This is a genomic window from Mycobacterium sp. (genome assembly GCF_002863225.1).
In the GTDB taxonomy this organism is placed as follows: Bacteria; Actinomycetota; Actinomycetes; order Mycobacteriales; family Mycobacteriaceae; genus Mycobacterium.
Map to the genome: position 1 here is coordinate 1 of NZ_PKEK01000079.1, position 57,671 is coordinate 57,671.

General features: G+C 65.9%; 53 protein-coding genes, 2 tRNA genes and 4 pseudogenes (1 of these 59 running past the window's edge). 39 read left to right on the forward strand and 20 right to left on the reverse strand.

The genetic code is table 11. The annotated features are described in order from the left end of the window. Positions 1-330 precede the first annotated feature (330 nt). The 3 genes from CYU59_RS23685 (at position 331) to ilvC (ending at position 3,811) form a co-directional block, all read left to right on the forward strand. Positions 331-2,229: an acetolactate synthase large subunit gene (locus CYU59_RS23685; protein ID WP_293003418.1), complete on the forward strand. Its 1,899-nt coding sequence runs from the start codon at positions 331-333 to the stop codon at positions 2,227-2,229. Beyond that, positions 2,229-2,744: an acetolactate synthase small subunit gene (gene ilvN / locus CYU59_RS23690; protein WP_293003420.1), complete on the forward strand. Its 516-nt coding sequence runs from the start codon at positions 2,229-2,231 to the stop codon at positions 2,742-2,744. The genes CYU59_RS23685 and ilvN overlap by 1 nt, the downstream gene beginning before the upstream one ends. 65 nt (positions 2,745-2,809) lie before the next feature. Further along, complete coding sequence (gene ilvC, locus CYU59_RS23695; RefSeq protein WP_293003672.1) at positions 2,810-3,811, forward strand: ketol-acid reductoisomerase; 1,002 nt, start codon at positions 2,810-2,812, stop codon at positions 3,809-3,811. A gap of 179 nt (positions 3,812-3,990) precedes the next feature. Here the strand turns inward: ilvC and CYU59_RS23700 are convergent, their stop codons facing one another. Then, the gene (locus CYU59_RS23700; RefSeq protein ID WP_363115233.1) at positions 3,991-4,500 is read right to left on the reverse strand and encodes a DUF4262 domain-containing protein; all 510 of its coding nucleotides are present in this window, start codon (positions 4,498-4,500) and stop codon (positions 3,991-3,993) included. 243 nt (positions 4,501-4,743) lie between these two features. On the opposite strand from CYU59_RS23700, the gene serA reads away from it, so the two are divergent. Beyond that, positions 4,744-6,330 (forward strand): phosphoglycerate dehydrogenase, encoded by a 1,587-nt coding sequence (serA, locus tag CYU59_RS23705; protein WP_293003422.1) that lies wholly within the window; start codon positions 4,744-4,746, stop codon positions 6,328-6,330. Beyond that, positions 6,327-7,337 carry a 3-isopropylmalate dehydrogenase gene (locus tag CYU59_RS23710; protein WP_293003424.1) on the forward strand — a complete coding sequence of 337 codons (1,011 nt, stop codon included), beginning with the start codon at positions 6,327-6,329 and terminating at the stop codon, positions 7,335-7,337. Before serA ends, CYU59_RS23710 begins: the two co-directional genes overlap by 4 nt. A gap of 133 nt (positions 7,338-7,470) precedes the next feature. Here the strand turns inward: CYU59_RS23710 and CYU59_RS23715 are convergent. Continuing rightward, positions 7,471-8,700, reverse strand: a pseudogene (locus CYU59_RS23715) (MFS transporter); the annotation flags it as partial. On the opposite strand from CYU59_RS23715, the gene CYU59_RS23720 reads away from it, so the two are divergent. From CYU59_RS23720 to CYU59_RS23730, 3 genes are all read left to right on the forward strand, one after another. Beyond that, entirely contained in the window at positions 8,630-9,418 is a 789-nt protein-coding gene (locus CYU59_RS23720) for a fumarylacetoacetate hydrolase family protein (RefSeq protein ID WP_293003426.1), read from the forward strand. The pseudogene CYU59_RS23715 and the gene CYU59_RS23720 sit on opposite strands and share 71 nt — an antisense overlap. Before the next feature lie 190 nt (positions 9,419-9,608). After that, positions 9,609-9,680: transfer RNA gene (locus tag CYU59_RS23725), tRNA-Gln, on the forward strand. An 83-nt stretch (positions 9,681-9,763) separates the two neighbouring features. Further along, positions 9,764-9,836: transfer RNA gene (locus tag CYU59_RS23730), tRNA-Glu, on the forward strand. Positions 9,837-9,855: 19 nt separating this feature from the next. Here CYU59_RS23730 and CYU59_RS23735 read toward each other — a convergent pair. Together CYU59_RS23735 and CYU59_RS23740 are read right to left on the reverse strand one after the other, a co-directional pair. Then, positions 9,856-10,356 (reverse strand): PPOX class F420-dependent oxidoreductase, encoded by a 501-nt coding sequence (locus tag CYU59_RS23735; RefSeq protein ID WP_293003428.1) that lies wholly within the window; start codon positions 10,354-10,356, stop codon positions 9,856-9,858. A gap of 58 nt (positions 10,357-10,414) precedes the next feature. Further along, positions 10,415-11,116 carry an IclR family transcriptional regulator gene (locus CYU59_RS23740; protein ID WP_293003431.1) on the reverse strand — a complete coding sequence of 234 codons (702 nt, stop codon included), beginning with the start codon at positions 11,114-11,116 and terminating at the stop codon, positions 10,415-10,417. A gap of 51 nt (positions 11,117-11,167) precedes the next feature. Here CYU59_RS23740 and leuC point away from each other — a divergent pair, with 51 nt between their 5' ends. From leuC to CYU59_RS23755, 3 genes are all read left to right on the forward strand, one after another. Further along, the gene (leuC, locus tag CYU59_RS23745; protein ID WP_293003433.1) at positions 11,168-12,601 is read left to right on the forward strand and encodes a 3-isopropylmalate dehydratase large subunit; all 1,434 of its coding nucleotides are present in this window, start codon (positions 11,168-11,170) and stop codon (positions 12,599-12,601) included. 17 nt (positions 12,602-12,618) lie between these two features. After that, complete coding sequence (gene leuD, locus CYU59_RS23750; RefSeq protein ID WP_293003436.1) at positions 12,619-13,215, forward strand: 3-isopropylmalate dehydratase small subunit; 597 nt, start codon at positions 12,619-12,621, stop codon at positions 13,213-13,215. A 200-nt stretch (positions 13,216-13,415) separates the two neighbouring features. Next, on the forward strand, positions 13,416-14,066 hold the full coding sequence (locus CYU59_RS23755) for an HU family DNA-binding protein (RefSeq protein ID WP_293003438.1): 651 nt from the start codon (positions 13,416-13,418) through the stop codon (positions 14,064-14,066). Between the two features lie 71 nt (positions 14,067-14,137). On the opposite strand, the gene CYU59_RS23760 is transcribed toward CYU59_RS23755, so the two are convergent. From CYU59_RS23760 to cofC, 3 genes are all read right to left on the reverse strand, one after another. Continuing rightward, on the reverse strand, positions 14,138-15,070 hold the full coding sequence (locus CYU59_RS23760) for a bifunctional NUDIX hydrolase/histidine phosphatase family protein (RefSeq protein ID WP_293003441.1): 933 nt from the start codon (positions 15,068-15,070) through the stop codon (positions 14,138-14,140). Positions 15,071-15,139: 69 nt separating this feature from the next. Beyond that, a complete protein-coding gene (locus CYU59_RS23765) occupies positions 15,140-17,335 on the reverse strand; it encodes an RNA degradosome polyphosphate kinase (protein ID WP_293003443.1) in 2,196 nt (731 codons plus the stop codon). A gap of 72 nt (positions 17,336-17,407) precedes the next feature. Then, positions 17,408-18,073 (reverse strand): 2-phospho-L-lactate guanylyltransferase, encoded by a 666-nt coding sequence (gene cofC, locus CYU59_RS23770; RefSeq protein WP_293003444.1) that lies wholly within the window; start codon positions 18,071-18,073, stop codon positions 17,408-17,410. A gap of 155 nt (positions 18,074-18,228) precedes the next feature. On the opposite strand from cofC, the gene CYU59_RS23775 reads away from it, so the two are divergent. Both CYU59_RS23775 and CYU59_RS23780 read left to right on the forward strand, forming a co-directional pair. Continuing rightward, positions 18,229-19,230, forward strand: coding sequence for an NAD(P)H-dependent glycerol-3-phosphate dehydrogenase (locus CYU59_RS23775; RefSeq protein WP_293003446.1), 1,002 nt, complete (start codon positions 18,229-18,231; stop codon positions 19,228-19,230). 56 nt (positions 19,231-19,286) lie between these two features. Further along, positions 19,287-20,408 (forward strand): D-alanine--D-alanine ligase family protein, encoded by a 1,122-nt coding sequence (locus CYU59_RS23780; RefSeq protein WP_293003676.1) that lies wholly within the window; start codon positions 19,287-19,289, stop codon positions 20,406-20,408. On the opposite strand, the gene CYU59_RS23785 is transcribed toward CYU59_RS23780, so the two are convergent. Next, positions 20,409-20,930, reverse strand: a complete 522-nt coding sequence (locus CYU59_RS23785) for a DUF3515 domain-containing protein (protein ID WP_293003448.1) — start codon at positions 20,928-20,930, stop codon at positions 20,409-20,411. A 76-nt stretch (positions 20,931-21,006) separates the two neighbouring features. Here CYU59_RS23785 and CYU59_RS23790 point away from each other — a divergent pair, with 76 nt between their 5' ends. Together CYU59_RS23790 and CYU59_RS23795 are read left to right on the forward strand one after the other, a co-directional pair. Beyond that, positions 21,007-21,972, forward strand: a complete 966-nt coding sequence (locus CYU59_RS23790) for a thiamine-phosphate kinase (protein ID WP_293003450.1) — start codon at positions 21,007-21,009, stop codon at positions 21,970-21,972. Between the two features lie 220 nt (positions 21,973-22,192). Next, the gene (locus CYU59_RS23795; RefSeq protein WP_293003452.1) at positions 22,193-22,876 is read left to right on the forward strand and encodes a uracil-DNA glycosylase; all 684 of its coding nucleotides are present in this window, start codon (positions 22,193-22,195) and stop codon (positions 22,874-22,876) included. A 21-nt stretch (positions 22,877-22,897) separates the two neighbouring features. On the opposite strand, the gene rpmB is transcribed toward CYU59_RS23795, so the two are convergent. Continuing rightward, positions 22,898-23,092: a 50S ribosomal protein L28 gene (gene rpmB / locus CYU59_RS23800; RefSeq protein WP_293003454.1), complete on the reverse strand. Its 195-nt coding sequence runs from the start codon at positions 23,090-23,092 to the stop codon at positions 22,898-22,900. A 162-nt stretch (positions 23,093-23,254) separates the two neighbouring features. On the opposite strand from rpmB, the gene CYU59_RS23805 reads away from it, so the two are divergent. The 8 genes and pseudogenes from CYU59_RS23805 to CYU59_RS23840 all read left to right on the forward strand — a co-directional run bounded on the left by CYU59_RS23805 (position 23,255) and on the right by CYU59_RS23840 (position 31,520). Then, the gene (locus tag CYU59_RS23805) at positions 23,255-24,955 is read left to right on the forward strand and encodes a DAK2 domain-containing protein (RefSeq protein ID WP_293003456.1); all 1,701 of its coding nucleotides are present in this window, start codon (positions 23,255-23,257) and stop codon (positions 24,953-24,955) included. Positions 24,956-24,957: 2 nt separating this feature from the next. Continuing rightward, positions 24,958-27,180, forward strand: a complete 2,223-nt coding sequence (recG, locus tag CYU59_RS23810) for an ATP-dependent DNA helicase RecG (protein ID WP_293003458.1) — start codon at positions 24,958-24,960, stop codon at positions 27,178-27,180. Beyond that, positions 27,177-27,371, forward strand: coding sequence for a hypothetical protein (locus CYU59_RS23815; protein WP_293003460.1), 195 nt, complete (start codon positions 27,177-27,179; stop codon positions 27,369-27,371). Before recG ends, CYU59_RS23815 begins: the two co-directional genes overlap by 4 nt. Continuing rightward, positions 27,368-27,640, forward strand: a pseudogene (locus tag CYU59_RS23820) (hypothetical protein); the annotation flags it as partial. The gene CYU59_RS23815 and the pseudogene CYU59_RS23820, both read left to right, overlap by 4 nt. A gap of 68 nt (positions 27,641-27,708) precedes the next feature. Next, positions 27,709-28,419 (forward strand): HNH endonuclease family protein, encoded by a 711-nt coding sequence (locus tag CYU59_RS23825; RefSeq protein ID WP_293003462.1) that lies wholly within the window; start codon positions 27,709-27,711, stop codon positions 28,417-28,419. Positions 28,420-28,880: 461 nt separating this feature from the next. Beyond that, a complete protein-coding gene (locus CYU59_RS23830; RefSeq protein WP_293003464.1) occupies positions 28,881-29,489 on the forward strand; it encodes a TetR/AcrR family transcriptional regulator in 609 nt (202 codons plus the stop codon). Next, on the forward strand, positions 29,486-30,700 hold the full coding sequence (locus CYU59_RS23835; protein ID WP_293003466.1) for an NADH:flavin oxidoreductase: 1,215 nt from the start codon (positions 29,486-29,488) through the stop codon (positions 30,698-30,700). Before CYU59_RS23830 ends, CYU59_RS23835 begins: the two co-directional genes overlap by 4 nt. Further along, positions 30,693-31,520 carry an SDR family NAD(P)-dependent oxidoreductase gene (locus CYU59_RS23840; RefSeq protein ID WP_293003468.1) on the forward strand — a complete coding sequence of 276 codons (828 nt, stop codon included), beginning with the start codon at positions 30,693-30,695 and terminating at the stop codon, positions 31,518-31,520. Before CYU59_RS23835 ends, CYU59_RS23840 begins: the two co-directional genes overlap by 8 nt. A gap of 119 nt (positions 31,521-31,639) precedes the next feature. Here the strand turns inward: CYU59_RS23840 and CYU59_RS23845 are convergent. From CYU59_RS23845 to CYU59_RS29075, 6 genes and pseudogenes are all read right to left on the reverse strand, one after another. Beyond that, positions 31,640-31,770: pseudogene (locus tag CYU59_RS23845) on the reverse strand (integrase core domain-containing protein); the annotation flags it as partial. A 285-nt stretch (positions 31,771-32,055) separates the two neighbouring features. Beyond that, positions 32,056-32,499 (reverse strand): hypothetical protein, encoded by a 444-nt coding sequence (locus tag CYU59_RS23850; protein WP_293003482.1) that lies wholly within the window; start codon positions 32,497-32,499, stop codon positions 32,056-32,058. Continuing rightward, complete coding sequence (locus CYU59_RS23855) at positions 32,496-34,622, reverse strand: hypothetical protein (protein WP_293003493.1); 2,127 nt, start codon at positions 34,620-34,622, stop codon at positions 32,496-32,498. Before CYU59_RS23855 ends, CYU59_RS23850 begins: the two co-directional genes overlap by 4 nt. After that, positions 34,619-36,340: a hypothetical protein gene (locus CYU59_RS23860; protein WP_293003495.1), complete on the reverse strand. Its 1,722-nt coding sequence runs from the start codon at positions 36,338-36,340 to the stop codon at positions 34,619-34,621. Before CYU59_RS23860 ends, CYU59_RS23855 begins: the two co-directional genes overlap by 4 nt. Continuing rightward, positions 36,333-37,337: a tyrosine-type recombinase/integrase gene (locus CYU59_RS23865; protein WP_293003497.1), complete on the reverse strand. Its 1,005-nt coding sequence runs from the start codon at positions 37,335-37,337 to the stop codon at positions 36,333-36,335. Before CYU59_RS23865 ends, CYU59_RS23860 begins: the two co-directional genes overlap by 8 nt. Before the next feature lie 188 nt (positions 37,338-37,525). Beyond that, positions 37,526-37,864 carry a site-specific integrase gene (locus tag CYU59_RS29075; RefSeq protein WP_363115245.1) on the reverse strand — a complete coding sequence of 113 codons (339 nt, stop codon included), beginning with the start codon at positions 37,862-37,864 and terminating at the stop codon, positions 37,526-37,528. Between the two features lie 60 nt (positions 37,865-37,924). Between CYU59_RS29075 and CYU59_RS23870 the strand changes: the two are divergent. Next, a pseudogene (locus CYU59_RS23870) lies at positions 37,925-38,374 on the forward strand (HNH endonuclease family protein); the annotation flags it as partial. Here CYU59_RS23870 and CYU59_RS23875 read toward each other — a convergent pair. After that, entirely contained in the window at positions 38,375-39,220 is an 846-nt protein-coding gene (locus CYU59_RS23875; protein WP_293003499.1) for an aldo/keto reductase, read from the reverse strand. A gap of 3 nt (positions 39,221-39,223) precedes the next feature. Beyond that, positions 39,224-40,066 (reverse strand): aldo/keto reductase, encoded by an 843-nt coding sequence (locus tag CYU59_RS23880; protein ID WP_293003501.1) that lies wholly within the window; start codon positions 40,064-40,066, stop codon positions 39,224-39,226. Between CYU59_RS23880 and CYU59_RS23885 the strand changes: the two genes are divergently transcribed. The 6 genes from CYU59_RS23885 (at position 40,065) to coaD (ending at position 47,307) form a co-directional block, all read left to right on the forward strand. Next, a complete protein-coding gene (locus CYU59_RS23885; protein ID WP_293003503.1) occupies positions 40,065-41,177 on the forward strand; it encodes an alpha/beta hydrolase in 1,113 nt (370 codons plus the stop codon). The genes CYU59_RS23880 and CYU59_RS23885 overlap by 2 nt on opposite strands. A gap of 137 nt (positions 41,178-41,314) precedes the next feature. Further along, a complete protein-coding gene (locus CYU59_RS23890; RefSeq protein ID WP_293003505.1) occupies positions 41,315-42,076 on the forward strand; it encodes a DsbA family protein in 762 nt (253 codons plus the stop codon). Positions 42,077-42,135: 59 nt separating this feature from the next. Further along, positions 42,136-42,717 (forward strand): vitamin K epoxide reductase family protein, encoded by a 582-nt coding sequence (locus CYU59_RS23895; protein WP_293003507.1) that lies wholly within the window; start codon positions 42,136-42,138, stop codon positions 42,715-42,717. Between the two features lie 34 nt (positions 42,718-42,751). After that, positions 42,752-46,135, forward strand: a complete 3,384-nt coding sequence (locus CYU59_RS23900; RefSeq protein ID WP_293003509.1) for a pyruvate carboxylase — start codon at positions 42,752-42,754, stop codon at positions 46,133-46,135. A 58-nt stretch (positions 46,136-46,193) separates the two neighbouring features. After that, entirely contained in the window at positions 46,194-46,748 is a 555-nt protein-coding gene (gene rsmD, locus CYU59_RS23905) for a 16S rRNA (guanine(966)-N(2))-methyltransferase RsmD (RefSeq protein ID WP_293003511.1), read from the forward strand. A gap of 73 nt (positions 46,749-46,821) precedes the next feature. Next, entirely contained in the window at positions 46,822-47,307 is a 486-nt protein-coding gene (gene coaD / locus CYU59_RS23910; RefSeq protein WP_293003513.1) for a pantetheine-phosphate adenylyltransferase, read from the forward strand. Between the two features lie 52 nt (positions 47,308-47,359). On the opposite strand, the gene CYU59_RS23915 is transcribed toward coaD, so the two are convergent. Further along, a complete protein-coding gene (locus CYU59_RS23915; protein WP_293003515.1) occupies positions 47,360-47,986 on the reverse strand; it encodes a hypothetical protein in 627 nt (208 codons plus the stop codon). Between the two features lie 203 nt (positions 47,987-48,189). Between CYU59_RS23915 and CYU59_RS23920 the strand changes: the two genes are divergently transcribed. Next, positions 48,190-48,660: a MarR family transcriptional regulator gene (locus tag CYU59_RS23920; protein WP_293003517.1), complete on the forward strand. Its 471-nt coding sequence runs from the start codon at positions 48,190-48,192 to the stop codon at positions 48,658-48,660. Between the two features lie 16 nt (positions 48,661-48,676). Here the strand turns inward: CYU59_RS23920 and CYU59_RS23925 are convergent, their stop codons facing one another. Together CYU59_RS23925 and CYU59_RS23930 are read right to left on the reverse strand one after the other, a co-directional pair. Then, on the reverse strand, positions 48,677-51,442 hold the full coding sequence (locus CYU59_RS23925) for a LuxR C-terminal-related transcriptional regulator (protein ID WP_293003519.1): 2,766 nt from the start codon (positions 51,440-51,442) through the stop codon (positions 48,677-48,679). A gap of 216 nt (positions 51,443-51,658) precedes the next feature. Further along, complete coding sequence (locus CYU59_RS23930; protein ID WP_293003521.1) at positions 51,659-52,822, reverse strand: permease; 1,164 nt, start codon at positions 52,820-52,822, stop codon at positions 51,659-51,661. Positions 52,823-53,042: 220 nt separating this feature from the next. On the opposite strand from CYU59_RS23930, the gene sepIVA reads away from it, so the two are divergent. The 8 genes from sepIVA to smc all read left to right on the forward strand — a co-directional run. Then, positions 53,043-53,780: a cell division protein SepIVA gene (gene sepIVA, locus CYU59_RS23935; protein ID WP_293003523.1), complete on the forward strand. Its 738-nt coding sequence runs from the start codon at positions 53,043-53,045 to the stop codon at positions 53,778-53,780. Positions 53,781-53,832: 52 nt separating this feature from the next. Then, positions 53,833-54,420: a DUF177 domain-containing protein gene (locus CYU59_RS23940; protein WP_293003525.1), complete on the forward strand. Its 588-nt coding sequence runs from the start codon at positions 53,833-53,835 to the stop codon at positions 54,418-54,420. After that, a complete protein-coding gene (gene rnc / locus CYU59_RS23945; protein ID WP_293003527.1) occupies positions 54,413-55,111 on the forward strand; it encodes a ribonuclease III in 699 nt (232 codons plus the stop codon). The genes CYU59_RS23940 and rnc overlap by 8 nt, the downstream gene beginning before the upstream one ends. Continuing rightward, on the forward strand, positions 55,112-55,972 hold the full coding sequence (gene mutM / locus CYU59_RS23950) for a DNA-formamidopyrimidine glycosylase (RefSeq protein WP_293003529.1): 861 nt from the start codon (positions 55,112-55,114) through the stop codon (positions 55,970-55,972). A 44-nt stretch (positions 55,973-56,016) separates the two neighbouring features. Further along, on the forward strand, positions 56,017-56,406 hold the full coding sequence (locus CYU59_RS23955) for a TM2 domain-containing protein (protein WP_293003531.1): 390 nt from the start codon (positions 56,017-56,019) through the stop codon (positions 56,404-56,406). A gap of 51 nt (positions 56,407-56,457) precedes the next feature. Next, complete coding sequence (locus CYU59_RS23960) at positions 56,458-56,871, forward strand: OsmC family protein (RefSeq protein ID WP_293003533.1); 414 nt, start codon at positions 56,458-56,460, stop codon at positions 56,869-56,871. After that, complete coding sequence (locus CYU59_RS23965; RefSeq protein WP_293003535.1) at positions 56,858-57,142, forward strand: acylphosphatase; 285 nt, start codon at positions 56,858-56,860, stop codon at positions 57,140-57,142. The genes CYU59_RS23960 and CYU59_RS23965 overlap by 14 nt, the downstream gene beginning before the upstream one ends. Positions 57,143-57,254: 112 nt before the next feature. Then, positions 57,255-57,671, forward strand: partial view of a chromosome segregation protein SMC gene (gene smc / locus CYU59_RS23970; protein ID WP_293003678.1) — the 5' end (the start) only. It continues 3,177 nt past the right edge of the window; only the first 417 of its 3,594 coding nucleotides appear in the window; the start codon lies at positions 57,255-57,257; the stop codon falls past the right edge of the window.

Genomic DNA, 57,671 nt, shown 5'->3' on the forward strand with positions numbered 1-57,671 from the left:
ATAGCCCCATCGTCTCGGCCTATCCGGCGCCACGATCGGGGTCGGGCAGGCGCGCCGCACGCGCGCATTCTCAGATGAGGCAACGACTACCCCTACGCGCGCATTTTCGATGAGTCAACGCGGGGATTTGACGTTTGACCAGTACGGAGGCTACCGTCGGGGGGCGATGAACACTTCTGGAGAGCTCGTAGTAATCCACATGCGCGTTGGTGCCTGACTGAACAAGTCGACCGACGCGCAACCCTCGTGCAGCTGCTGAGCTGACGGGGGTTTTTTGTTGCCCGCCCCTTTCCAGAGCAAACGCACGACGAATAAGGACAAGAGGACCCCGTGAGCGCACCCACCAGATCGCACTCCGATCCGCAGGCAGCCGCTTCCAAGCCTGCCTCACCGGAGGTGGCCCGTATCGCCACCGACGCGGCCAAGCAGGCCGCGAAACCGCCGACGGTCCGGCCGAAACATGTTGCGCCTGAGCAACTTACCGGCGCCCAGTCGGTTATCCGGTCGCTGGAAGAGCTCGACGTCGAGGTCATCTTCGGAATTCCCGGCGGCGCGGTGCTGCCGGTCTATGACCCGCTGTTCGACTCGGAGAAGTTGCGGCACGTTCTGGTTCGTCACGAGCAGGGCGCCGGCCACGCCGCCAGCGGCTACGCGCACGCCACCGGGAAAGTCGGCGTGATGATGGCGACCTCCGGCCCCGGCGCCACCAACCTGGTCACGCCGCTGGCCGATGCGCAGATGGACTCGATCCCGGTGGTCGCCGTGACCGGCCAGGTCGGGCGGGCGCTGATCGGTACGGACGCCTTCCAGGAGGCCGACATCTCCGGCATCACCATGCCGATCACCAAGCACAACTTCCTGGTTCGCAACGGCGACGAGATCCCCCGTGTGCTGGCCGAGGCGTTCCACATCGCCAAGAGTGGACGCCCGGGCGCGGTGCTTGTCGACATTCCGAAGGACGTGCTGCAGGGCCAGTGCACCTTCAGCTGGCCGCCCCGGATGGATCTGCCCGGCTACAAGCCGAACACCAAGCCGCACAACCGTCAGATCCACGAAGCCGCCAAGCTGATCGCTGCCGCGCGCAAGCCGGTGCTGTACGTGGGTGGCGGTGTCATCCGCGGCGAGGCCACCGAGGAGCTTCTCGAGCTGGCCGAGCTGACCGGCATCCCGGTGGTCACCACGCTGATGGCGCGCGGCGCGTTTCCGGACAGCCACCGCCAGCAACTGGGCATGCCCGGCATGCACGGCACCGTCTCCGCGGTGGCCGGGCTGCAGCGCAGCGACCTGCTGATCGCGCTGGGCACCCGTTTCGACGACCGGGTCACCGGTCAACTGGACTCGTTCGCGCCGGAGGCCAAGGTCATCCACGCCGACATCGACCCCGCGGAGATCGGCAAGAACCGGCACGCCGACGTGCCGATCGTCGGAGACGTCAAGGCCGTCATCACCGAGCTGATCGCGGCGCTGCGGCACAAGCGCGAGTCGGGCGCCGAAGTGGCCGACATCGCCGAGTGGTGGAGCTATCTCGACGACGTCAAGGCCACCTTTCCGTTGAGCTATGGGCCGCAGAGCGATGGCAGCCTGAGCCCGGAGTACGTCATCGAGAAGCTGGGCGAGATCGCCGGTCCCGAGGCGGTGTACGTCGCCGGCGTCGGTCAGCACCAGATGTGGGCCGCGCAGTTCGTCCGCTACGAGAAGCCCCGAACCTGGCTCAACTCGGGCGGTTTGGGCACCATGGGCTACGCGATCCCGGCGGCGATGGGTGCGAAGTTCGCCCGACCGGATGCCGAAGTGTGGGCGATCGACGGCGACGGCTGCTTCCAGATGACCAACCAGGAGTTGGCCACCTGCGCGATCGAGGGCGCACCGATCAAGGTGGCGCTGATCAACAACGGCAACCTCGGCATGGTTCGGCAGTGGCAGACGCTGTTCTACGAGGAGCGCTACTCCCAGACCGACCTGGCCACCCACTCGCGGCGGATCCCGGACTTCGTCAAGTTGGCCGAGGCGCTCGGATGCGTCGGATTGCGTTGTGAGCGTGAAGAAGACGTCGTCGACGTGATCAACCAGGCTCGGGCGATCAACGACCGCCCGGTGGTGATCGACTTCATCGTCGGCGCCGACGCGCAGGTCTGGCCGATGGTGGCCGCCGGCACCTCCAACGACGAGATCCAGGCCGCCCGCGGCATCCGCCCGCTGTTCGACGACGGCGTCGAGGGGCATGCCTGATGACCACTGGATCGACGACGACGCACACCCTTTCGGTGTTGGTCGAAGACAAGCCCGGTGTGCTGGCCCGTGTCGCGGCGTTGTTCTCCCGGCGCGGGTTCAACATCGAGTCGCTGGCCGTGGGTGCCACCGAACAGAAGGACATGTCGCGGATGACGATCGTGGTCTCCGCCGAGAGCACCCCGCTCGAGCAGATCACCAAGCAGCTCAACAAGTTGATCAACGTCATCAAGATCATCGAGCAGGACGACAACAGCTCGGTGTCCCGAGAGCTGGCGCTGATCAAGGTCCGAGCCGACGCCGGTAGTCGCAGTCAGGTGATCGAGGCGGTGAACCTGTTCCGCGGCAAGGTGATCGACGTGTCACCGGAATCGCTGACCATCGAGGCCACCGGTGACCGCGGCAAACTGGAAGCACTGTTGAAGGTGCTCGAACCGTTCGGTATCCGCGAGATCGTGCAGTCGGGAGTGGTGTCGCTGTCCCGGGGACCGCGTGCCATCGGTACCGCCAAATAGCCAATTCATTTCAGTAATCAGATCGAAAAGCCAAGATAGAAGGAGACATTCAGGTGGCTTTGGAGATGTTCTACGACGACGACGCGGACCTGTCGATCATTCAGGGCCGCAAGGTCGGTGTGATCGGGTACGGCAGCCAGGGGCACGCTCACTCACTGAGCCTGCGCGACTCCGGCGTCGACGTCCGGGTCGGCCTGAAGGAGGGCTCGAAGTCGCGGGCGAAGGTCGAGGAGCAGGGCTTGACCGTCGACACGCCCGCCGAGGTGGCCAAGTGGGCCGATGTGATCATGCTGCTGGTGCCCGACACCGCGCAGGCCGACATCTTCAAGAACGACATCGAGCCCAACCTCGAAGACGGTGACGCGTTGTTCTTCGGCCACGGACTCAACATTCACTTCGACCTGATCAAGCCGCCCGGCAACGTCACCATCGCGATGGTGGCGCCGAAGGGACCGGGCCACCTGGTGCGGCGTCAGTTCGTCGACGGCAAGGGCGTGCCCGCGCTGATCGCCGTCGACCAGGACCCGAACGGCAACGGCGAGGCGCTGGCGCTGTCCTACGCCAAGGCGATCGGCGGCACCCGCGCCGGCGTCATCAAGACCACCTTCAAAGACGAGACCGAGACCGACCTGTTCGGCGAGCAGGCCGTGTTGTGCGGTGGCACAGAGGAATTGGTGAAGACCAGTTTCGACGTGATGGTCGAGGCGGGCTATCCACCGGAGATGGCCTACTTCGAGGTGCTGCACGAGCTCAAGCTGATCGTCGACCTGATGTACGAGGGCGGCATCGCCCGGATGAACTACTCGGTGTCGGACACCGCGGAATTCGGCGGTTACCTGTCGGGCCCGCGGGTGATCGACGCCGACACCAAGGATCGGATGCGCGCCATCCTGCGCGACATTCAGGACGGCACCTTCACCAAGAGGTTGGTCGCCAACGTCGACGGCGGCAACAAGGAGCTCGAGGGTCTGCGCAAGGAGAACGCCGAGCACCCGATCGAGGTCACCGGCAAGAAGCTGCGCGACCTGATGAGCTGGGTCGACCGGCCGATCACCGAGACCGCGTAAATCTCTGGCGCTTTCGACGCCGAGCGGCCCGGCCAGCCGGGCGCTCGGCGTCACGCGCCCGCCTGGCCGGGCGGGCGCTCTTGCGCATCTTGCGCACTTGCACATCTTGCGCACTTGCGCATCGAAATCGACGCTAGCGTGGCAGTTTTCGGCGTGTCGTCGCGCTAGTGTCGATCTCGCTATTCGGGTGGGTCTACTCGAGCGCCGAACACCGGCTGTCGCACGCCGCCGTTGCTGAATTCCGGACACCAGGGCCGGTGCCCATTGTCGTCGGCCCAGACTAACTGCAGGGCCTGCACGTCGGGGCCGTACAGCGCGATGGCCATGCGCAGGTGAGCATCGGGATGTTCTACCTGAACCACGCAGACTTCCACCTCAACACCAATGAAGATGAAGTCGCCCGGCACCGGTCTTCCGCCGTTCACCAGGTAATCGGCGACGCTGTTCAGGGTCAGCGTCGCCCGCTCTGGGGGCATCCCCGTCACCATCAGTTCGGGTAGCCCTCGAGAGTGCAATCCGATCGTGTACGCGAACGGTCTGCGTTCGCTTTCCACGAATTGCACTGCCCAACCGTGCTCGCTCACCGTCTGGCGAAGGACATCCAGCCATTCCTGCATGGTGGCCTCTGGGTGATCGCATTTCCAGCACATCGGTCTTCTCCTGTCGTCGTACTTGACGACAGGATTCACCCGGACACCGACATGGCGCCGAACGTGCACTCAGGACGAAATTTTGGCGATTTTCTCGCGCTGAATGCACGCTCGGCGCTGCTAGCGGGTCCGATCGGCGACCGTTTACAAACGCGACCAGGCCTGACGGCGGTGACCCGCTGCGCCCGGCTTCGCCGCGCTTGCGATCACCGCGGGCCTGACGGCGGTGACCCGCTGCGCCCGGCTTCGCCGCGCTTGCGATCACCGCATAGGCTTGCCCGCGTGAGCCTGCCTGTTGTTCTCATCGCTGACAAACTTGCCGAATCAACCGTCGCCGCGCTCGGCGACCAGGTCGAGGTCCGCTGGGTGGATGGCCCGGACCGGCCGAAGCTGCTCGCGGCGGTACCCGAAGCCGACGCGCTGCTGGTCCGCTCCGCGACCACCGTCGACGCGGAGGTGCTCGACGCGGCGCCGAAGCTCAAGATCGTCGCCCGCGCCGGCGTCGGCTTGGACAACGTCGACGTGAAGACCGCCACCGAACGCGGGGTGCTGGTCGTCAACGCGCCGACCTCGAACATCCACAGCGCCGCCGAGCACGCGCTGGCGCTGCTGCTGTCGGCCGCCCGACAGATCCCGGCAGCCGACGCCACGCTGCGTGAGCACGCCTGGAAGCGCTCGTCGTTCTCGGGCACCGAGATCTTCGGCAAGACCGTCGGTGTCGTCGGTCTGGGCCGGATCGGGCAGCTCGTCGCGCAGCGCCTGGCCGCGTTCGAGGCCCACATCGTGGCCTACGACCCCTACGTGTCGGCGGCGCGCGCGGCGCAGCTCGGCATCGAGTTGCTGACGCTGGAGGAGCTGCTCGGCCGGGCCGACTTCATCTCGGTCCACTTGCCGAAAACCCCTGAGACGGCAGGCCTGATCGACAAAGAGGCGCTGGCGAAAACCAAGCCCGGTGTGATCATCGTCAACGCCGCCCGCGGTGGACTGATCGACGAGGCCGCGCTGGCCGATGCCATCACCAGCGGTCACGTGCGCGCCGCCGGTCTGGATGTGTACTCCAAAGAACCGTGCACCGACAGCCCACTGTTCGAGCTGTCCCAGGTCGTGGTGACGCCGCACCTCGGCGCGTCGACCGAGGAAGCCCAGGACCGGGCCGGCACCGACGTGGCCGCCAGCGTGAAGCTGGCGCTGGCCGGAGAATTCGTCCCCGACGCGGTCAACGTCGGCGGTGGAACCGTCAGCGAAGAGGTATCGCCGTGGCTGGATCTGGTGCGCAAGCTCGGTGTGCTGGCCGGCGCACTCAGCGAGGAGCTACCCAACTCGCTGTCGGTGCAGGTACGCGGCGAGCTGGCCGGCGAAGACGTTGAGGTGCTTCGACTTTCGGCGTTGCGCGGGCTGTTCTCGGCAGTCATCGAAGACCAGGTGACGTTCGTCAACGCACCGGCGATCGCCGAGGAGCGCGGCGTAGCCGCCGACATCAGCACCGCCACTGAGAGCCCCAACCACCGCAGCGTCGTCGACGTGCGGGCGGTGGCTGCGGACGGATCGGTGGTCAATGTGGCCGGTGCGCTGTCCGGTCCGCAACAGGTCGAGAAGATCGTCCAGATCAACGGCCGCAACTTCGACCTGCGCGCCCAGGGCATTTATCTCGTCATCAATTACGCCGATCAGCCTGGGGCACTGGGCAAGATCGGCACACTGCTGGGCACCGCCGGGGTCAACATCCAGGCCGCCCAGCTGTCCGAGGATGCCGAAGGCCCGGCCGCGACGATCCTGCTGCGCGTCGATCGCGAGGTTCCGGCCGATGTGCGCACCGAGATCCGGTCCGCGGTCTCGGCCAACAAGCTCGAAGTGGTTGACCTGTCGTGAAACTCGCCGTCATTCCGGGTGACGGGATCGGGCCGGAGGTGATCGCCGAGGCGGTCAAGGTTCTGGACACGGTGCTGCCCGGTGTGGATAAGACGCACTACGACCTGGGCGCCAAGCGATTTCATGCGACCGGCGAACTGCTGCCTGATGCGACGGTCGCCGAGCTACGTGAGCACGACGCGATCTTGCTGGGTGCGATCGGCGACCCGTCGGTGCCCAGCGGCGTCCTGGAGCGGGGCCTGTTGCTGCGGCTGCGATTCGAGCTCGACCATCACGTCAACCTGCGGCCGGGCCGGCTCTACCCGGGCGTGAGCAGCCCGCTGGCCGGCAACCCGGAGATCGACTTCGTGGTGATCCGTGAGGGCACCGAGGGCCCCTACACCGGGACCGGCGGCGCGATCCGCGTCGGAACCCCGCACGAGGTGGCCACCGAGGTCAGCACCAACACCGCATTCGGTATTCGCCGCGTCGTCGAAGACGCGTTCGCGCGCGCCCAACAGCGTCGCAAGCATTTGACGCTGGTGCACAAGACGAACGTGCTGACCTTCGCCGGGTCGTTGTGGTCGCGGACCGTGGCCGAGGTCGGCGAGAAGTATCCCGCGGTCGAGGTGGCGTACCAGCATGTCGATGCCGCGACCATCCACCTCGTCACCGACCCCGGTCGTTTCGACGTGATCGTCACCGACAATCTGTTCGGCGACATCATCACCGACCTGGCCGCGGCCGTCTGCGGCGGAATCGGGTTGGCGGCCAGTGGAAACATCGACGCGACGCGCACCAACCCGTCGATGTTCGAGCCCGTGCACGGCAGTGCGCCCGACATCGCCGGCGAAGGGATCGCCGATCCGACCGCGGCGGTTATGTCGGTGGCGCTACTGCTTTCCCACGTCGGCGAAGACGCTGCCGCCGCGCGAGTGGACCGGGCCGTGGCTTCCCATCTGGCCAGTCGCCCGAGCGGAAAGCTATCCACCGCCGAAGTCGGCGAAAGGATAGTGTCCGCGCTCTAGTCTCCAGGCCCGGCGGCAGCGTCCTGGCCGGCACGATGGGTACCGCGAGCAGTGGGAAGAGCGCGCAGACAACGAATCCCGGCGGATAGCCATGGGTGGCGATCAACGCACCGAATACCGGTGGTGCGCCGGCGGCCATCAATCGCTGATAGGTGTTCTGCAGCCCGAGTGCGCGTCCACTCCAGAACGGCCCGGCGTACTCGGTGATCGCCGTTGACTCCAACCCGTTGTCGAGCACGGCGACCACGGAGGCGGCCACCATCAACGGCACCGCGATCGACGACCGCAGGTTGTCGGCGAACGCCAGGCCGAACAGCACCAGCGTCCCCGCTACCGACATGATCCGGACCGGAACCAACCGCGACCCCACCCGGTCGGACCATCGACCGACCGCGACGCGCCCCACCGCGCCGAGTAGTTGTGACAGCGTGACGAGGCTCCCCGCCAACGCAATTGAGCATTTGTAGTTGGCGATCAGCCAGACCAGCATGAAGGTCACCGTCACCGTCTGCGGGACCATCAGCAGCGCCGAAACGGCGTGGATCCGTCGCAGTACCCGGGACCGTCGATACGGGTTGGCCCGTTCTTCCGGGGTGGCCTCGTCCCACTCCTTGCGTGGTGGGTCGGTGATGGCCACCACGCTGAGCAAAGCCGCCCCCGCGCACAGGATCGCGGGAAAGATCAGGGCCGACGTCGCGATCCTGGATTGTATTGCGAATTCGGGAATAACCAACGCGCCCAACGCAATTCCGAGCGGCTGCGCGGCCTGCCGGACGCCCATCGCGAGGCCGCGTTGTTCTGGCGGGAACCAGCCGGAGACGAGCCGGCCGCCGGCCGAATTGCAACTCGCCGCCGCCATGCCGCCGATGAACAGCCACGCCGCGAATGCGAGCATCGAGTGCATATTGGCCGCGGCATAGGCCGCGCCCGCAGTCAGCGCCGAACCGATTGTCAGCACGATCCGTTCGCCCACCCGGTCGAGCACGTAACCCCACAGGATCAATGTCGCCACCATGCCGAAGCTCGGCATCGACGACAACAATCCGGCTTCGGCCAGCGGTGTGCCCAGATCTTCCTTGAGCGCGGGAATCATGAACGCGACACCGTTGATGAAGACGAACGCGCTCGCGGTCACCAAGAGCGAGACGATGACGATCGCCCAGCGCCGGCCTGCGCTGAGCACGACCGCGTCCGAAGTCATGATCAATGCTTGCACAGCGCGATGAAAGCCGCGGTCGAAGCGACGACCCCGGCTGCGTCGACGACGTCGGCCGATCGCTAGGCTCGAGCGAATGCGCCTTGGCCGAATTGCCAGTCCCGATGGTGTCGCGTTCGTCTCCATCGAGGGCGAGCCCGACGACATGACCGTTCGCGAGATCGCCGAGCACCCGTTCGGCACTCCCACCTTCACCGGCCGCTCCTGGCCGCTGGCCGACGTGCGGCTGCTGGCCCCGATCTTGGCCAGCAAGGTGGTCTGCATCGGGAAGAACTACGCCGACCACATCGCCGAGATGGGTGGCCAGACCGGGCCCGTGCCGGCCGATCCGGTGATCTTCCTCAAGCCCAACACCGCGATCATCGGACCGAATGTGCCGATTCGGTTGCCGGCCAACGCATCGCCGGTGCATTTCGAAGGCGAGTTGGCGGCCGTCATCAGCCGTCCCTGCAAGGACGTCACGGCCGATCGGGCGGCCGAGAGCATTCTCGGCTACACGATTGCCAACGACGTGTCCGCGCGCGACCAACAGAAATCCGACGGCCAGTGGACCAGGGCCAAGGGCCACGACACGTTCTGCCCGGTCGGACCCTGGATCGAGACCGAGGTCGACCCCGCCGATCTGTCGCTGCGTACCGAGGTAAACGGCGAGGTCAAGCAGGACAGCCGAACGTCGCTGATGATCCACGACGTCGGGGCGATCGTGGAATGGATATCCGGCGTGATGACCCTGCTGCCGGGAGATCTGATCCTGACCGGCACACCCGCCGGCGTCGGACCGATCGTGGACGGCGACCTCGTCAACATCAGCATCTCCGGCATCGGGACGTTGTCGAACCCGGTTGTGCAGAAGCAGGATTCGTAGCGCCCGCGGCCGGCTGGACGCGGCGGCCGGGGTCGGTCGCGATCGGCCGCCGGCGGGGGGTCGGGCGCTGGTGAGAGGCGAGTCGTTTGTTTGGTAGTCTGCTCGTCGGCCCACAACGGCTGGCAGCATTGCCCGTACGACCGCTGAGCGTTCACAGGCAGGGCTCTGACCAGCAGTTATAGGCAGCCGATGGGGTATGGTGTAATTGGCAACACAGCGGTTTCTGGTACCGCCATTCTAGGTTCGAGTCCTGGTACCCCAGCTGAATTTTCCAAGTTCGTTCCACCCCACAGCGATTAGGTGGGCGTGCTGCAGTCAGCTATGCTGGCTGCTCGGATCGGTTCCGGCCCCGTCGTCTAGCGGCCTAGGACGCCGCCCTCTCACGGCGGTAGCGTGGGTTCGAATCCCATCGGGGCTACTCATCCAAGCCAGCTGCACTAGCTGGCTGCAGGAGCGGTCGAACCGCCCACCGGCATCGCCGGTATTCCGAGCTTGCGGTGATCCCACGAACGCGTGCGCTGGGCGGCGATGCGCACGGCGACGCGCTTGTTCATCATCATGTCGACGGCGGGCTTCATTTCTTCCGTGTACGGCCCGGTGTAACGCTCCCAGACGCTGACCCCGACCCGGAAGATCGTGTCCGGGTCGTCGACGATCTCGGCGAGGCCTTCGAAGGAGACACCGCGCAGGGTGTCATAGGTGTCGCCGTCTTCGATCATGAAGCTCACGCGGGGATCGCGTTTGAGGTTGACCGCCTTCTGCGACTTGGCTTTGGTCTCGAGCCAGATCTCACCGTCGACCACGCCGTACCACATCGCGGTCAAGTGCGGCTGTCCGTCAACGCCGATGGTGGCCAGCGTGCCGGTTCGGCTGCTGGTGACGAAGTCGGTGATTTCGCCCTCGGACATGACGATCTGCGTGCGCTGGTTGGTTCCCATGGCGACAGTGTCTCAGGTCACGAATGCCGGCGATGCGCCACCGGCGATGCGACACGCTTCACAGTCGCTTGGTCAATGCGTCGGCGGCCGCCAGCAGGTCGGCGGCCCAGCGTGCGCCCGGTCGGCGGCCCATGCGATCGATCGGGCCCGACACTGAGATGGCCGCCACCACCGACCCCTGGGAATCACGTACCGGCGCAGACACACTCGCCACGCCCGGTTCGCGCTCGGCGGCACTCTGGGCCCATCCGCGTCGTCGTACTTCGGCCAGGGTGCGATCGCTGAACTTGGCGTCGGGCAGCACCGCTGCCCGGGTGGAGTCGTCGCCGAAGGCCAGCAACACCTTGGCGCCGGACCCGGCAGTCATCGGCAACCGGGCGCCGACCAGGACGGTATCGCGCAGCCCTGCAGGAGGTTCCACGGCGGCGATGCATATCCGCGACGTGCCTTCGCGCCGGTACAGCTGCACGCTCTCGCCGGTGATCTCCCGTAATCGTGGCAGCACGGTCGCGCTGGCGGTCAGCAGTGGGTCACTGACCTGAGCTGCCAATTCGCTGAGCGCCGGGCCCAACCGCCACCGCCCCTCGCCGTCGCGCGCGAGTAGACGGTGCACTTCCAGGCCCGCGGCCAGCCGGTGGGCTGTGGCTCTGGGCAGGCCGGTGCGTTCGCACAATTCAGCCAGCCCGCAGGGTGATTCCGCGATCGTCCGCAATACCCCCACGGCTTTGTCGAGAACGCCGATGCCGCTATCCTGTCTCACAGAGAGATACTAACGTCTCGCATAGTGAGATCGACGAATTGGGATGACCTGGTGACGAAAAATTCAGCCCACGACACTGCGCGGCCGCGAACTCTTGCGGAAAAGGTGTGGCACGACCATCTGGTGGCCTCGGGTGGTGACAACGAACCAGATCTGATCTACATCGATCTGCACCTGGTGCACGAGGTGACCAGCCCCCAGGCGTTCGACGGTCTTCGTCTGGCGGACCGGCCCGTGCGCCGGCCCGATCTCACGCTGGCCACCGAAGACCACAATGTGCCGACGATCGACATCGACAAGCCGATCGCCGACCCGGTGTCCCGTACTCAGGTGGAGACGCTGCGGCGCAATTGCGACGAATTCGGGATCCGGCTCTACCCGATGGGCGACATCGAACAGGGCATCGTGCATGTCGTTGGTCCGCAACTCGGTCTGACCCAGCCCGGAATGACGGTGGTGTGCGGCGACAGCCACACCTCGACGCACGGCGCATTCGGCGCAATAGCCATGGGAATCGGGACTTCTGAGGTTGAGCATGTGCTGGCGACTCAGACACTCCCGCTGCGGCCGTTCAAGACCATGGCAGTCAATGTCGACGGCGAACTGCCTGCGGGTGTGACGGCCAAGGACATCATTCTGACGGTGATCGCCAAGATCGGCACCGGCGGCGGTCAGGGCCACATCATCGAATACCGGGGCAGCGCCATCGAATCCCTGTCGATGGAGGCCCGGATGACGATCTGCAACATGAGCATCGAAGCCGGTGCGCGGGCGGGCATGGTGGCACCGGATGCCACCACTTACGAGTTTCTGCGCGGCCGTCCGCATGCGCCGACCGGCGCCCAGTGGGATGCGGCCCAGGCCTATTGGGACCAGCTGGCCACCGACGACGGTGCCGAATTCGACACCGAGGTCTACATCGACGCCGCGTCGTTGACGCCGTTCGTGACGTGGGGGACCAACCCCGGGCAGGGCGTCCCACTGGGCGCTGCGGTCCCCGACCCCGAGCTGATGACCGACGACAACGAGCGCCAGTCTGCCGAGAAAGCGCTGGCGTACATGGACCTTCGGCCTGGACTTCCGATGCGCGAGATCGCCGTCGACACGGTGTTCGTCGGCTCGTGCACCAACGGCCGCATAGAGGATTTGCGCGCGGTCGCCGACATCCTGCGGGACCGAAAGGTGGCCGACGGCGTGCGGATGCTGATCGTGCCCGGATCGATGCGGGTTCGCGAGGCGGCCGAAAGCGAAGGCCTGGGGGAGATCTTCACAGCCGCGGGGGCTGAGTGGAGGCAGGCCGGCTGCTCGATGTGTCTGGGCATGAACCCTGACCAGCTCGCGCCGGGGGAGCGCTGCGCCGCAACGTCAAACCGCAACTTCGAAGGCCGGCAGGGCAAAGGGAGCCGCACGCATCTGGTGTCACCGGCCGTCGCCGCAGCCACCGCGGTCCGCGGAAAGCTCTCCGCGCCCGACGACTTGAACTGACGAGAGGGAGACATTCGATGGACGCTTTTCAGACCCATTCCGGAATCGGTGTGCCGCTGCGACGCTCCAATGTCGACACCGACCAGATCATTCCCGCGGTCTATTTGAAACGAGTCACCCGAACAGGTTTCGACGACGGCTTGTTCGCGGCATGGCGCAACGATCCGTCTTTCATCCTCAATCTCAGCCCATTCGACAAGGGTTCAGTACTGGTCGCCGGACCGGATTTCGGCACGGGATCCTCTCGCGAGCATGCCGTCTGGGCGCTTATGGACTACGGCTTCCGAGTGGTGATCTCGTCGCGCTTCGGCGACATTTTTCGCGGCAATGCGGGTAAGTCGGGTCTGTTAGCGGCCGAAGTTGCTCAAGATGATGTCGAACTTCTTTGGAAGCTCATCGAGAGCAACCCGGGGCTGGAAATCACTGTGAACCTTCAAGATCGGAATGTGTCGGCGGGAACGGTGGTGGTGCCGTTCAACATTGACGATTACACCGCATGGCGATTGCTCGAAGGTCTCGACGACATAGCCCTTACGCTGCGCAAACGCGATCAGATCGAAGACTTCGAGGCGGCTCGCCCGGACTGGAAGCCAAAGACTTTGCCGACCGGCTGACAGTCCGAGGGGCGCCGAAATTGCAGCGCCCCAGGGTCGTATTCGGCCGCTGCGCCACCTCCCAAGGGCGGCAAGCGGATTCCTAAAAAGTTCGCCAGGAACCATTGAAATTGCGCGTGGCTCTTGGAAATCAGGCACCTGAGGGTTTACCGTGTCCTCTAGTCGGTCCAAACGAGGGCCACTAGCTTCGGAGGACTTGAATGAACAAAGCAGAGCTCATCGATGTACTCACAGACAAATTGGGCTCAGACCGTCGGCACGCAACCGCGGCCGTCGAGAATGTCGTCGACACGATTGTGCGCGCCGTGCACAAGGGCGACAGTGTCACCATTACCGGGTTCGGCGTTTTCGAGCAGCGGCGCCGCGCGGCCCGTGTAGCCCGCAACCCCCGCACCGGCGAGACGGTGAAGGTGAAGCCGACGTCCGTGCCGGCCTTCCGGCCCGGCGCGCAATTCAAGGCGGTTGTTTCTGGCTCGCAACGTCTCCCGGCGGAAGGACCAGCAGTGAAGCGTGGAGTTGTCGCAAGTGGTGGCGCTGCCAAGAAGGCGGCCAAGAAAGCGCCCGCCAAGAAGACGGCTGCCAAGAAGGTAGCGAAGAAGGCTCCGGCCAAGAAGGCAGCCGCGACCAAGCGGACCACCACCGCTGCCAAGAAGGCTCCGGCCAAGAAGGCCGCGACCAAGCGGACCACCACCGCTGCCAAGAAGGCTCCGGCCAAGAAGGCCGCGACCAAGCGGACCACCACCGCTGCCAAGAAGGCTCCGGCCAAGAAGGCTGCAACCAAGCGGACCACCACCGCTGCCAAGAAGGCTCCGGCCAAAAAGGCGACCACCGCTCGTCGCGGACGTCGCTAAGCGCTGAACGCACCAAACCCAGATTCGCCGCGGATGCGGCTCTTCGGAGTCGCCCGCGGCGAATCTGCGTGTCAGGCCTCGACGTTGGACGCCAGCGGGCTACCGATGTGATCGGCCGCCACCAGACGGCCGTCCACCAGCGACAGCACCCAGGTGCTGCCTTTGCGGTTGCGTGACTTGTCCGGGCGCACTCCGTCGCGGTCGCACCACCACGCGATCAGGTCGGGAATCACCTTGCCCTGAGTGCAGATAACCGGAATGCGATGAGTTTCGGCGATCTGCAGCACGCGGCGCCGAGCGCGCTTCGGGTTGTCGGCGTATGCCTCTTCGGTCAGGCTGAGCTCGTTGCCGATGCTCACACCCAGCTCCTCGGCCAGTGGCTCCACGGTCTGGTGGCATCGCAGGCGGTCGGCGGAAAAGACATCGGTGGGGCAGAACGTCGCCAGCTGGGCGACGAGCGCCTCAGCCTGCGCTCGGCCCTTCTTGTCCAACGGCCGAATCTTGTCGTCGCCGGAGAACCGGGACTTGCTGCCCGCGGTGCCGTGTCGCACGATCAGAACGGATTGGGTGGCCGGAGGCTGTTTGGCCCACCGCCGCAGGATTTTTCGGTCGTACGGGTAGGACACCTTCTTTATCGCGGCGCTGGGCGACAGCCAGATGAGTTCGTCGACTTCGTTGTTGGGGGCGAAACTACCCCCGACGCTGCGGGCCGACCAGTACTGGACTTTCTTCGTGCGCTGTTCGATCGGATAGCTCACCGTGGCGATCCGGCGTCCGAGTTGGACGTGATGGCCGGTCTCTTCCAGAACTTCGCGCACAGCGGTCACGGGCTCTGTCTCACCGGGGTCAACTTTGCCTTTGGGCAGGGACCAGTCGTCGTAGCGCGGCCGGTGAATCACCGCGACCTCGGCGACGGATTCGTTCTGACCCGGCCGCCACAGCACGCCACCGGCGGCAAGAACGGTCTTGCCCGTCGAGCGCCCCGACGAGGATTGAGTCGACACCTGCACCCCTGCAAATCAATTGGGGCCCGTTGGGGCCCAGCGGCCAGAAGTCTGCGGTTACCTCGTCGGTTAGGGGCTGCGGTGTTCTTCCATCAACGACACCTGATGGTCGCGAACCGACTGGCCGGCGTGCGGTAGCGCTTTCCACTGACCCTCCGGCTTCAACTCCCAGCAGCGTGTTGCCGGGTCCAGTGCGGACTCGAGGATGTCGTTCAGTCGAGCGGTCAACCGCGGGTCCTTGACCTGAACCAATACTTCGACACGGCGATCGAGATTGCGGTGCATCATGTCGGCACTACCGATCCAGAATTCGTTGATCGCACGGAAATTGAAGATTCGCGAGTGCTCCAGATATTGTCCGAGGATCGAGCGCACGGTGATGTTTTCGGAAAAACCCTCGACACCCGGGCGCAGCGCACAGATACCGCGCACCACGACTTCGACCCGCACACCGGCCTGCGACGCACGATAAAGCGCATCGATGACCTGCTCGTCGACCAGCGAGTTCATCTTCAGACGGATGTCGCCGTTGCCGGTTTCCTTGTGCGCCGCGATCTCCCGGTTGACACGTTCGATGATGCCCTTACGGATGCCGTGTGGCGCGACCAACAGATTGCGATACGACACCTTGCGCGAATAGCCCGTCAATGTGTTGAACAGGTCGGTCAGGTCGGCGCCGATGTCGGGATCGGCCGTCAGCAGGCCGACGTCCTCATACAGCCGGGCGGTCTTGCTGTTGTAGTTGCCGGTTCCGATGTGGCAGTAGCGCCGAATGGTCGAGCCCTCGCGCCGGACCACCAGACATGTCTTGCAGTGAGTCTTCAGGCCGACCAGGCCGTAGGCCACGTGAACACCCGCCTGCTCCAGCGCCCGGGCCCACTTGATGTTGGCTTGCTCGTCGAACCGTGCCTTAATTTCAACCAGTGCCACGACCTGCTTGCCGGCGGCTGCTGCCTCGATGAGGGCCCGCACGATTGGTGAGTCACCGGACGTGCGGTACAGAGTCTGCTTGATCGCGAGCACGTTCGGGTCGGCAGCGGCCAGTTCGATGAACCGCTGCGTGCTCGTCGAGAACGAGTCGTAGGGGTGGTGCACCAACACATCACCCTCGCGCAGAGTCGCGAAGATGCTCTTCGGTGTCTCGCGGTCGGCGAACGCGGGGCTTGTCGCGGGAACGAAAGCGGGATCCTTCAGCGCCGGCCGGTCGACTCCGTAGATCTGCCACAGTGACGAAAGATCAAGCAGTCCAGGCACTTGGATCACGTCGCCGGGGTGCACGTCGAGCTCGCGGAGTAGCAGCTCGAGCATGTGCTCGGTCATGTCGTCGGCGACCTCGAGGCGCACCGGGGATCCGAACCGGCGCCGGGCCAGTTCGCGTTCGAGTGCCTGCAGCAGATCCTCGTCGCGGTCCTCGTCGACCTCGAAATCCGCGTTGCGGGTGATCCGGAAGGCATGGTGCTCAACGATTTCCATGCCGGGGAACAACGCGGTCAAGAAGGCCGCGATCAATTCCTCCATCGGCAGGAAGCGGACTTCTTTCTTGCCCTGCGACTGCTCGGTGCCCAGTCGATTGTCGAGTTCGACGAAGCGGTCGACGTTGTCGGGAACCTTGACGCGGGCGAAGTGCTGACCGTTGTCATCCGGCTGCTTGACCGTGACCGCCAGGTTCAGGCTCAGGCCGCTGACGAACGGGAAGGGGTGCGCAGGATCCACCGCCAACGGAGTCAGCACCGGGAACACTTGCTCGGTGAAATAGCTCGAGAGCCGGTCACGCTCGGCCTGATCGAGGTCGGCCCACGTGACGATGTGGATGCCTTCGCTCGCCAGCCCGGGCTCTACCGAGTTGAGGAACACCTCCGCGTGCCGCGTCGCGATCTTCTGGGTCTGCTCGCCGATCTGGCGAAGCTGTTCTCGAGGGGTCAGTCCGTCCGCGGAGCGCACCGACAGGCCCATCTCGTCACGTCGTTTGAGGCCGGCGACGCGGACCATGTAGAACTCGTCGAGATTGGAAGCGAAGATCGCCAAGAACTTTGCCCGCTCCAGCAGCGGCAGCGAAGTGTCTTCGGCGAGCGCGAGAACGCGCGAGTTGAAGTCCAGCCAGCTCAACTCGCGGTTGAGGTAGCGGTCTTCGGGGAGAGGATTCTCGACTGCTGCCGCGGTGGTGGCAGGCGGGGCTCCCGGGGTCGAGTCGTGGGCCGGCCACGCGGGCGTGTCGCCGGCGACGGTGGCGTCCGGGGCTTCGATGTCAGTCACCCTTGCGATCATTCCCCATCGGTGGGGGATGCTGCTACCGACCGGCAACGGGACATTTGCCGTTGAGCCGGTGTTCACCGGTCGTTACCCCGCCTGGGACTCCGATCGTTCGAGCGCTGTCAAGGTGGCCGGCCCTATGCCGAGGCCACGCGCGATCGCCAGATCCTCGGGGGTATCGATATCGCAACGCAACCCCGGCCAGTCGCCGGTGAGTTCGGTTGCGCCTGAATTTCGGTGCAGGGCTGATGAATTCAGGCCGAACCGCGGGTCGAGTGCGGTTCCGAACGCACACAGCGCCGCGGTGCCCGTACCGGCCCGGTCGGCGACGAAGCTGCGCCGGTGCAGTCGCGCCTGCGCGATCGCCTCGCTGAGTTCACTGGTCTGCAGCGCAGGCAGATCTCCCTGTAGGACAACAATATTCGCGGTCGATTCGGCGACGACGCGCTCAGCCGCGGCGATCGCGTTGTTGAGCGGGTTCGGGTGGCCGTCACGTGTCGGATCGGCGAGCACGACGGCGCCGAGCTCGATCGCCGCCGCGGCCGCGACATCGTCCGGGGTGACCACGGTGATCAGACCGACCGAACTCACCTGCGCTGCGGCGGTGAGGGTGTCGACCAACATGCCCAGCACGATGTCCTCCCGGGCCGGCGGGGAGAACATCGGCGCGAGCCTAGTCTTGGCGGCGCTCAGACGCTTGACGGCCACGATCAGACCGACGTCTCCGTCGGCGCCGACTCTGCTGTGGCTCACCGCCCCATCCTGCCAGGGCCTAGCTCGCCCCCTCGTCGCTGAGCGTGGTTGCCTGGCCCAGCTACTTCTCAGGCCGTGCCGGCCTGCACCGTCGCTGAGCTACCGTGTAGCGCCGGGAGTTAGAGATCACTGACCAGACGGGACATTGCCGAACCATGCCCACCACGACAGCAGTAATGGGTTCCGGTGCGTGGGGCACGGCGCTGGCCAAGCTGCTGGCCGACGCCGGCGGTGAAGTCACCCTGTGGGCACGACGCTCCGACATTGCCGACCAGATCAACGAGACCCGGACCAACCCTGACTACGCACCTGGCGTGCGGTTGCCGGACGGCATCCATGCCACCGCCGACCCGGCCGAGGCGCTCAGCGCAGCCACGACGGTGCTGCTGGCAGTTCCCGCGCAGACGATGCGGAGCAATCTGGAGCAGTGGGCCGGCCTGGTGGCGCGGGGCGCGACCCTGGTCAGCGCGGCCAAGGGCATCGAGCTGGGCACGCTGATGCGGATGAGCCAGGTCATTGTCGCCGCCACGGGCGCCGATCCGTCGCAGGTCGCGGTGATCTCGGGGCCGAATCTCGCCAACGAAATCGTCGACCAGCAACCCACGGCCACCGTGATCGCCTGCCCCGATTCCGGCCGCGCCGTGGCCCTGCAGCGCATGCTGAACACCGCCTACTTCCGGCCCTACACCAACGCCGACGTGATCGGCACCGAAATCGGCGGCGCCTGCAAGAACGTGATCGCGCTGGCCTGCGGCATGGCGGCCGGGGTCGGCCTGGGCGAGAACACCGCGGCGGCGATCATCACCCGCGGTCTGGCCGAGATCATGCGATTCGGGATCGCCGTGGGCGCCAAGGGCGCGACGCTGGCGGGGCTGGCCGGCGTCGGCGATCTGGTCGCCACCTGCACCTCGCCGCGGTCCCGCAACCGCAGCTTCGGCGAGAGTCTGGGGCGGGGCGAAAGCATGGAGGCAGCCATGCGGGCCCGGGGCGGTCATGTCGTCGAAGGGGTCACCTCTTGCGAGTCGGTGCTGGCGCTGGCCTCCAGCTACGACGTCGAGATGCCGCTCACCGACGCCGTCCACCGGGTGTGCCACAAGGGGTTGTCGGTGGACCAGGCGGTGGTCGCGTTGCTGGGGCGCAGCACCAAGCCGGAATGAGCTCGTAACCAGCACCGCAACGCCAGACGGTAGCCTCACACGTTGTGAGCGCCCGTTTGCCGTCCAGCACTCCCGGTTCGGGGCGTGTCCGGGTCGCCGTCGTCTTCGGCGGACGCAGCAACGAGCACGCGATTTCATGCGTCTCCGCGGGCAGCATTCTGCGCAACCTCGACCCGGCCAGGTTCGAAGTCGTCGCGGTCGGCATCACCCCGGAAGGTTCGTGGGTGCTGACCGATGGCGATCCCGAAGCGTTGGCCATCGCCAACCGGCAGCTGCCGAACGTGACGTCGGACTCGGGCACCGAGCTGGCGTTGACCGCGGACCCGCGCCGTGCCGGTCAGCTGGTGTCGCTGGCGCCCGGAGGGGCCGAGGTGCTGGCATCGGTCGACGTGGTCTTCCCGGTCTTGCACGGGCCGTACGGCGAGGACGGCACCATCCAGGGCCTGCTCGAGCTGGCCGGTGTCCCATACGTCGGTGCCGGTGTGCTGGCCAGCGCGGCCGGAATGGACAAAGAGTTCACCAAGAAGCTGCTGGTGGCCGAAGGACTGCCGATCGGCGACTATGCGGTGCTGCGGCCGTCGGAGTCCTCGTTGCCGGCCGATCAGCTTGACCGACTGGGTCTTCCGGCGTTCGTCAAGCCTGCCCGCGGCGGCTCCTCGATCGGGGTCAGCCGGGTGGCCGGCCGCGCGGATTTGGCCGGGGCTATCGACCACGCCCGCAAGCACGACCCCAAGGTGATCATCGAGTCGGCGATCGTCGGTCGGGAGCTGGAATGCGGTGTGCTCGAATTCCCGGATGGCACAGTGCAAGCCAGCACCGTGGGGGAGATTCGTGTGGCTGGGGTCCGCGGACGCGAGGATTCCTTCTACGACTTCGCGACGAAGTACCTCGATGACGCCGCCGAGCTCGACGTGCCCGCGAAAATCGATGACGACGTCAGCGATGCGGTGCGCGACTTGGCAATTCGGGCGTTCAAGGCAATCGACGGCCGGGGTCTGGCGCGGGTGGACTTCTTCCTCACCGAGGACGGACCGGTGATCAACGAGGTCAACACGATGCCGGGCTTCACCACGATCTCGATGTATCCGCGGATGTGGGCGGCCAGCGGTGTGGATTATCAGAGTTTGTTGGCCACGATGGTGGACACCGCGTTGTCCCGGGGGACCGGCCTGGGCTGATCAGCCCCTCGACGGGTCGGCCGGGCGGGCCGGCAGGATTCGGTCGACCAGCTCGGAGATCTGCTGGATCGGCGTCGGCCCGGAGCCCTGCGGCAACGTCAGCGCCACGTAGACCTCCCGATCGACCGCGTACCAGGTGCTGCGCTGGTCCTGGCTGACTTCGAACCACTGCACCCGGTCGACAACTTGAATCGGGGATCCGACGACGAAATCCGACGGACGCTCGAGACCACACCGAAGCACGACGGGGTCACCCTTGCCGGCCGGCTGCCACGCCGCGGCGCCGACCGGAGCCGGCTGGACGACCTGGGCCCGGGTGTAGTCGCCGAGTTGCTGCGGCAGCGCGTCGGTCAGCTTCTGGCAGGAGGAATCGTGCGCATGCGGCGCGGGTACGGCGGCGATGACGGCCGGGGCCGTCCGGTGGCGGGTCGCCGCAACGGCCAGAATCACGCCGATCGTGCCGATCGCGATCACCAACGCGGTGATCAGCGCGGCCCGTGGCGGGCCATCGGAGTCGGCCATTCCCTCACCCTCTGCTCGGTCTCGGCGTTGTAGAACCTACCGTGGTTTCCAGACGGCGATCGGCGAGGAGGTGGGCGTGGACGGCAACGCCTCGGAACGCACACTCGGCGAGGTCGGCGAATTCGAGGTCATCGACCGCCTGACCCGGGGCCGGGCCGCGTTCGCCGGTGTGCTCGTCGGACCCGGTGACGACGGTGCGGTGGTGTCCAGCGGCGACGGGCGGGTCGTGGTGTCCACCGACATGCTGATCGAGGGCCGCCACTTTCGGCGGGACTGGTCGACGCCACACGACGTCGGCCGTAAAGCCATGGCGCAGAACGCTGCCGACATCGAAGCGATGGGCGGGAGGGTCACCGGGTTCGTCGTCGGCTTCGGTGCGCCGCACGATACGCCGGTCGCGCAGGTCGATGAGTTGTTCGACGGAATGTGGGCTGAGGCCGAGCGGATCGACGCAGCGATCGTCGGGGGAGACCTGGTCAGCAGCCCGCTGTGGGTGGTGTCGGTGACCGTGCTCGGCGACCTCGAAGGTCGTGCGCCGGTGTTGCGATCCGGCGCACGAGCCGATTCGCTGCTGGCTGTCGCCGGGCGCCTCGGATGTTCAGCTGCTGGATATGCGCTGTGGGACAACGGTATTGATCAGTTCGACGAGCTGCGGCAATGCCATGTGGTTCCACAACCGCCGTACCGCCAGGGTGTCGTTGCCGCCCAGGCGGGCGCTGAGGCGATGATCGACATCTCCGACGGGCTGGTCGGCGATCTGCGTCATGTCGCCGACGCGTCCGCCGTGACGGTCGACCTGAGCACCGAGGCGTTGAGCGTCGACCGTGATGCGTTGGCCGGCGCCGCCGCAGCGGTCGGGGCCGACGCGTGGGACTGGGTGCTCGGCGGCGGTGAGGACCACGCTCTGGTGGCGGCGTTCAGCGGTCGGGTCCCTCACGGTTGGCGGACGATCGGGCGGGTGCTCGACGGTCCGGCGGCTGTGCTCGTCGACGGGGCGTCGTGGGACGGTTACGCCGGGTGGCAGTCGTATTCCGAACGGTGAGGTGCGTGCAGGAGGGGCCGACGGGCGCGCAGTAGGGTGACCCGGTGGATGTATTCGTGACGAACGGACACAGGTCATTCGGGTGTCACCTGGATCGGAGGAGAACAGTTTCGAAGTCCCTTGCCGATCAGGCTGAATCTCGAACCTGGTTGAAATCAACTGAGTGCCATGGTATTTCGCTCGACTGTGCCCGCCACGCCGTCTCCGCGAGGGGATCGGCGTGACCGCTAAGCCTTTGCGCGATCTCGTCGACGAGGGCTGGGCCACCGCGTTGCAGCCGGTCGAGGATCAGGTCGCCAAGATGGGACAGTTTCTCCGAGAGGAAATCGCATCCGGTCGCGGCTACCTGCCCGCTGGGGAGAACGTGTTGCGCGCGTTCACTTTTCCGTTCGACAAGGTACGGGTGCTGATCGTGGGCCAAGATCCCTATCCGACGCCCGGGCACGCTGTCGGCCTCAGCTTCTCGGTGGCCGCCGACGTGCGACCGTTGCCGCGCAGCCTGGAGAACATCTTTCGCGAATACGCCAGCGATCTGGAGTTTCCGGCGCCTGGCAACGGCGACCTCACGCCGTGGGCGCAGCGCGGGGTGATGATGCTCAACAGAGTGCTCACGGTCCAGCCGGGTAATTCGGCATCCCATCGCGGCAAAGGCTGGGAGGGCGTCACCGAGCACGCGATTCGCGCGTTGGTGGAACGTCAACAGCCGATGGTCGCCATCCTGTGGGGGCGCGACGCGTCGACGCTCAAGCCGATGCTGACAGGAAGCGACTGCCGGTCGATCGAATCGCCCCATCCCTCGCCGCTGTCGGCATCACGGGGGTTCTTCGGATCGCGCCCGTTCACCCGCGCCAACGAGTTGCTGGCCCAGATGGGCGCCGAGCCGATCGATTGGCGGCTGCCGTAGCAGCCGGTGGATCGGCGGGTTCTAGCCTCGGACGATCTTGCCGGCCTTGATGCACGACGTGCATACGTTGACACGGTGCTTGTTGCCGCCGGGACGGTCGGCGACCCGGACGCTCTGGATGTTGGGATCCCACCGGCGGCTGGTCCGGCGATGGGAGTGCGACACCGACTTACCGAAGCCGGGGGCCTTCCCGCAGATATCGCAGACGGCAGCCATAGGTGAAACTCCTCAGACTCTGGGGCCAACAACCAAGCGACGGGTGGCCCGACGACCTGGCAAGAATAGCTGCCGCCGGGCAGAACTGCCAAAACCATCAACAAACGGCCGGTGTCTCGTCACCTGTGCTGTCGCCGCGAGTGGATAGGCTGGCGCGCACCGATGGCGGCGCGAGGAGGTGGGATTCCGGTGGGGTCGGGGCTGACTGAGCCAACTCGTGCGCTGAATGCGTCCGCGTTGCGGGACTGGGCGCACACCGCGGTCGGCGACCTCATCACCCACATCGACGAGATCAACCGCCTCAACGTGTTCCCGGTCGCCGACGCTGACACCGGCGTCAACATGCTGTTCACCATGCGTTCGGCGCTGGCCGAGGCCAACACCGAGGCGAAATCCGCCGACGTGGTCAAGACCGCGGCGGCCCTCTCCTCGGGCGCGTTGAACGGCGCCCGGGGCAACTCCGGGGTGATCCTGTCGCAGATTCTGCGCGGCATCGCCGACGTCACCGCCCGGGCGGCTGCCGACTCAGACGGGCACCTGCCCGAAATCGACGCCGCGTTGTTCGGCGCAGCGCTGCACCGCGGGGTCGAACTCGTCGTCGCCTCGATGGGCGGTCGTGAGGTCAAGGGCACGATCGTGTCGGTGCTCAAAGCCGCCGGCGAGGCCGTCGACAAGGCTGCCGAGGCCGGGAGTGGGCTGGCGCAGGCTGTCACCGCCGCCGGTGACGCAGCGGTGGTCGCCCTGGAGAAAACGCCCGACCAGCTCGATGTGCTCGGCGATGCGGGCGTGGTCGATGCCGGCGGCCGTGGCCTGCTGGTTCTGCTCGACGCGCTGCGCTCGACGCTCACCGGTCAGGCGCCCAGCCGCAAGGTCTACGACCCGGCCCCGCGACGGCAGGCAGTTGAGCTGCCGGCGCAACCGCCCGCGCCACAATTCGAGGTGATGTACCTGCTGGGCGGGTGCGACGACGAGGGAGCCGACCAGCTGCGTGAGCGCCTGGACGAGCTCGGCGAATCGGTCGCCATCGCGACGTCCGGTGTCGTCGGGGGCTACTCGGTCCACGTCCATACCGACGACGCCGGCGCGGCGATCGAAGCCGGCCTGGTTTTCGGGAACCCCCGCCGGATCCAGATCTCGATGCTGACCAGCGGTACCAGTGGATTGCCGCCGGGCAGCTGGACGCGGGAGCGTGCGGTGCTGGCCATGGTCGACGGTGACGGCGCCGCCGAATTGTTCGCCGACGAAGGCGCCTGCGTGCTGCGGCCCGACCCGCTCGCCGAAGATCCGGCCACGGTCATCACCGCTCAGCAGCTGTTGCGCGCGGTCGTCGATACCGGGGCGGCGCAGGTCATGGTGCTGCCCAACGGTTACGTACCGGCCGAAGAACTGGTGGCCGGCTGCACCGCAGCCATCGGCTGGGGCATCGACGTGGTGCCGCTGCCCACCGGCTCGATGGTGCAGGGCCTGGCCGCGCTGGCGGTTCACGAACCGGGCCGCCAAGCCGTCGACGACGGCTACACGATGGCCCGGGCAGCGGGCAGTGCCCGGCACGGGGCGGTGCGGGTCGCGACCGAAACCGCGTTGACCTGGGCCGGCGCCTGCGAGCCGGGCAACGGGCTGGGCGTCGCGGGCGACGAGGTCTTGATCGTGGCTCCCGATGTCGCGGGGGCCGCAACCGGGCTGATCGACCTGTTTCTCGGCGCCGGTGGTGAGTTGATCACCGTGCTGGCCGGCGATGGCGTGGACGTCGACTCCGTCGAGGCCGCCTTGCGTCGTCACGTCCACGATCACCACCTCGGAATCGAGCTCGCGATCTACCGCACCGAGCACCGTGGTGACGCGTTGCTGATCGGGGTCGAGTGACCATGGCATCGCTCACCGACCGCCTGGACTACGTCCTCGGCGCCAAGGCCGCCGGCCCACTCTACGACGTGTTCGGCATCCGCACTGTCGACGACCTGCTTCGCCACTACCCGCGCAGCTACGTCGTCGGCGCCTCGGTCCGCGGCACCGATGACGAGCAACCGCCCGAGGGTGAACACGTCACCCTGGTCGACGAAATCACCGACACCGCTTTACTGCCGATCCGAAACCGACCTAAAGACAAGCTGTTTCGTGTCACTCTGGGATCTGGCCGCGGCAAGGTCACCGCCACGTTCTTTCATCCAAAGAAATGGATCACCGACCAGCTGTCCAAGGGCACCCGCGTCATGCTGTCCGGGGAAGTCGGCTACTTCCGCAACGCGATGCAGCTCACCCATCCCGACTTTTTGGTGCTCGACAGCGCTGACGGTCGCAACCACGGCAGCCGGTCGCTGAAGATGATCGCTGAGGCATCGCAGGCGGTGAGCGGGGAAGTGCTGCAGGAAGCCTTCGAACGCACCTTCTACCCGATCTACCCGGCCAGTGCGAAGCTGCAGAGCTGGGACATTTTCAACTGCGTGCGGCAGGTGCTCGAGGTGCTCGACCCGGTCGCCGACCCGCTACCCGAAAAGCTCTGTGCCGAACACAATTTACTATCCGAAGACGAGGCGCTGCGGGCAATCCACCTCGCCGAGAGCGACGCCGATCGGCGACGAGCGCGTGAGCGGTTGGCCTTCGACGAGGCAGTCGGCCTGCAATGGGCGCTGGTGAGCCGGCGCCACGGCGAACTCGCGCAGTCCGGGCCGGTGGCGCCCTCCGCGCCCGAAGGCCTCAAACACGAACTGCTGCATCGCTTGCCGTTCGATCTGACCGCCGGTCAATGTGAGGTGCTCGACGTGCTCTCCGCTGAGCTCGCGGCGAGCCGGCCGATGAACCGGCTCCTCCAGGGTGAAGTCGGCTCGGGCAAAACCATCGTGTCGGTGTTGGCGATGCTGCAGATGGTCGATGCCGGATACCAGTGTGCGCTTCTTGCGCCCACCGAAGTACTTGCCGCGCAACATCTTCGATCGATCAGCGATGTACTGGGATCGCTGGCGATGGGCGGCCAACTCGGCGGACAGGACAATGCCACCAGGCTGGCGTTGCTGACCGGTTCGATGTCGCAGGCCCAGAAGAAGCAGGTGCGTGCCGAAATCGCCGGCGGTGAGGTCGGCATCGTCGTCGGCACGCACGCCTTGCTACAAGACACCGTCGAGTTCCACAAGCTCGGTATGGTGGTCGTCGACGAGCAGCACCGCTTCGGTGTCGAGCAGCGAGACCAGTTGCGGGCCAAAGCGCCTGCCGGCGTAACGCCGCATCTGCTGGTGATGACCGCGACCCCGATACCGCGGACCGTGGCCCTGACCGTATTCGGCGACCTCGAAACGTCGACGTTGCGCGAGCTGCCCCGGGGTAGGCAGCCGATCACCACCACCGCGATCTTCGTCAAGGAGAAGCCGGCCTGGCTGGACCGGGCCTGGCATCGGATCATCGAGGAGGTGCGCGAGGGCCGGCAGGCCTACGTGGTGGCTCCCCGAATCGACGACTCCGACAGCGGCGGTCAGAGCGAGAATGACCAAAGACCCTCGGCGACAGTCGAAGAGCTCTATGCGCGGCTTGGTCAAGAACAGCTGGCCGGGCTCCGGCTGGGACTCATGCACGGACGGTTGAGCGGTGACGAGAAGGACGCTGTGATGACGGCGTTCCGCGCCCGCGAAATCGACGTGCTGGTCTGCACCACGGTCATCGAGGTCGGCGTCGACGTTCCCAACGCGACGGTGATGCTGGTGATGGATGCCGACCGCTTCGGGATCAGCCAGCTGCACCAACTGCGTGGCCGTATCGGGCGGGGCCAGCACGCCAGCATCTGCCTGCTGGCCAGTTGGATGGCCCCGCACTCACGTGCCGGCCGCCGGCTGACCGCGGTCGCCGGGACGCTGGACGGGTTCGAGCTCGCCGATCTCGATCTGCAGGAACGGCGTGAGGGAGATGTGCTGGGCCGCAGCCAGTCCGGACGCGCGATCACGCTGCGACTGCTGTCGCTGATCGACCATCGGGAGGTCATCGAAGCGGCCCGCGATTTCTGCGAGCAGGTTTACGACGATTCACGCGCCCACGCCGGGCTGGCGCTGCTGGCGGCACCGTTCACCGGCAACGAGCGCATCGAGTTCCTGGACAAGTCGTGACTGCCGGCGACGATGCGGGTGGTCCCGAGGAGGAGCGGCGCAGTTGCACCGCCGGCGACGATGCGGGTGGTCCCGAGGAGGAGCGGCGCAGATGCACCGCCGGCGACGATGCGGGTGGTCCCGAGGAGGAGCGGCGCAGATGCACCGCCGGCGACGATGCGGGTGGTCCCGAGGAGGAGCGGCGCAAGTGACCCGCAAACGGTGGCTGTGGCTGTCAGCGACTGCGCTTCTCACCGTGCTGGTGGCCTACCAGGCGGTGATCACCTCCACCGGGGACCGCACCCGGGAGTTCGCTGCCCGCGCCGACGTACCGACCGTTCAGCCCGGCGTCGACGTGCTGGGCGGAATCACCGTGGTGCCGTGGCGGACTCGGCACTACGACTACCGCCGGGCGGCGTTCGGCGACGCCTGGACCGACGACAACGACGCCCCCGGTGGTCACAACGGATGCGACACCCGCTTCCTTGGGGGGTTTGACGTGTTGCGTGAGACGTTACAAGAAGTCGGTTTCAAGCAGGGAACCCTCCGATGAGTCGGGCGAGGCTGGCGTGGTCGGGTGCAGCTGCCGTTCTGGCGGTTGTGGTGGCCGTCCAAACGGTGATCTCGTCGACAGGGCCGTCGACGTTGATTGCCGGGGCGGATCTACCGACGGTGACTGCTGGCGTCGATGTTCTGGCTGGAGTTCCGGTGGTGCCGGTCCGTGTCCGTCATGGGGACTATCGCCGCGCGGCGTTCGGAGAGGCGTGGACTGATGACACCGATGCGCCTGGCGGACATAACCTGTGCGATACGAGGAACGACATCCTCGATCGCGATTTGATCGACAAGACCTATGTGGCGATCAGTCGTTGCCCTCGTGCGGTGGCCACGGGTGTTCTGCATGATCCATACACAAGTACGACGGTAAACTTCCAGCGCGGCAACAAGACTGGTGCGGCCATACAGATCGAGCACATCGTGCCGCTGGCCTATTCATGGGATCAGGGTGCATGGGCATGGCCGGAATCGTTGCGCGTCCGGTTCGCCAACGATCCCGCCAATCTCCTGGCGGTGCAGGGGCAGGCGAACCAGGACAAGGGCGATAAAGAGCCGGCGTCGTGGATGCCGCCGAACGCCGCGTTTCACTGCCAGTACGCGATGCAGTTCATCGCGGTGATGCGGGGCTACGGGTTGGCTGTTGATGAACCGTCGGTGCCGGTGTTGCGTGACGCGGCAGCGACATGTCCGAGCAGCCGATGAGGGAGGCGTTATTCGGAGTGCGATATGGCCGTGTACTGGACGGTTGGTGAATCGATTTCGGTAGCACGGATCTGCACGGGCTTCCTCGACCTGCATGCGGGCAATCCGCTCGATGCATTCGGCGAGCCCGGCCAGCGGGACCGGCCACAGATTCGCTGGCGAGGTGTCCTCATCCACCCCCGAAGGATTTCTCGCCGGCAGCGCCGCGCGTATCGGTGAGCAGAATCGGCTCGCCAGGCACGATGCGACCGCCGCGACCGCCGCGACTCGCAGCTGGTTCGGCGAAGACAACCGACACGGGCGAACACTCAACCCATGGGATCCCGAGCTCAGCCAGGCGGCTGGTCAGCCACCAGTGGCGATCTGCACGAGAGCCCTGCCTCAGCCAGAAGCGAAGCCACGATGCAACCAATGCCCAACATTGCTTGAATCAGTGATGGAAACAGTGATTGAATGGCTGAGTGCCCACTGAGAGCCTCGCGAAGTCGCCCGTTCGTGCAAGGCTGATCGATGCAACCGAGGAGCTGCTCCTCACCACGTCGTATGAGGATCTCTCGGTCCGTGCGGTTTGTGCCCGTGCCGATGCCAACGTCGCGGCAGTGCGGTACCACTTCGGATCGAAGGCCGCGTTGGTCGCGGCAGTCCTCCAGGACCGGCTCGGCCCCCTGTGGACTGACCGGCTCCGCGATCTGGTGGCAGACGTGGGCAACGTGGACGTTGCCACGTGTGTCGAGGCGATCGTCGCGCCCCTGCGTGGTTTGGCGGCAGACCCGGTCGGTCAGGTGCGACTCCATTTGTTGACGCGCATCTTGTTCGCTCCCGGGCCACAGCCGTGGACGAATGAGTGGTTCGCACTCAGTCCCTTCGTTGGGCTGGTCCGCCGTGCGTGTCCGGAGATTGCCGACGATGAGCTCGCACGGCGATGGGTGCTCGCCTTCCGGCTCATCCTGCTCGAGTTCGGCAATCCGATCGTCCGACGTTCCGCTCCGGCCGAGGACGACGTCAAAGCGATGGTCAGGTTCGTCGTTGCCGGTTTGACTGCCGACAGTAGCGGGGTGCAGGAGCGGTGAGTGAGGCAACGAGCCGCGTGGTGAGCCCACCGAGCAGCATCTTCACGTCGGCCGACCTCGGTCCGCTGCGTCTGCGGAACCGCGTGCTGAAGGCGGCGACGTTCGAAGGCAGAACACCCGACGCAGTGGTCACCGACGAGCTGATCGACTTCCACGTCGCCCACGCCGAGGGTGGGGTGGCTATGACGACCGTGGCCTATTGTGCGGTGTCCGAGGCAGGGCGCACCGATCGGCACCAGATCTGGATGCGTCCGGAAGCAGTGCCCGGTCTGCGCCGACTGGCCTCGGCGGTGCATGCCACCGGGGCCCTTGTCTCCGCGCAGATCGGCCACGCCGGCCCGGTCGCCAACGCCGCCTCCAACCGCCTCCCGGCGATCGCACCGTCTCGATTGTTCAGCCCGCTCGGGATGGCGATTGTTCAGCGACCCGACGCGGGGGGTGTCCGGGCCATCGTTCGCGCGCACGCCGAAGCGGCACGTTACGCCGTGGAAGCCGAGTTCGACGCCGTCGAGGTGCATTTCGGCCACAACTATCTCGTGAGTGCGTTTATGAGCCCACTGCTCAATCGCCGACGTGACGGCTACGGGGGCGACACTCTGTCGCGCGCTCGCTTGGCGCGCGAGATCTCCGAGGCGATTCGCCTCGAAGTGGGCGATCAGATAGCGGTCATCGCGAAGCTCAACATGGACGATGGGGTGCCGGGTGGATTGCGACCCGACGAGAGCATCCGCGTCGCCCAGCTGCTCGAGCAGGACGGTTACCTCGACGCTCTCGAACTGACAGTTGGGAGCTCACTCCTCAACCCGATGTACTACTTCCGGGGGGCCGCTCCTCGTCGCGAGATGGCCGCGACCATGCCACCCCCGGTCGGCGCAGGCATGCGCCTGGTGGGGCGCGCCTTCCTTCGTGAGTACCCCTACGAGCCGATGTATCTGATGGAGACGGCCCGGCGGTTCCGCCGTCAGCTTGCGATGCCCCTGGTCTACCTCGGCGGCGTCACGGACGCTGAAGGGATGGACGCTGCCCTCGCGGCGGGCTTCGAGTACGTCGCCATGGGGCGGGCGTTGCTCCGCGAGCCGGACCTGCTGCGCCGAATCGCTCGGGACTCGTCGGTCCGGTCCGCCTGCATCCACTGCAACAAGTGCATGCCGACGATCTTCACGCGCACTCGCTGTCCCTTCATCCCTGTTCAGAGAGATCGACGTGCGTGAACTCACAGGCCGCGTCGCGGTCGTCACCGGCGCAGGCGGGGGGATCGGTCGGGAGGTCGCGCTCGAACTCGCCCGTCGCGGCTGTGCAGTTGCAGTGGTCGATGTTCGGCGCGAAAGGGCCGAGGCCACTCGAGACCTGTTGCTCGACAGCGGGATCGACGCGTCCGCTCACCTCGTCGACGTCTCGGACGCCGATCAAATGGCGGACCTTGTCGGCGAGGTGGTCGCGCACCATGGAGCGGTGCACATCCTCGTCAACAACGCCGGTGTCACGTCGGCGGGTTCCTTCACCAAGGAGTCGCTCGACGATCTGCGCTGGATCGTGGGCATCAACCTTTGGGGTGTCGTCCACGGCTGCCACGCCTTCCTGCCGGTGCTCCTCGAGCAGGACGAGGCGCACATCGTGAACGTGTCCAGCATGGTGGGCATTCTCGGCCTCCCGCACAACGCGTCGTACGCCATGACCAAGGGAGCGGTCCGGTCGTTCTCGGAGGCGCTGCGCGGTGAACTGGTCTCCACGGACGTCGGACTCACGACCGTCTTCCCGGGTGCGCATCGCACTGGCATTACCGACACGGCGCGCGGAAGCCACCGGGACCTCTTGTCCCAGATGGGGTCGTCGCGGATCGCGCCAGTTGCCATGCGATCGCCAGCGCGCCTGGCGCGCCGCATCGTCGATGCCATCGCGAAGGACAAGGCCCGGGTCGTCGCCGGCCCGGACGCCCACGCCCTTGACCTGTGGGCCCGGGTCGCCCCCGGCCGGACCCGCCTGATCGGCAGGTTCACGGGCCGGATGGAAGCTAGTGCGTATGGCGACTGATCAAACCCGTGGACCTGGTTCACGGCGAACGAGCGTCGTCCATCGGTGGGTTCAGCCGGGGCTGAGGGTAAGCAGCCCAGCGATGAATGCCAGCGATGGTGGTTGAACTCGTGCTTTCAGTCGCCGATGTCGACGCGGGCCTGGGCCAGCGACCAGAAGCTGTTGATGTTAAGGCATTCGTAGAGATACGGGAGTTGAACGATTCGACGTAGCCGTTGCGCCACAGTTCGCCCCGGGGGACTAAGTGAATAGCCGATGATGCTGCGCTCGACCATATTGGACCAGCGAGCTCGCGTACTCGGAGTGGGTGGTGGCCCGATGTCGACGTTGTACACGTCCACGACCCGCAACACCGTCGCGGTGGTCGCTACGGGTTCGGCGCGTGCGGAGGAGCCCAGCGGCATCGATTAGATGAGGACGAGCGCGGTCAGGGCCACGGCCGGGAACGCTTCGCCAAGCCAGTCGTGCGGGGCGGCGACACTTTGCGGGCGGTTGGAGGCGGCGGGTCCTGGGCGGACCGGTTCGACCGGTCCGGTCACGATGCGGGGTCGGGGAACGCCGAGATGGTGGTGACGCGGCCACCGGCTGGTTGGTTTTGCCGCAGCCGGTCGTTCTCCAGAGTGAGAACCTGGATGGCACGGGCGAACGTCTCCGCGGTGGCCTTCCACTTGCGGCGTTGGTCGTTAGCGTCGCCGAGTCGGTGCCGAAGATCCTCGATGTCCGATTTCAGCTGTGCAGCATCGGTTTTGACGGGGTTGTGATGATGGTCGCGTAGCTGGTAGAAGAGGTCCTTCAACTCGGGGTGCTTGTGTGTCAGGTAGTGGCGTTTGAGCCCCGACTCGGCGGCCACCGCGGTGATGGTGAGATCACCGGCCCGAGCCGTCGACGGCCGTCCCGACAGGACCCGCACCATGGCGGCCAGCAGCTGCGCCGTCACGTCGCCGGGGGGTGTGGTCGCGGTCGGGTCGGGTGGGGTCATGAGGCGGGCTTCCCGAGTGCGGTGGGTTCGGTCGCGCGGAGCGTTACCTCGGCAGAGGTCGCGTCGTGGTGGGCGGCTGCCGCGGCGAACGTGTCGGCGCGGTGCAGCATCCGCTGCGCCAACGGCTCCGGGGTTGCCGGGCTCGCGGCTTCCCGCCGTAACCGCGCAACTTCCCGCTGCATGTCGGCGACCTGGCGGTCGGTACGCGCGATGTTCGCACAATGCTCCACGCAGTGATCGAGCCGCGGTTCGGTCGACCTGCTGGTGCGCCCGTGGAGGCAGGCCGCTCGGTTCGGATCGAACAGGCAGGTCAGGAACTGCTTGGGGTTGTCGTAGACGCGCAGTCGCGTATCGCGCTTGACGCGGTTGAGGTCTGCGGCGCTGAGGAACGTTCCGCTGAACCGGGGCGCGGCGTCGAGGGCGGAGAACAACCGCTGTCCTGCCGGCCCTGAAATGCGCGCGCCGGACGCGACGTCGCCGCGAGTACGTTCGATCGTGTCGACGATGGCGGTGAGCTCCTCGCGTTCCATTAGGGCGGCGAAGCCGTCGGTCTTGAGGCCCGCGTACCCCTCGCCTTCGCGCACGGTGAGATGTCCGTATTGGACGGCCAGCGCGATCTTCCCCTGGGGCAGGCGGCGGATGTGCCAGGCCAACGTTCGACGGAAGCGCCGTAGCGTGACCGCGCCTGCCGGGTCGGGTGGGATGGCGTAGGCCTGTGGGAGGTGCCGATCGTCGCGCAGCCGATTGGCGGTGTCGATCAGCGCGGTGATCCTCTTGGAGGCGTTCACCGGGTCGAGGATGGCGTTGCTGTCGCGCATCATCGGGAACAGGGTGTTCTCGTCGGGGTAGACCCGTTCCAGGGTGGCGATCGCAGCGGCGACCGGCTTGATCGTCGCCCATGTGCGTTGCGCGCCTTCGGGATCGGTGCGTCCGTCGCGTCGTACCCGTTTGTGTTTGCGTCCGCTGACGGTGTACCGCACGGTGCCGTCGAAACGTTCGACGCGGCAGCATCCGGGTTTGAGCGCCAGTGCTTCGTGTGGTCGCATTCCGGTCAGGTAGGTGATGATCACCAGGCAGGCCGCGGACAGGGATTTGTGCAATGTGGGTAGGTCGGCGTAGTCGATGTGGTCACACCACGGTCTGCCGTCAATGGTGGCGATGATCGGACTGTCGATCGGTTTGGCGGCGTCGAGGTCCAGTGCGAAGTCGCGCCCGGATGCCTTCAGGGCGTTGGAGATGTCGGAGGGATGGACGTCGCCGTGCATCGCGGCGAGGTATTGGACGTCCCAACAGGGCTGTCCGTGTTGTAGTCGGGCTGGTAGGGACGTGACGCCGTCGCGGATCCAATCCTGTACTAGAGGAGAAGCTTTCGCGAACCCGGCACGGGTTTCGCATCCGGGTATCCGAGCAAGTCGGGTGTTCCACCGCGCGGTGGCTGCGGCGATGTCGTCGGCGAAGTCGAGGAATCGCTGCGCCCACAACAGCAGGGGTGCCATCGTCGCGGGATGGATGATCCGTGTGGTGTTCTCCCCGCGTCGCTCGCCCCGGCCCAGCAGGTCGGAGATCGGTTCGTCTTCCCAGGGCGGCATGGGTAGCGCGTCACCAGGTGGTAGGTGGGGTGCGTGCGCCCACAGCCGTGTCAGGCCGCGTAGCGTCCGCGCGGCGGTGCCCCGGCTGACGCCCTTCTCGCCGAGATGCCGGACGAACAGTTCCAGGTCGTCGCGGGTCAGATCGCTCAGTCGTCCGATGCCCCGTTCGTCGACCCAGTGGGCGAATATCAGCCAGTCGTACATCACGGTGGTACGAATGGTGCTGGCGCTGAACCATTCCACGCCGCTCGAGCCGCTCCTGTCGAGGGTGACTTCCGGCGCCTCGGTGTTGATCAGCAGCCATGCGGCCCGTCGAAACGACTCCCGCAGTTGTTCGGGGAAGCGGTCCCACGTGAGTAGGCCGGGCTTGACGGCGGCCGGTGCTCCCAGGGGTGCCAGCGGCCAGCGCGAGTCGGCGAAGTTAGCCACCGCCGCCTCGGATGTGTGGACCCGCTGCGCGATGATCGACGGGTCGCCGGGCGACGGCAGCCGATACGGGGTGGCGGCGAATTCGGTTTGTGCGGACGCCGTCATGCCGACAGCTCACCGTCGAGGAGTCGACCGACCAGTTCGCGTTCCGCGTCGGTGGCGGCGGCTATCGCGTGGGCACGTTCGGCGTCGGTGCTGTGGTGGTCGAGCACGTCGCAGAGACGCTGGTGATGAAGCTGCCACCGCTGTCGCCATTCCGTCTCGGACAATGCGCTGCGGAGTTCTTCGAGGGCGGCGTGCAGGACGACCAGTCGGCCCAGGTGTCGCGGCGTCGCGATGGCGTTGGCGCATCCCAGGCAGGCGAGGAACGAGTCGGTGCACAGGGCATAGGTGCCGGGGTGGTGCTGGAAGTCGGAGCAGGCCGCGATGACGGTGTCGGCGAGCCCGGAGCGGATGCGCTCGTCCACCGCGTTCTCGGCGACGATGCGCAGCTGAACGTAGTTCTCGGCGGTGCTCAGCGCGTTGGTCAGACCCGTCTCGATGATGGGGCGGGATTCGTCGCGGGTCGCGGAGTCGTTGAGGACATAGGCGTCGTCGTGGACGTTGCGGCTGTTCTGGGTGGGTGTGCGATCGAAGATGACCTGGCGGGTGCGGCGCAGTCGTTGCAGCGAGATGGGACCACACGGCGCCCACGTCGAAAGCCGCCGGACGGTGCCGTTGGGGGTGCCTAACGCGAATCGGTCGTCGGCGGTGTACCCCTTGTGGCGGGCGTAGATGAGAAGCCGGTCTGTTGGCTCGTCGATGGACGCCAGGACGTCGCGAGCCGGTTCGGTGGCGGCGATGACCCACTTGAGTGCTCGTCCGGTCTCACCGCCGGGTTCGACGACCTCCGTGGTGGTGCTGTGGCGGTAGCTTCCACGGCGAGGCTTGTCGATCCTGATGGTGAACACGTCCACACCGTCGGCGACGCCGGCGACGTTGTCGGGCACCGCGAGTTCATCGACGACCGACGGATTCCATCCCGCTTCGGCGGTGAGCAGGACCGCGCACGCCCAGGCCTCGTGCGGTGTCAGGAAGAGGTGATCCTGTGCGGCCCGCGCGGACACCCCCCGTGGTCGACTCGCCCCGAGGTCGCGGCAGGCCGACTCCGACACCCGCATGCCGAGATCGGCGACCTGGGCGAGGGCAAGGGCGATGCGCGTCTGGGGAGCAGTGAGATCCTGTCCGCCGCGATAGCGGGCGAGAAGTTCGGCATTGGCGTCGATTCTTCGTGCCGCGCGGTGCACGACTTGTCGCGACGCTCGTCGGATCTGGCGGAACTCCTCGTGGGTGTAGGAGGTCTGCAAGCGTGGTTCGGGTTTCCCGGTGCGTCGCGACAACACCGCGGTCAAGGATGCCGACAGGTTTCCGGCGGCGCGGAGTACATTGCGCACGTTGCGGATCCGGGCGGCACCGGCACTGGTGGTCGCTCCGCCGTTGCGCAGAATCCATCGGTTCCACACTCCGCCGTCGATGGCTGCCACCGAGTCCGGTCGCAGATCTTCGCTTTCCAGCCAGCGGAGAAAGAATGCGATCGTGTCGTAATGAGCCAGAGCGGTTTCCGCTGATCGCCATCGGCCGCGCGGACCGTTCAAGTAGGCCATGGCGGTGATGAGTTCCAGGCGCAGCTGGTGTGTGCCAGGCAACTTGACCAGGCTGACCAGGGCCTGTCGAGTGCCCGACTCGTTGGACGCCACGAACGACAGATGCTCCACTTCGACGGTGCTGGTGCTGTCGAAGTCGCTCGGCGGCAGCAGCTCGCTGCGGGTGAGTCGCCTAGCCATTGCCGGCCTGGGTGACGTCGAGGACACGCGGGTCAAGCGAGGCCAGCCCGGCGAGTGCCCGTTGCAGATCGGCGTGGCCGATCAGCGAACGGAGCCGCACACCGTTCAACGGTGCGAGATAACGCTCCCTGGTTGTGGCTTCGTGACGATGGCCCAGCAGGTCGCGTACGGTTTCCCAGGCCATCCGGTAGCGCTCTTCGTGGTATCCGGTGCTGCCCGTGCTGCCGTTCTGGACGTCGATGGCCCGATGCAGCGCAATGAGCATGTAGAGGGCGAACGAATGTCGCAGGCTGTGTGGGCTCAGACGCGGCGCCCGCGATCCCGGTTTCACGACGCCGCCGGGGCGAATCTCTTTGAACGCATCGAACACTCGATCATTGGCATCGCTCATGACGTCGGTCCACGCCGACACCGGCAGGGGCATGCCGGCTTCCGATAGCCACAACCACAGGGGCTCCGGCCCGTCGCCGGTGTCGAGGAGCAATCTCCGACGGTCGGCGATGTCGATGTCGTCGGGGCGCCGCCATCGGCCCGAATACTTCAGTTTCACGCCGTCGGCGGTCAGACGGGTGTCCGTGACCAGGATCCGGTCGGCGTTCTCGTAGCGCTTGTGGTGTTTGGCTCGGTCGACGGACACTCGTCTCGTCGTCGTCATGTAGCTGTTGACGATGGCCAACGCGTCGTTGAAGAGATACCAGGTGCGTGGGTGGCGGCCCTTGGCGACCGCGGCGGCTAGACGGGCTTCGTTCAGGCCGACGTCGTGTCGGTCGCAGGATGGGAGTTCGAGTGTCAACAGTGAGGCACCTTCGGTGATGCGCAGCCCGGACGAGAACAGCATCTCCATCATCGCTTTGTTGCGCAGCGCATTTCGTCCCTTGAACGAGGTACCTCGTAGGTCGTCGAGTGTGTAGCCCTCGATACCGACTTGGCGCCAGAGGCGAAATGTTCGCGGCGTCACCCACTTGACCCGCTCGGCGACGACGTTGCGGGACCGCACCGGCACACCGTTCCGGTGGCCCGATCCCGACCGAGCGGACCGAGTGATTCACGCTCGACGGGATTGAACTCGACGTGTCCTCTGGTGCGGTGCGACGCCCACCGATAGAGCAGGGAGATGGCGGCCAGCTCGCGGTTGGCCTTCGACCCGCTGACGGAATGCTCGTTGAGGTCGCTGCGTGAGCGCCACTACCAGTACGTGTTGACGTCTTGAGGAGACGCCTCTGACCAGCCTTTCCCGCGAGTGTCTAGATATTCCAGCCACATTCGCAGATCGGCTGCATACGATTTCTTCGTCGACGAGCTCAGTCGTGCGAAGTGGGGAGACACGACAAACTCGCAAAGGCGCGGATCGCAGCTGCCGTCCGGAGCGATCAATACCGGCGTATCCCGGCCGATACCGAGTGCACGCTCTCTCTCGCCGAGGTCATCGAGTTCTGCCAATACTGGGTGAAAGGCCGGGTCCGGTAGAGCGCCCCCCGACCAGGTCAACAACCACTCCCTCGCATCAGCCTCGGGTCGTTGCACGGATCGAACACTATGGGTATCGCGCCACAAAACAGTGATGCAACACGCCAAAATCCTGAGGAAGTCAGGAACGACATCCTCAATCGCGACCTGGTCGACAAGACCTTGATCGCGACCAAACGCTGTCCCGACGCGGTCTCAACGGGCACCTTGCACGACCCGTATATCAACGCCACCATCATCTTTCACCGCGGCCCCAAGGTCGGCGAGGCGGTGCAGATCGACCACATCGTGCCGTTGGCGCTGGCCTGGGACATGGGAGCCTACGACTGGCCCGACGCGCAACGAATCCGGTTCGCCAACGATCCAGCGAATCTCCTTGCCGTACAAGGACAAGCCAACCAGGACAAGAGCGACTCCCAGCCCGCACTGTGGATGCCGCCCAACGCCGCGTTCCACTGCCAATACGCGATGCAGTTCATCGCGGTGTCCCGGGGCTACGGGTTGCCGATCGATCTGGTCTCGAGCAATGTGCTGCGTCAGGCCGCCGGCACCTGCCCGGCCGGATGACTAGTCGCCGGTGTAGGTTAGCGGATCCGGGCGCACCCGGGTGCCGTCGTCGAGCCCGCTGAGCGCGTCCATGTGCTCGGTGGTGAGCTCGAAGTCGAAGACGTCGATGTTGCTGGCGATCCGCTCGGGGTTGCCGGAGCGCGGGATCACCACGTTGCCGAGCTGGATGCTCCAACGGATCAGCACCTGCGCGGGGCTGCGGTCGTATTCGGCGGCGATCGACGCCACCGTTGCGTCGTCCAGGACCTTGCCCACACCCAACGGGCTGTACGCCTCGGTGACGATGTTGTGCTGCTTGTTGACCGCGCGCTGCTCGGCCTGGTTGAGCAGCGGGTGCAGCTCGATCTGGTTGACGGCGGGGGTGACGTAGGTCAGGTCGATCACCGTCTCGAGGTATTCCTCGTTGAAGTTGCACACGCCGATCGAGCGGGTGTGGCCGTTGCCGCGGGCCTGGATCAGACCGCCGAAGGTGTCCACGTACTTGCCGAGCTGCGCCATCGGCCAGTGAACGAGGAAGAGGTCGACGTAGTCCAGGCCGAGCTTGTCCAGGCTGACCTTGACGGCGTCCTGGCTGGTCTGGAAACCCTGGTCGGCGTTGGCGACCTTGGTGGTGATGAACAGTTCCGCGCGGGGGATACCGGACGCCGCGATGGCGCGCCCGACGGCTTCTTCGTTGCCGTACACCGCGGCGGTGTCGATCAAGCGGTAGCCGACCTCGAGTGCCGTCGACACTGCCCGCTCGGTCTCCTCGTCGGACAGCTCGGCGACACCGAGCCCGAGCACTGGGATGGTGTTCTCGTCATTGAGCGCAATGGTGGGGACTGAAAGGTCAGGGCCGCCCGACATCGTTCACCTGCCTGTGTAGTCGAAGGTTCGTGGATCAGGACCGAGCCGGTTTCCGTCGTCGAGCGACGAGATGGACGACATGTCGCTTTTGGTCAATTCGAAATCGAACACGTCGAAGTTGCTCGCAATTCGTTCAGCATTCACCGACTTCGGGATGACGATATTACCCAGCTGAAGGTGCCATCGGATCAGGACCTGAGCGGGTGTCCGGCCAACGCTCTCGGCGACCGCCGTGACGGCGGGGTCGGCCAGCAGCGATCCCTGGCCGAGCGGACCCCATGCTTCGGTCGCGATACCGAGCCGGGCATGGAGCTCGCGCAGCTCGTTTTGCGGCAGCCGCGGGTGCAGCTCGATCTGGTTGACGGCGGGCACGATGCCGGTGGCGTCGACGACCGCGTTGATGTGCTCGGGCTCGAAGTTGCTGACCCCGATGGAACGGATCCGGCCCTGATCGCGCAGGTGCGCGAACGCCTTGAAGGTGTCGACGAACTTGTTCAGGGCTGGAACCGGCCAGTGGACCAGGTACAAGTCCAGGTAGTCGAGGCCGAGCCGGTCCATGCTGGCGTCGAACGCGGCCAGTGTGCTGTCGTAGCCCTGCTCGGAGTTCCACAGCTTGGTGACCAAGTACAGTTCGTCCCTGGGCACGCCGGACTCCGCGACCGCACGGCCGGTCTCGCGTTCGTTGCGATACGCCGCGGCGGTGTCGATGTGGCGGTATCCGGCTTTTAGCGCGGTGCTCACCGCCTCCTCGGTGTCCGCGGGCGGGACTTTGAACACCCCGAATCCGAGGGCGGGGATCGAATTGCCGTCGTTCAGAGGGACCGAGGGACTCGAGGAACTAGCCATGACACGAAGTCTGCCAGGCGTGCCGGATTCGAAGCTCACCACCAAAGGTTGGGCCGGCAGATTGCAGAGCGCCGCGACGACCGCCGGAATGAAAGTGATCCCGTTGGTGCCGACCCGCGCCAAACGGCTGCTGTCCGGTGGCCGCGCGATCACCATCGACGGCAACACCCTGGACCCGACCCTGCAATTGGCGCTGGCCGGTCTGCGCGCATTCGGGATGAACGGCCTGGTCCTCGGTGAGGACGCCGCGGTCTCGCGCGCCCAGATGCGCGAGATGACGTTGGGCTTCGCCGGCCCGCAGATCCACGTCGGGGTCAGCGAATTGTCGATTCCCGGCCCCGCCGGCTCGATTCCGGCCCGTCACTACCGCCCTGCGACGACGGACCCGGCGCCGTTGGTTGTCTTCTTCCACGGCGGCGGCTGGGTGATCGGCGACCTCGACACACACGACCCGCTCTGCCGCTTGACCGCTCGCGACGCCGGCGTCCACGTGCTGTCGATCGACTACCGCCTGGCCCCCGAGCACCCGGCTCCGGCCGCGATCGAGGACGCCTACGCGGCGTTCGCATGGGCTGGTGAGCACGCCGCGGAGCTCGGCGCCCTGCCGGGGAAGGTGGCGGTCGGCGGCGACAGCGCAGGCGGGAACCTGGCGGCGATCGTGTCCCAGCTGGCCCGCGACGAATATCCGCAAGGCCCGCAACCAGTACTGCAATGGCTGATCTACCCGCGCACCGACTTCGCCGCGCAGACCAGGTCTCTGAGCCTGTTCGCCGACGGCTTTCTTCTCACCAAGGCCGATATCGACTGGTTCACCGAGCAGTACCTGGGTGGTTCGGACATCGACCCGGCCGATCCTCGTATCTCGCCGCTGCGTGCCGCCTCGCTGTCGGGGTTGCCGCCCGTCCTGATCACGACGGCGGGCTTCGATCCGTTGCGCGACGAGGGCAACGACTATGCCGCCGCGCTGCGCGCCGCCGGGGTCGATGTCGACCTGCGTTCGATGGGCTCGCTGACCCACGGGTTCGCCAGCCTCTTCCCGCTCGGTGGAGGCAGCGCGCAGGCCACCACCGGATTGATCTCGGCCTTGCGGGCGCATCTCAGCCGCGTCTGACGTCCTCCCGTGGCCGTACCGGCCCGCATCGTCACCGCGCTGACCTGGCAATTGCGATCGCCGGTACGCTTAAGCGCTATCGCCGACCGCACCGCGGTCGGGCATCGAAGCCGAGTGACCGGAGTGTGAGTTAGCCCGTGGCCGCCAAATCAAACCGACCCGCCAAATACGACCTGAACGCCGCCGGACGGCGACGCGACCTGCTGGTCAGGATCGGTCTCACATCGATCGTGGTGCTGTTCGCCGTCGTGCTGGTCGGGTACATCGTGATCTCCCACGACAAGAAGACGGCCGCCAACGGCGCCCGGGCGATCCGGGTGACGTCGAGCAAACTGGTCACCAAGGAAGGCGGCCACGACCCGAAAGCCGTGGTCTCGTTCTACGAGGACTTCCTCTGCCCGGCTTGCGGCAACTTCGAGCGGAGCTTCGGCCCGACGGTGTCCAAGCTGATCGACGACGGCGCCATCGCCGCTGACTACTACATGACGGGCTTTCTCAGCAGACCGCAGAACCAGGAGTACTCGTCGCGGGCTGCCAACGCCGCATACTGCATTGCCGACGAGTCGGTCGACGCATTCCGGCGATTCCATACCGCGTTGTACTCCAAGGACCTTCAGCCCGACGAGGCCGGAACGTCGTTCCCCGACAACGCAAAACTGACCGAGTTGGCGCGCGAAGCGGGTGTGGTCGGCAAAGTTCCCCAGTGCATCAAGGACGGTAAATACATTCCGATGGTCGACGGTCTGATCACGTCCGCGGGCATTCACGCCACCCCGACGGTCCGCATCAACGGCCAGGATTACCAGTGGACGACACCGCAGGATTTGGTCACCAAGATCAAAGGAATCGTCGGGGACGTCCCGGGAATCGACTCGGCTGCGACCCCAGCAGCCTCGTGACGACGACGGCGTCGGCGAAACCTGATGGGCCGGTTGAACATTCGAAAGGCCCCAGCCCTTTGTCGACCGTGTCACGGGCGAGTGGGTTGTGGATCCTCATCGCGGGGGTAGCCGGCCTGGTCGCGTCAGTCACGCTGACCGTCGAGAAGATCGATATGTTGCTCAACTCGTCGTACGTGCCGTCGTGCAACATCAACCCGATCGTGTCGTGTGGCTCGGTGATGACCACACCGCAGGCGTCGGCTTTTGGATTTCCGAATTCGTTGATCGGCATCGCCGCATTCGCCGTCGTCACCGTCACCGGCGTCTTGACACTGGCCAATGTGGCTTTGCCGCGGTGGTATTGGGTTGGGCTGACGCTGGGAACGCTGGCCGCCGCCGGGTTTGTGCACTGGCTGATCTTTCAGAGCCTCTATCGGATCGGCGCGCTGTGCCCGTACTGCATGGTGGTGTGGGTGGCCACCATCTCGCTGCTGGTGGTGGTCGCTTCCGTCACCGTCCGCTCCGGCGGTGAGGTTCGCGGCGGAGCGATCGCGCGTTCACTACATCATTGGCGGTGGTCGATTGCCACCATCTGGTTTACCGCAGTCTTCCTGCTGATTGTGGCCCGGTTCTGGGACTACTGGTCCACGCTGGTCTGAACAACCCGCCCACCTGAAACCGAAGAGGACGTACGTGATCTCTAAAGTGCTGGTCGCCAATCGCGGTGAAATCGCCGTTCGGGCGTTCAGGGCCGCCTACGAACTCGGTGTCGGCACCGTCGCCGTCTACCCGTACGAAGACCGAAACTCGTTGCATCGCTTGAAGGCTGACGAGTCTTACCAAATCGGTGAGGTCGGCCACCCGGTCAGGGCATATCTGTCGGTCAGTGAGATCGTGGAGACCGCGCGCCGCTCCGGTGCCGATGCGGTCTACCCGGGTTACGGGTTCCTCTCGGAGAATCCGCGACTGGCCGCCGAATGCGCCAAGAACGGCATCACGTTCGTCGGCCCCAAGTCTGACGTTCTTTCGTTGACCGGTAACAAGTCTCGTGCCGTTGCCGCGGCCAGCGAGGCGGGTCTGCCGGTCCTGACCTCGTCGGCACCGTCCTCGTCGGTCGACGAGCTGGTGGCGGCGTCGGCCGACATGGAATTCCCGTTGTTCGTCAAGGCGGTCGCCGGCGGCGGAGGCCGCGGAATGCGGCGCGTCACCGAGGCCGAGTCGCTGCCGGAGGCCATCGAAGCTGCCAGCCGCGAGGCCGAATCGGCGTTCGGGGATCCGACGGTCTACCTCGAGCAGGCGGTGCTCAACCCACGCCACATAGAAGTTCAGATTCTCGCGGACACCCACGGCAACGTGATTCATCTCTACGAGCGCGACTGCAGCGTGCAGCGCCGCCACCAGAAGGTCGTCGAATTGGCGCCGGCCCCGAACCTGCCGGAAGAATTGCGCGCCAAGATCTGCGCGGACGCGGTCGCCTTCGCCCGCCACATCGGATACAGCAACGCGGGCACCGTGGAGTTCCTACTCGACGAGCGGGGTCATCACGTCTTCATCGAGATGAATCCCCGAATCCAGGTGGAGCACACCGTCACCGAGGAGATCACCGACGTCGACCTGGTCTCCAGCCAGCTACGCATCGCGGGCGGCGAGACACTCGACGATCTAGGTCTCCGGCAGGCCGACATTCGCCCGCGCGGTGCCGCGTTGCAATGCCGGATCACCACCGAAGACCCGGCCAACGGGTTCCGGCCGGACACCGGACGGATCACCACCTACCGCAGCCCGGGTGGTGCGGGTATCCGTCTCGACGGCGGAACCAACCTCGGCGCTGAGGTCAGTGCCCACTTCGACTCCATGCTGGTCAAGCTCACCTGCCGGGGCCGCGACTTCACCACCGCGGTCAACCGGGCGCGGCGGGCGATCGCGGAGTTCCGGATCCGTGGTGTGTCGACGAATATCCCTTTCCTGCAAGCAGTTTTGGACGATCCAGACTTCCAGGCCGGCCGCGTCACCACCTCGTTCATCGAAGAACGCCCTGCGCTGCTCACCGCTCGATCATCGGCCGATCGTGGCACCAAGATCCTCAACTATCTGGCCGACGTGACCGTCAACAAGCCACACGGATCGCGACCGTCGGCGCTGTACCCGCAGGACAAGTTGCCCGATGTCGATCTGACCAAGGTGCCGCCGGCCGGCACCAAGCAGCTCCTGGCCGAACTAGGGCCGGAAGGCTTTGCCCGTTGGCTACGCGACTCGTCCGGAGTTCGCTTGACCGACACGACTTTTCGGGACGCCCACCAGTCGTTGTTGGCAACCCGGGTGCGCACCAGCGGACTGGGGCTGGTGGCGCCTTACATCGCGCGGACGATGCCGCAACTGTTGTCCGTCGAGTGCTGGGGTGGCGCGACCTACGACGTCGCGCTGCGGTTCCTCAAAGAAGACCCCTGGGAGCGCTTGGCGGAGTTGCGCGAATTGATGCCCAACATCTGTCTGCAGATGCTGCTGCGGGGCCGCAATACCGTTGGTTACACACCGTATCCGGAGTTGGTCACCTCGGCGTTCGTGGAGGAAGCGACCGCGACGGGTATCGATATCTTCCGGATCTTCGATGCGTTGAACAACCTCGAGTCGATGCGCCCCGCAATCGACGCGGTTCGCGAAACAGGTTCTGCGATAGCCGAAGTCGCGATGTGCTACACCGGAGACCTGTCCGATCCGGCCGAGAATCTCTACACGCTGGACTACTACCTCAAACTGGCCGATCAGATCGTCGAAGCCGGAGCCCATGTGCTGGCCATCAAGGACATGGCGGGCCTGCTGCGGCCGCAAGCCGCACGACTCTTGGTCGGCGCGTTGCGCAGTCGGTTCGACCTGCCGGTGCACGTGCACACCCACGACACACCGGGTGGTCAGCTGGCCAGCTACATCGCAGCCTGGCAGGCGGGCGCCGATGCGGTCGACGGCGCATCGGCCCCGATGGCGGGAACCACCAGTCAGCCTGCGTTGAGTTCGATCGTGGCGGCAGCGGCCAACACCGAGTACGACACCGGAATGTCACTCGCGGCGGTCTGCGCGCTGGAGCCCTACTGGGAGGCGCTGCGAAAGGTCTACGCACCCTTCGAATCCGGGCTTCCGAGCCCGACCGGGCGGGTGTATCACCACGAGATTCCCGGCGGTCAGCTGTCGAACCTTCGCCAGCAAGCCATTGCGTTGGGCCTGGGGGACCGGTTCGAGGAAGTCGAAGAGGCGTACGCCGGCGCGGACCGGGTGCTCGGCAGGCTGATCAAGGTCACGCCGTCGTCGAAGGTGGTCGGCGATCTCGCGCTGGCATTGGTCGGAGCGGGCCTGAGTGCCGACGAGTTCGCCTTGCATCCAGAACAATTCGACATCCCGGAGTCGGTGCTCGGTTTTCTGCGCGGCGATCTCGGCGACCCGGTGGGCGGTTGGCCAGAGCCGTTGCGTTCGAAGGCCCTGGCCGGCCGCGGTGAGCCCAAGCCCGTCGAGCAGTTGACCCCCGAGGACGAGACCGCGCTTGGTCTACAGGGGTACAAACGCCAAGCCACGCTCAATCGGCTGTTGTTCCCAGGGCCGACAAAGGAATACGAGGCCCACTCCGAGACCTACGGTGACACCTCGCGGTTGTCGGCCAACCAGTTCTTCTACGGCCTGCGGCAGAACGAGGAGCACCGGGTGCAACTCGAGCCCGGTGTCGAGTTGCTGATCGGGCTGGAAGCGATCTCTGAACCCGACGAACGCGGGATGCGCACGGTGATGTTCATCATCAATGGTCAGCTGCGGCCGGTCGAGGTTCGGGATCGCAGTATCGCCAGTGACGTTCCGGCTGCGGAGAAGGCGGAGAAGGGCAATCCCAACCACATTGCCGCACCGTTTGCCGGTGTCGTGACCGTCGGAGTGTCGTTGGGCGACAAGGTCAATGCCGGCCAGACCATCGCCACGATCGAGGCGATGAAGATGGAAGCGCCGATCACCGCGCCCGCCGACGGCGTCGTGGAGCGGGTGGCTGTGTCGGACACTGCTCAGGTCGAGGGCGGCGATCTGCTGGTGGTACTCGACTGACCGGCGGCGACGATCAGCGGAGCAGCGCGATCGACTTCGACTGCGAGAGTCGACGCTCGTGACTCGCATCGTTGGCGGGGTCGCCGGCGGACGGCGGATCGCTGTCCCGCCGCGGGGCACTCGACCGACGACCGATCGGGTGCGTGAGGCGGTGTTCAACATCCTGAGCGCGCGACTGGACTTCACCGGACTGGCGGTGCTCGACCTCTACGCGGGCTCCGGGGCGCTGGGCCTCGAGGCGCTGTCGCGTGGTGCGGCGTCAGCGTTGTTCGTGGAGTCGGATCGCCGGGCGGCGACTGTGCTCGAACGCAACATTGCGGCACTCGGGCTGCCCGGCGCGACGCTACGGCGCGGGCAGGCGGCCGCCGTTCTCGCCGTGAACGCCACCGCCCCGGTCGACCTCGTGCTGGCTGACCCGCCTTACGAGGTGGACGCGAGTGAGGTCGAGGCGCTCCTCGGCGCGCTCGCGACCAATGGCTGGGTGCGGAGCGGAAGCATGGTCGTGGTGGAGCGCGCGGCCGCGGGAGTGACGTTGACGTGGCCGAATGGCTGGGACCCGTGGAAGCCGCGGATTTACGGCGACACCCGGCTGGAGCTGGCCGAACGGCTCTGACTCGGCGTGTAGCGTCCTTGGGCATGACCGCCGACGACGATGCAGAGCGGAGCGATGCGGAGGAGTGGCGCATATGAGCGGCGCGGTATGCCCGGGATCCTTCGATCCGGTGACGCTGGGCCACATCGACGTGTTCGAGCGAGCGGCGGCTCAATTCGACGAAGTAGTGGCGGCCATCCTGATCAACCCCGCCAAGAAGGGCATGTTCGACATCGACGAGCGGATCGCGATGATCGAGGAGTCGACGACCCACCTGCCCAACGTGCGGGTGGAGTCGGGTCAGGGGTTGGTGGTCGACTTCGTCAGAGCCCGCGGCATGACGGCCATCGTCAAGGGTCTGCGCACCGGCACGGACTTCGAGTACGAGCTGCAGATGGCGCAGATGAACAAACATGTAGCCGGTGTGGACACCTTTTTCGTGGCCACCACGGCCCGGTACTCGTTCGTGTCGTCGTCGCTGGCCAAGGAAGTCGCGTTACTGGGTGGCGACGTGACGGAACTGCTGCCTGACGCGGTGAATCGCCGACTGGCCGAGAAGGTGGCCGCCAAGGGCCGTTGAGTCGTCAGCGCGACCGCGCCAAAGCCGCGGCCGCGCTGACGATCTGACGGGTCTAGCTCTCGGCCAGTGCGCCGTGCAGAGACTGCTTCGCTTCGGTGATCGCCGTCAGAACCTTGGCTCGAGCTTCGGCGAGCTTTTCCTTTTGAGCATCGGTGCCCGACCAGTGGATGGTTCGCGCCAGCCCGGCGAGCTCGAACAAGCCCCACCGAATTTTGGCGACGTCGCCGAACTTGCCGGCCTGAGCGAGGCGTGCGTGAATGCTCTCGCTACTGACACCCTTCCACTGCAATACATTTCGGCCGAGCTCGGAGAGCGTCGCCACGCCGTCGCTGACTGTCACGAAGCCGCGGCCGGCAAGCTTGCCGATCGCGAGCTCGACGATCTCCTGCGGCGGGGCGAACGCTCCGCCGGTGGCCTCCGAAACGCGCTGGACGATCTGCTCCGCGTTCGCGGGCCCGTCGAGCAACAGGGCGGCGGTGCCCACGACCACTCGCTTGTGTCGTCCACCGAATCCACGCCCGCCCGGTCCGCCGGGCCCGCCCCAGCCGTGGCCCCCGAAACCTGGACCGCCCCAACCTGGCCCACCAAATCCCGGCCCACCAAATCCTGGGCCGCTGAATCCGGGACCCCCGGAACCGGGACCACCCCAACCAGGGCCACCAAAAAATCCACCAGACATCCTCGTTCTCCTTCAATCGACGGCGACAGGCCGAGTGGCCGAACGCCACATTGCATATCTAGTTCCTTGATACCCAAGGGGCAGATCGGTGTCAAGAAACTTGATACACCGGAGGAAAAGGCGAGTCGGTACCGCGTCTCGGGCGCGCGACGCGCTTGCTAATACGGTGCCGGTGCCGGCACTTGCGTGTCAGCATGTGAGAGATGAGCGAATTCGACGATCAACCACTGGGCTTCCTGGTGCGCGGATTGATGGCGCGGTTGCGTCCGCACGCTCTGCAAGCCCTGCGGCCGCTCGGGCTCGGGCTCCCAGAATTCGTCTGCATGCGCATCCTCGACGACGACCCGGGCCGCACCAGCGCCGAGTTGGCACGCCATACCCATGTCACCGCGCAAGCGATGAATCAGGTGTTACAGGGTCTCGAAGAATCGGGTCTGGTGACACGACCCATGACGGCGCCGTCGGGGCGTGCGCTACCGGCCCAGCTCACTCGAAAAGGAAAGGCACTACTCAAGCGGGCCGAGGCCGCCGTTGCGTCAGCCGACGAACAGCTTTTGGCTCACCTCAGCGTCGCTGATCGGCATCAGCTCAAACGGCTGCTGTACCGCGCCGGCAACCCGGGTCCGGACGACGCCGAGCCCTGCGCCAAAGATGTGACGACGCGGCTTGATTAGTCTGGTGGACAACCTTTTACGCGTTGTCACTGTCGCCGGGCTGCCAGGCTAGGTATAGCTCCACGCGGGAGCGGATCTTGAGTTTGCGGTAGATCCTGCTGAGATTGACCTCGACGGTTTTGGGGCTGATGAACAGGGCCGCCGCAATGTCGCGGTTGGTCATGCCCGTTACGGCGAGCTCGGCCACCCGAGTTTCGGAGGGTGTCAGCCCGACAGTGCGCTGCCGGCCCGACGTACCACGCGCCAATTCGGCTCGGGCTCGATCCGCCCACAACTCAGTGCCGAGGTCTTCGAAGGTGTGCAGTGCTTCGCGCAACGTCACGGTGCCGGCCTCGCGTCTGCGTTGGCGCCGCTTGAGCTGCCCGAGTAGCAGTTGGGTGCGGGCCCGCTCGAAGGGCATCGGAAGCCGCGAATGCTCAGCCATGGCTTGCTCGGCCATCTCGGTAGCGGTGCTCACATCGCCCTGTGCGGCGAGAAGCATTGCACGGCAACGCAATGCAGTGGCAAGCATCCAGGCGCGATCGAGGCGGCGGCCGTTTGCCTCGAGACTGTCGATATACGATTCGGCCTCATCGAGTCGTCCTACCCCGACCAGCGCCTCGACGGTCTCCGGAAGGTGCGACGCCGCGATGATCTCGGTCGCGTCCGGCAGGGCCCGCGACATGGCCAACAGCGGTTCGAGGAAGCGCAGGGCCGCTTGGTGATCACCGCGGGAGTTCTCGACGAATCCACGCAAGGTGGCCGGCCATTCGCCCATCCGCATCGATCCGCAGCGTTGCGCCGTGGCGATGGCCTCGTCCAGGTCGCTCGTCGCGTCGTCGACTCTGCCGAAATATGCGGCAGCCGCGCCGCGGATCGTCAGCGCTATGAACATGGGAAAGTCGCCACCGAGTTGCGCTGCGCGCTCGACGGCTTCGTCTCCGGTAATCGCGACGCTCTGCAGATCACCGCGCCAGATATCCATCAACGCCTGGGAGAAGGCGACGAATATCAGTTCGCTCTCCTGGCCCAGCGCGACACACCGCTGTCCAGCGGCCCGCAGCACCTCCCGGGCGTGGTCGAATTCGCCGGTCCAGCCGCGCAACAGCGCCCTCTGCATGCTGGGCAGGAACGCCAGTGGGATTGGCAGACTGTCGTCTTGGAGGTCGACCGCATGGGCCATAGTGGCCGGGTCGAAACCGCGTCCGGTGAGAAAACCCAGTATTTCGTGCATTCCCAGCGCTGAGCTCAGCAGGCTCGGGACACCCAATTGCTCGGCTTCGGTCACGGCTTGTTCGACGCGGTCGAGCGCGCGCTCGTGTTGGGCCGCATTGAACAATGCGTAGGACAGCATGGTCAGCATCCGGATCCGCAGCGGGTCGTCGGCACCTCGATCCGGCAGACCGTTCTCCAAAAGCTCTGCTGCATCAATGAACCCGTCCTCGTGCAATCGAAGCATGGCCAGGTGAAGCAAGGCCTCGGGGCGAGGGGATCCGACCGGCAGGCTGGCGACCACCTGTTCGAGTGAGTGGCGCGCTCGCCCAGTGTCGCCGGCGGCGAAGTAGTGCAGCGCGCAGAGAATTCGACGGGCCGGATCGTCGGCACCGAGATTGATTGCCAAATCCAGGAGTTCGGCCGCGGCCGCCGGTGCGCCTCGGGAGAGTGCAATCTCGGCGCCCGCGTCGAGAGCTTCGATGGTTTCCCGGTTCCCGGTGGCATCCGACAGGGCCAAATGCCGCGCCCGCAGTTCCGGCTCGACCACCAGCTCGGCCAACCTCCGGTGCATGGCACGCCGCCGCCGGGGCGACGCATCGCTGTAGACGCCGTGGGCCAACACCGGGTGCACGAACGAAAGCCGGTTCCCGTCAATGGCGATCAATTCCTGATTTTCCGCTTCGCCCAGAGTCTCCAGCACACCTTCGGCGCTACTGTCGGTGGCGTCAGCCAGCAGGCGCAGGGTGGGGTTCGGCACGCTGGCCATCGCGAGTAGCAGCTCTTTGGCGTCGTCTCCCACGCGTTTCAACCGGGAGCTCACCAACTCGTTGAGGCTGCCCGGCAGCGGCACTTCAGCGGAACCGGTAATGGTGTCCATTTCACGGGCCAGCTCGAGACCGTAAAACGGGTTGCCACCCGCAATCTGATGAATACGCAGCAAGGTCGGTCGTGGCACCGAAAATCCCAGTCGCAGTGTCAATACTCGATGCAGATCTCCAACTGTCAACGGCTGCAGCCGTACTCGCCGAACTGCGTCGGGCTGAGCCAGTTCGACCCTGGCCGCGACCTCGACGCTGCGCGTCGTACACACCAAGCCCACGCCTCTCGGGAATCGTCGGGCGGCGAAGGCAACCACGTTGGCGCTGGAGACATCAACCCACTGCAGGTCGTCGATCGCGATCAAGACGAATCCCTCGGAGCGTGCGGCCAGCCGATCGAGCACTCCGACAAATGCCGCGGCAACCGCCCGGGAATCGCTTCGGCCGGCGTGGTCGCGATGCCGCAACAGGGCCGCGGCCAGACTTTGCTGCTGCGGAAGGGGTAAATCGGCCCAGACTGACTCGTCGATGCCGCTGAGCAGATCGGCCAGCGTCGCGTACGCCAGTACGGACTCCGCCCGGGCGGAGCGACTGGCCAGCACCGTGAATCCGCGCTCGCGCGCCTGTTCCAACGCGCCGAGCCACAGCGTCGTCTTGCCGATTCCGGGATCGCCCTCGATCACCAACGCCGTCGGAGCCAGGGGCACGGCGTCCAAAAAGTCGACCACGCACTGCTCTTCGGCGTGGCGACTCGCCGCACGCACCGCCATGGACCTGCCCGTCACCTCTCAGCCGAAAACGCCTGCAACCGGCTGGGTCGTCGCCTGTCTTTCGCCCCGGTTCCCGGGCGGCAGCCCCGTCGATCTGTTGCGCATCATGATAAGTGAACTCTGTGAATTTGGCATGAGTTACCGCAGCGGCTCAGGCCTGTGCGGGTCGTCGCGCGCAAACCCGTAGGCCTTTGCCGGTGGAGTTGGGTGAATCGTTCAGTGGTCGTGATGGTGGTCGTGTGTCGCGTCGGGGGAGCCGCCCATCGCCTTGAGCATCGGGATGCCGCCGGTGATGGCGAAGCGGAGGACAAGTACAGCGGCCAGGGCGAGGAAGGCGATGTTGAGCCAGGTGGTGTAGTTCCACGAGATGCCGGTTTCCATCGTTGCGGCGCTGCGCCGTGGCGGGATGAGACCTGTGGCGCCGAAGAGGAATTCAACTAGATAGCCGGCGACCACCATCGCCACGTAGAACGTGCCCAGCAGTCGCAGCATCATGGCGGTGCCGTAGTACTTCCGGTAGATGTTCAAGATCGGCAGGATCAGCAGGTCGGCGAAGATGAACGCAACGACGCCGCCGAAACTGATGCCGCCGCTCCACAGCACCGCGGCCAACGGCACATTGCCGATCGAGCAGACGAACGAAGCGACCGCCACGACCGGGCCCACGAGGGGCCCCCACAGCACCGACAGCGACGGATGATCAGCGAAAAAGAAGTGTTGCCAGAAGGATTCGGGCACCCATGCCGCGACGGCACCGGCAATCAGCAAACCGATGATCAGATCGCGAAGGATTGCGGCCCACTCCATCACGAACACGTGTGAGACGGAGGTGAAGCCTTCCCGCGACACCAGCCGGCGCGCGAAGGAACCTCCACGCTGGACCGACATGTCCATGGCGGCATGGCCTTCCATGGCTCCTGCCAGACCGCGATCGGACTGCTCACGCGCCGCATCGACGAGTCGCGAGCTCACGACGATTCGGAACAGCACCGCCATCACCACGATCATCAGCGGACCACCGACGAACTCGGCCGCGGTGAACTGCCAACCCATCAGTAGGGCCAGGATGATGCCCAGCTCCGCCACCAGGTTCGTCGAGCCGATTTCGAAGGCCATCGCAGCGGTGAAATTGGCTCCTTTGCGAAACAACGAACGGGCCAGCGCCACCGCGGCATAGGAGCACGACGAGGAGGCGGCGCCCAGTCCTGCCGCAATGGCCAACGTTTTGGGGCGGTCGTCCCCGAGCACTGTCGCGATGGTCGATCGGCGCACGATCGCCTGGACTACAGCCGATAACGTGAAGCCGAGAATCAATGCCCACAGGATCTCCCACGTCATCGACCCGGTGACGGTCAACGCGTGTACCAGAGCGGCGGTCATGGCACCTCCAACCAGGTACCCCCTAGGGGTATTCCAGATAGTCCCGCCGATCGATGCGGGATTGCCGCCACCGCGCCGGGGTCGCCATAATCACATCAAGTGTGCAGGTTATTGGGACGTTTTCGAGACCTAAAAGCCCGACACACCGGGCCTGGCAACGCAGTCACAGAAGCAACACCAGGCACACTGGTAACAACAACGAAGCCGGGAGGGTGTTGCCGTGTACCGAGTTTTTGAGGCGCTCGACGAATTGGGCGCCATTGTCGAGGAAGCTCGTGGCGTCCCCATGACCGCGGGCTGCGTGGTGCCCCGTGGCGACGTGCTCGAGTTGATCGACGACATCAAGGACGCCATCCCCGGCGAGCTGGACGACGCCCAGGACGTCCTCGACGCCCGCGACTCGCTGCTGCACGAAGCCAAGGCGCACGCCGACGCCACGGTGTCCTCCGCGACGACCGAGTCGGAATCGCTGCTCAACCACTCCCGCGCCGAAGCCGATCGCATTCTCTCCGACGCGAAAGCCCAGGCAGACAGGATGGTCGGCGAAGCCCGTCAGCACAGCGAGCGCATGGTGGGCGAGGCGCGTGAAGAGTCGAGTCGCATCGCGGCATCGGCCAAGCGCGACTACGAGGCCGCGACGAGCCGTGCGAAGGCCGAGGCCGACCGCCTCATCGAGAACGGCAACATCTCCTATGAGAAGGCCGTCCAAGAGGGCATCAAAGAGCAGCAGCGCCTCGTCTCGCAGACCGAGGTCGTGCAATCGGCCAACGCCGAGTCCGCCCGGTTGATCGACACCGCGCACGCGGAAGCCGATCGCCTACGCGGCGAGTGCGACATCTACGTCGACAGCAAGCTCGCCGAGTTCGAGGAGCACCTCAACACCACCCTGCGATCGGTCAACCGCGGCCGCCACCAGCTGCGGACGGCGGCGGGCGTGCACGACTACGCCCAGCGCTAGTCATCCCGCCGACAGGACGGGGTCGTAGGTAAACGCCCGTAGAATTGCGGACATGGCGCGCCAGCACACCCAGGCAGCACGACCACGTTCGGATTCGCCGCTCGTCGTCAACGTCACCCGGCTGGGCCGTCGCCCCGGCGCAATGTTCCCCCTTCGCGAGACAGTGGGTAACCCCGCGCGGATCGGTTTGGGCATGGTCGGCATTGCCGCGGGTACACCGTTGGATCTTGATCTGCGGGTCGAATCGGTGTCCGAAGGTGTGCTGGTCAGCGGGACGGTGGCGGCGTCGATCACCGGCGAATGTTCGCGTTGTCTGACCTCGTTGAGTGAGCCCATCACCGTCGACGTGACCGAATTGTTCGCTTACCCGGACAGCCTCACCGAGGCCACCACGGACGAGGACGAGGTGGGGCGGGTCGTCGGCGACACCGTCGATCTGCAGCAGCCGATCATCGACGCCGTGGGTCTGGAGCTGCCGTTCTCGCCGCTGTGCCGGGACGACTGCCCGGGGCTCTGCCCGACGTGCGGTGTCGCGCTGGCCACCGCCGAGCCGGATCATCACCACGATCAGATCGACCCGCGATGGGCGAAGCTCTCCACGTTGCTGGAAACAGACAGCGACGGAATCAGTGATGAGTGATCTTCTCGACGCGCTCGAGGTCGATCTACCGGAGGCGCTGCTGACTCTGGCGCTGACACATCGCAGTTATGCCTACGAGCACGGCGGCCTGCCCACGAACGAGCGGCTGGAATTCCTCGGTGACGCGGTGCTGGGCCTGACCGTGACCGACGAGCTCTACCACCGGCACCCGGAGCGCCCGGAGAGCGACTTGGCCAAAATGCGTGCCGGCGTGGTCAATACGCAGGCGTTGGCCGATGTCGCGCGCTCGTTGACCGAGCAAGGGCTCGGTGCGCACCTTTTGCTGGGCCGCGGCGAACTGAAGTCCGGCGGCTCAGACAAATCCAGCATCCTGGCCGACAGCCTCGAATCACTGCTCGGCGCAATCTATTTGCACAGTGGCATCGAGGCCGCGCGGCGGGTCATCCTGCGGTTGTTCAGCGAATTGCTCAACGCCGGCGGGCTTTTGGACTGGAAGACCAGCCTGCAGGAGTTGACCGCTGCACGCGGCCTCGGCGCGGTGTCCTATCAGGTGACCGCGACGGGGCCCGACCACAAGCGCGAGTTCACCGCGGTGGTGGTGGTGCGGGACACCTCGTACGGGTCCGGGGTCGGCCGCACCAAAAAGGAGGCCGAGCAGAAGGCGGCCGAGCAGGCATGCCAGGCACTGAACCAGCTCGACAGTGCGGTTTCCGGGGAAACAGCCGGCTGAATGCCCGAGCTACCCGAAGTCGAGGTGGTGCGGCGCGGACTGCAGGCCCATGTGGTCGGCAAGACAATCACCGCGGTGCGAGTCCACCACCAGCGCGCCGTCCGCCGTCACGAAGCCGGGCCGGCCGACCTGACGGCGCGGCTGCTGGACGCGCGGATCACCGGAAGCGATCGGCGCGGCAAGTACCTGTGGCTCATTCTGGACGGCCCGAGTGGTGACGAGCAGGCGTTGGTCGTGCACCTCGGGATGAGCGGACAGATGCTGCTCGGGGAGGTGCCCAACGCCGGCCACCTGCGCATCGCCGCGCTCCTGGACGACGGCACCACATTGAGCTTCGTCGACCAGCGAACCTTCGGCGGCTGGCTGTTGGCCGACCTGGTCACCGTCGACGGCAGTGTTGTCCCGACACCGGTCGCGCACGTCGCGCGTGACCCGCTGGACCCACGTTTCGACGTTGACGCGGTGGTAAAGGTATTGTGGCGCAAGCATTCTGAGATCAAGCGCCAACTGCTCGACCAGACCGTGGTGTCGGGGATCGGCAACATCTACGCCGACGAGTCACTGTGGCGGGCCAAGATCAACGGCGCCCGGCTGGCCGAGAAGTTGACCCGCCCACAGCTGACTGCACTGTTGGGGGCCGCCGCCGAGGTGATGCGCGACGCGTTGGCGCAGGGTGGCACCTCGTTCGACTCGTTGTACGTCAACGTCAACGGGCAGTCCGGGTACTTCGACCGTTCGCTGAACGTCTATGGCCGAGAAGGCAAGCCTTGCAAGCGTTGTGGCGCGGTGATCCGCCGGGACAAATTCATGAACCGCTCGTCGTTCTACTGCCCTCGCTGCCAGCCCCGACCCCGAGCTTGACCGACTGTCACACGGATGCGCAGTTTTGCGTCATCATCAGGCACATGACCGATCCCGATCAACCGCACGCCTACGAATACCCGTCGACGCCGCAGGATCCCTATGCGCCCCCGTTTGGCGGGCAGCCCAACTGGCAGCCGCACTATCCGGTCGGCGGCCAACCCGGCATGCCCTATCCGCCGGGCCTTCCCTATCTGGATGCCTACGGTCAGCCGCTGTCGGACAAGAGCAAGCTCACGGCCGGCCTACTCGAGTTGTTCCTGGGTGGGTTCGGCGTCGGCCGTTTCTACCTCGGCTACACCGGGATCGGCGTCGCGCAACTTCTGGTGACCCTGGCGACCTGCGGAATCGGGGGGATCTGGCCGTTCGTCGACGCGATCATGATGTTGACGGGCAATGTCCGCGACGTGCACGGTCGTACCCTGCGCGACTGAGACCAACCGGCGCGTCGCCAACCTCGGCCGCGTGTTCGGTACAAATGAACGATGACGGATCTGTGGGTGCAGCGCACCGGAGTGCGGCGCTACACCGGCCGTAGCTCGCGGGGCGCCGAGGTGCTGATCGGCTCCGAGGATGTCGAGGGCGTGTTCACCCCGGGAGAACTCCTGAAAATCGCGCTCGCTGCCTGTAGCGGAATGTCCAGCGACGCACCGCTGGCCCGTCGACTGGGCGAGGACTACCCGGCCACCGTTCGGGTGTCCGGCGACGCGGACCGCGAGCAAGAGGTGTACCCGCTGCTCCGGGAGGCGCTCGAAGTCGACCTCTCGGGCTTGGACGACGCCGAGAAGTCGCGCCTGCTCACCGTGGTCCAGCGCGCTGTCGACCAGGTGTGCACGGTGGGGCGGACGCTGAAGGCGGGAACCAAGGTCGAGTTCCACGTTGTCGATGACCGAAAGTGACAATGCCCGGCTGACCGCCTGGGTGCACGGGCGGGTGCAGGGCGTCGGCTTTCGCTGGTGGACCCGATCCCGCGCGCTGGAGCTCGGTCTGACCGGCTACGCCGCCAACCGTCCCGACGGCCGGGTGTTCGTCGTCGCGCAGGGATCGCGTGACGCCTGTGAACAGCTGTTACGCCTGTTGCAGAGCGGAAACACGCCGGGCAGTGTCGACACCGTGGTCGCCGACTGGTCGCCGCCCGGGGAAGCGATCAGCGACTTCTCCGAGCGTTAGGCCCCTGGGACGCGTCGCGTCCCGCGTCGTCGCCCGACGGCCGCAAGTCCGGCTCTCACGTCGAACGCGCGTCGCCTTCTGCATCGTGACCGGACGGGTAGTCTGGCACGCCGTGTACCTCAAGAGTCTGACGCTCAAGGGCTTCAAGTCCTTCGCGTCGCCGACGACTCTGCGGTTCGAGCCCGGCATCACCGCGGTGGTCGGGCCGAACGGGTCCGGCAAATCCAACGTGGTCGACGCACTGGCCTGGGTGATGGGGGAGCAGGGCGCCAAAACACTGCGCGGCGGAAAGATGGAAGACGTCATCTTCGCCGGCACCTCGTCACGTGCTCCGCTGGGCCGCGCCGAGGTGACGGTCACCATCGACAACTCCGACAACGCCCTGCCGATCGAGTACTCCGAGGTCTCGATCACCCGGCGGATGTTCCGCGACGGAGCCAGCGAATACGAAATCAACGGCAGCAGTTGCCGTTTGATGGACGTCCAGGAACTGCTGAGCGACTCCGGGATCGGCCGCGAAATGCACGTC

Coding starts and splice junctions, on each gene's coding strand:
- ilvN (WP_293003420.1), top strand. CDS start 2,229: ATGACCACTGGATCGACGACGACGCACACCCTTTCGGTGTTGGTCGAA.
- ilvC (WP_293003672.1), top strand. CDS start 2,810: ATGTTCTACGACGACGACGCGGACCTGTCGATCATTCAGGGCCGCAAG.
- CYU59_RS23720 (WP_293003426.1), top strand. CDS start 8,630: ATGCGCCTTGGCCGAATTGCCAGTCCCGATGGTGTCGCGTTCGTCTCC.
- CYU59_RS23735 (WP_293003428.1), bottom strand. CDS start 10,356: ATGGGAACCAACCAGCGCACGCAGATCGTCATGTCCGAGGGCGAAATC.
- leuD (WP_293003436.1), top strand. CDS start 12,619: ATGGACGCTTTTCAGACCCATTCCGGAATCGGTGTGCCGCTGCGACGC.
- CYU59_RS23755 (WP_293003438.1), top strand. CDS start 13,416: ATGAACAAAGCAGAGCTCATCGATGTACTCACAGACAAATTGGGCTCA.
- CYU59_RS23765 (WP_293003443.1), bottom strand. CDS start 17,335: ATGATCGCAAGGGTGACTGACATCGAAGCCCCGGACGCCACCGTCGCC.
- CYU59_RS23775 (WP_293003446.1), top strand. CDS start 18,229: ATGCCCACCACGACAGCAGTAATGGGTTCCGGTGCGTGGGGCACGGCG.
- CYU59_RS23785 (WP_293003448.1), bottom strand. CDS start 20,930: ATGGCCGACTCCGATGGCCCGCCACGGGCCGCGCTGATCACCGCGTTG.
- rpmB (WP_293003454.1), bottom strand. CDS start 23,092: ATGGCTGCCGTCTGCGATATCTGCGGGAAGGCCCCCGGCTTCGGTAAG.
- CYU59_RS23805 (WP_293003456.1), top strand. CDS start 23,255: ATGGCGGCGCGAGGAGGTGGGATTCCGGTGGGGTCGGGGCTGACTGAG.
- recG (WP_293003458.1), top strand. CDS start 24,958: ATGGCATCGCTCACCGACCGCCTGGACTACGTCCTCGGCGCCAAGGCC.
- CYU59_RS23825 (WP_293003462.1), top strand. CDS start 27,709: ATGAGTCGGGCGAGGCTGGCGTGGTCGGGTGCAGCTGCCGTTCTGGCG.
- CYU59_RS23850 (WP_293003482.1), bottom strand. CDS start 32,499: ATGACCCCACCCGACCCGACCGCGACCACACCCCCCGGCGACGTGACG.
- CYU59_RS23855 (WP_293003493.1), bottom strand. CDS start 34,622: ATGACGGCGTCCGCACAAACCGAATTCGCCGCCACCCCGTATCGGCTG.
- CYU59_RS23860 (WP_293003495.1), bottom strand. CDS start 36,340: ATGGCTAGGCGACTCACCCGCAGCGAGCTGCTGCCGCCGAGCGACTTC.
- CYU59_RS23875 (WP_293003499.1), bottom strand. CDS start 39,220: ATGTCGGGCGGCCCTGACCTTTCAGTCCCCACCATTGCGCTCAATGAC.
- CYU59_RS23885 (WP_293003503.1), top strand. CDS start 40,065: ATGACACGAAGTCTGCCAGGCGTGCCGGATTCGAAGCTCACCACCAAA.
- CYU59_RS23880 (WP_293003501.1), bottom strand. CDS start 40,066: ATGGCTAGTTCCTCGAGTCCCTCGGTCCCTCTGAACGACGGCAATTCG.
- coaD (WP_293003513.1), top strand. CDS start 46,822: ATGAGCGGCGCGGTATGCCCGGGATCCTTCGATCCGGTGACGCTGGGC.
- CYU59_RS23915 (WP_293003515.1), bottom strand. CDS start 47,986: ATGTCTGGTGGATTTTTTGGTGGCCCTGGTTGGGGTGGTCCCGGTTCC.
- CYU59_RS23920 (WP_293003517.1), top strand. CDS start 48,190: ATGAGCGAATTCGACGATCAACCACTGGGCTTCCTGGTGCGCGGATTG.
- CYU59_RS23925 (WP_293003519.1), bottom strand. CDS start 51,442: ATGGCGGTGCGTGCGGCGAGTCGCCACGCCGAAGAGCAGTGCGTGGTC.
- CYU59_RS23930 (WP_293003521.1), bottom strand. CDS start 52,822: ATGACCGCCGCTCTGGTACACGCGTTGACCGTCACCGGGTCGATGACG.
- CYU59_RS23940 (WP_293003525.1), top strand. CDS start 53,833: ATGGCGCGCCAGCACACCCAGGCAGCACGACCACGTTCGGATTCGCCG.
- rnc (WP_293003527.1), top strand. CDS start 54,413: ATGAGTGATCTTCTCGACGCGCTCGAGGTCGATCTACCGGAGGCGCTG.
- mutM (WP_293003529.1), top strand. CDS start 55,112: ATGCCCGAGCTACCCGAAGTCGAGGTGGTGCGGCGCGGACTGCAGGCC.
- CYU59_RS23955 (WP_293003531.1), top strand. CDS start 56,017: ATGACCGATCCCGATCAACCGCACGCCTACGAATACCCGTCGACGCCG.
- CYU59_RS23960 (WP_293003533.1), top strand. CDS start 56,458: ATGACGGATCTGTGGGTGCAGCGCACCGGAGTGCGGCGCTACACCGGC.
- CYU59_RS23965 (WP_293003535.1), top strand. CDS start 56,858: ATGACCGAAAGTGACAATGCCCGGCTGACCGCCTGGGTGCACGGGCGG.